The 57,671-nt window shown below is 39.4% G+C and carries 51 protein-coding genes and 1 tRNA gene (1 of these 52 running past the window's edge); 20 read left to right on the top strand and 32 right to left on the bottom strand.

The features are described from left to right. Nucleotides 1-536: 536 nt before the first annotated feature. The 10 genes from NMU02_RS04945 to yihA form a co-directional block, all read right to left on the bottom strand. Nucleotides 537-2,573, bottom strand: coding sequence for a transketolase family protein (locus tag NMU02_RS04945; protein ID WP_255026222.1), 2,037 nt, complete (start codon nucleotides 2,571-2,573; stop codon nucleotides 537-539). A 241-nt stretch (nucleotides 2,574-2,814) separates the two neighbouring features. Next, complete coding sequence (locus NMU02_RS04950; protein ID WP_255026223.1) at nucleotides 2,815-3,510, bottom strand: NUDIX hydrolase; 696 nt, start codon at nucleotides 3,508-3,510, stop codon at nucleotides 2,815-2,817. 95 nt (nucleotides 3,511-3,605) lie between these two features. Continuing rightward, a complete protein-coding gene (gene galK, locus NMU02_RS04955; RefSeq protein WP_255026565.1) occupies nucleotides 3,606-4,751 on the bottom strand; it encodes a galactokinase in 1,146 nt (381 codons plus the stop codon). 26 nt (nucleotides 4,752-4,777) lie between these two features. Further along, a complete protein-coding gene (locus NMU02_RS04960; RefSeq protein ID WP_255026227.1) occupies nucleotides 4,778-6,046 on the bottom strand; it encodes an MFS transporter in 1,269 nt (422 codons plus the stop codon). 44 nt (nucleotides 6,047-6,090) lie between these two features. Next, nucleotides 6,091-7,182, bottom strand: a complete 1,092-nt coding sequence (locus tag NMU02_RS04965; protein ID WP_255026229.1) for an aldose epimerase family protein — start codon at nucleotides 7,180-7,182, stop codon at nucleotides 6,091-6,093. Nucleotides 7,183-7,324: 142 nt separating this feature from the next. Continuing rightward, entirely contained in the window at nucleotides 7,325-8,305 is a 981-nt protein-coding gene (locus tag NMU02_RS04970; RefSeq protein ID WP_255026231.1) for a dihydroorotate dehydrogenase-like protein, read from the bottom strand. Nucleotides 8,306-8,326: 21 nt separating this feature from the next. Further along, nucleotides 8,327-8,998: a YggS family pyridoxal phosphate-dependent enzyme gene (locus NMU02_RS04975; RefSeq protein WP_255026232.1), complete on the bottom strand. Its 672-nt coding sequence runs from the start codon at nucleotides 8,996-8,998 to the stop codon at nucleotides 8,327-8,329. Then, nucleotides 8,995-9,453 (bottom strand): DUF4494 domain-containing protein, encoded by a 459-nt coding sequence (locus NMU02_RS04980; RefSeq protein ID WP_255026234.1) that lies wholly within the window; start codon nucleotides 9,451-9,453, stop codon nucleotides 8,995-8,997. Before NMU02_RS04980 ends, NMU02_RS04975 begins: the two co-directional genes overlap by 4 nt. A 69-nt stretch (nucleotides 9,454-9,522) precedes the next feature. Beyond that, nucleotides 9,523-9,990 (bottom strand): nucleoside deaminase, encoded by a 468-nt coding sequence (locus NMU02_RS04985; RefSeq protein WP_255026236.1) that lies wholly within the window; start codon nucleotides 9,988-9,990, stop codon nucleotides 9,523-9,525. A 160-nt stretch (nucleotides 9,991-10,150) separates the two neighbouring features. Next, the gene (yihA, locus tag NMU02_RS04990) at nucleotides 10,151-10,753 is read right to left on the bottom strand and encodes a ribosome biogenesis GTP-binding protein YihA/YsxC (RefSeq protein ID WP_255026240.1); all 603 of its coding nucleotides are present in this window, start codon (nucleotides 10,751-10,753) and stop codon (nucleotides 10,151-10,153) included. Between the two features lie 108 nt (nucleotides 10,754-10,861). Between yihA and NMU02_RS04995 the strand changes: the two genes are divergently transcribed. The 4 genes from NMU02_RS04995 to NMU02_RS05010 are packed head-to-tail and all read left to right on the top strand — an operon-like array spanning nucleotide 10,862 to nucleotide 15,284. Continuing rightward, nucleotides 10,862-12,853, top strand: a complete 1,992-nt coding sequence (locus tag NMU02_RS04995) for a fructose-1,6-bisphosphatase (protein WP_255026242.1) — start codon at nucleotides 10,862-10,864, stop codon at nucleotides 12,851-12,853. A gap of 15 nt (nucleotides 12,854-12,868) precedes the next feature. Then, entirely contained in the window at nucleotides 12,869-13,492 is a 624-nt protein-coding gene (gene recR / locus NMU02_RS05000; protein ID WP_255026247.1) for a recombination mediator RecR, read from the top strand. Nucleotides 13,493-13,551: 59 nt separating this feature from the next. Continuing rightward, nucleotides 13,552-14,721: a glycosyltransferase family 2 protein gene (locus NMU02_RS05005; RefSeq protein WP_255026249.1), complete on the top strand. Its 1,170-nt coding sequence runs from the start codon at nucleotides 13,552-13,554 to the stop codon at nucleotides 14,719-14,721. Nucleotides 14,722-14,741: 20 nt separating this feature from the next. After that, complete coding sequence (locus NMU02_RS05010) at nucleotides 14,742-15,284, top strand: GNAT family N-acetyltransferase (RefSeq protein WP_255026250.1); 543 nt, start codon at nucleotides 14,742-14,744, stop codon at nucleotides 15,282-15,284. Here NMU02_RS05010 and NMU02_RS05015 read toward each other — a convergent pair. The 3 genes from NMU02_RS05015 to NMU02_RS05025 form a co-directional block, all read right to left on the bottom strand. Further along, nucleotides 15,272-15,868 (bottom strand): YqgE/AlgH family protein, encoded by a 597-nt coding sequence (locus tag NMU02_RS05015; RefSeq protein ID WP_255026255.1) that lies wholly within the window; start codon nucleotides 15,866-15,868, stop codon nucleotides 15,272-15,274. The genes NMU02_RS05010 and NMU02_RS05015 overlap by 13 nt on opposite strands. Nucleotides 15,869-16,194: 326 nt before the next feature. After that, on the bottom strand, nucleotides 16,195-16,857 hold the full coding sequence (locus NMU02_RS05020; RefSeq protein WP_435522017.1) for a DUF1349 domain-containing protein: 663 nt from the start codon (nucleotides 16,855-16,857) through the stop codon (nucleotides 16,195-16,197). Nucleotides 16,858-16,881: 24 nt separating this feature from the next. After that, on the bottom strand, nucleotides 16,882-17,658 hold the full coding sequence (locus NMU02_RS05025) for an IclR family transcriptional regulator (RefSeq protein ID WP_255026257.1): 777 nt from the start codon (nucleotides 17,656-17,658) through the stop codon (nucleotides 16,882-16,884). Between the two features lie 209 nt (nucleotides 17,659-17,867). Here NMU02_RS05025 and NMU02_RS05030 point away from each other — a divergent pair, with 209 nt between their 5' ends. Together NMU02_RS05030 and NMU02_RS05035 are read left to right on the top strand one after the other, a co-directional pair. Beyond that, the gene (locus NMU02_RS05030) at nucleotides 17,868-18,149 is read left to right on the top strand and encodes a hypothetical protein (protein ID WP_255026258.1); all 282 of its coding nucleotides are present in this window, start codon (nucleotides 17,868-17,870) and stop codon (nucleotides 18,147-18,149) included. Between the two features lie 98 nt (nucleotides 18,150-18,247). Further along, nucleotides 18,248-19,294: a winged helix DNA-binding domain-containing protein gene (locus NMU02_RS05035; protein WP_255026260.1), complete on the top strand. Its 1,047-nt coding sequence runs from the start codon at nucleotides 18,248-18,250 to the stop codon at nucleotides 19,292-19,294. Nucleotides 19,295-19,423: 129 nt separating this feature from the next. Here the strand turns inward: NMU02_RS05035 and NMU02_RS05040 are convergent, their stop codons facing one another. The 6 genes from NMU02_RS05040 to NMU02_RS05065 form a co-directional block, all read right to left on the bottom strand. Then, on the bottom strand, nucleotides 19,424-19,978 hold the full coding sequence (locus NMU02_RS05040) for an LruC domain-containing protein (RefSeq protein WP_255026262.1): 555 nt from the start codon (nucleotides 19,976-19,978) through the stop codon (nucleotides 19,424-19,426). Continuing rightward, entirely contained in the window at nucleotides 19,975-20,490 is a 516-nt protein-coding gene (locus NMU02_RS05045; RefSeq protein WP_255026263.1) for a DUF4114 domain-containing protein, read from the bottom strand. The genes NMU02_RS05040 and NMU02_RS05045 overlap by 4 nt, the downstream gene beginning before the upstream one ends. Before the next feature lie 127 nt (nucleotides 20,491-20,617). Further along, entirely contained in the window at nucleotides 20,618-21,013 is a 396-nt protein-coding gene (locus NMU02_RS05050) for a DUF8469 domain-containing protein (RefSeq protein WP_255026264.1), read from the bottom strand. Between the two features lie 190 nt (nucleotides 21,014-21,203). Beyond that, nucleotides 21,204-22,118 carry a bifunctional methionine sulfoxide reductase B/A protein gene (locus tag NMU02_RS05055; RefSeq protein WP_255026573.1) on the bottom strand — a complete coding sequence of 305 codons (915 nt, stop codon included), beginning with the start codon at nucleotides 22,116-22,118 and terminating at the stop codon, nucleotides 21,204-21,206. 171 nt (nucleotides 22,119-22,289) lie between these two features. Beyond that, nucleotides 22,290-23,288, bottom strand: coding sequence for a GGGtGRT protein (locus NMU02_RS05060; protein ID WP_255026266.1), 999 nt, complete (start codon nucleotides 23,286-23,288; stop codon nucleotides 22,290-22,292). A gap of 39 nt (nucleotides 23,289-23,327) precedes the next feature. Next, nucleotides 23,328-24,020: an iron-sulfur cluster assembly scaffold protein gene (locus tag NMU02_RS05065; RefSeq protein WP_255026268.1), complete on the bottom strand. Its 693-nt coding sequence runs from the start codon at nucleotides 24,018-24,020 to the stop codon at nucleotides 23,328-23,330. 278 nt (nucleotides 24,021-24,298) lie between these two features. Here NMU02_RS05065 and NMU02_RS05070 point away from each other — a divergent pair, with 278 nt between their 5' ends. Continuing rightward, nucleotides 24,299-25,948 (top strand): diphosphate--fructose-6-phosphate 1-phosphotransferase, encoded by a 1,650-nt coding sequence (locus tag NMU02_RS05070; RefSeq protein ID WP_255026269.1) that lies wholly within the window; start codon nucleotides 24,299-24,301, stop codon nucleotides 25,946-25,948. Between the two features lie 172 nt (nucleotides 25,949-26,120). Here NMU02_RS05070 and secA read toward each other — a convergent pair whose 3' ends face one another. The 9 genes from secA to NMU02_RS05115 all read right to left on the bottom strand — a co-directional run bounded on the left by secA (nucleotide 26,121) and on the right by NMU02_RS05115 (nucleotide 37,043). After that, nucleotides 26,121-29,429: a preprotein translocase subunit SecA gene (gene secA, locus NMU02_RS05075; protein WP_255026270.1), complete on the bottom strand. Its 3,309-nt coding sequence runs from the start codon at nucleotides 29,427-29,429 to the stop codon at nucleotides 26,121-26,123. A 138-nt stretch (nucleotides 29,430-29,567) separates the two neighbouring features. Beyond that, nucleotides 29,568-31,148 (bottom strand): alkaline phosphatase family protein, encoded by a 1,581-nt coding sequence (locus tag NMU02_RS05080; protein ID WP_255026271.1) that lies wholly within the window; start codon nucleotides 31,146-31,148, stop codon nucleotides 29,568-29,570. 30 nt (nucleotides 31,149-31,178) lie between these two features. Next, a complete protein-coding gene (locus NMU02_RS05085) occupies nucleotides 31,179-32,357 on the bottom strand; it encodes a lipoprotein N-acyltransferase Lnb domain-containing protein (RefSeq protein WP_255026273.1) in 1,179 nt (392 codons plus the stop codon). A 46-nt stretch (nucleotides 32,358-32,403) separates the two neighbouring features. Continuing rightward, complete coding sequence (locus tag NMU02_RS05090) at nucleotides 32,404-33,675, bottom strand: mechanosensitive ion channel family protein (RefSeq protein ID WP_255026276.1); 1,272 nt, start codon at nucleotides 33,673-33,675, stop codon at nucleotides 32,404-32,406. Nucleotides 33,676-33,726: 51 nt separating this feature from the next. Beyond that, nucleotides 33,727-34,470 (bottom strand): DUF6048 family protein, encoded by a 744-nt coding sequence (locus NMU02_RS05095; protein ID WP_255026278.1) that lies wholly within the window; start codon nucleotides 34,468-34,470, stop codon nucleotides 33,727-33,729. Next, nucleotides 34,463-34,969 (bottom strand): DUF6452 family protein, encoded by a 507-nt coding sequence (locus NMU02_RS05100; protein WP_255026279.1) that lies wholly within the window; start codon nucleotides 34,967-34,969, stop codon nucleotides 34,463-34,465. Before NMU02_RS05100 ends, NMU02_RS05095 begins: the two co-directional genes overlap by 8 nt. Then, nucleotides 34,954-35,511, bottom strand: coding sequence for a nitroreductase family protein (locus NMU02_RS05105; RefSeq protein ID WP_255026281.1), 558 nt, complete (start codon nucleotides 35,509-35,511; stop codon nucleotides 34,954-34,956). The genes NMU02_RS05100 and NMU02_RS05105 overlap by 16 nt, the downstream gene beginning before the upstream one ends. A 25-nt stretch (nucleotides 35,512-35,536) precedes the next feature. After that, a complete protein-coding gene (locus tag NMU02_RS05110) occupies nucleotides 35,537-36,487 on the bottom strand; it encodes a glycosyltransferase (RefSeq protein ID WP_255026282.1) in 951 nt (316 codons plus the stop codon). Nucleotides 36,488-36,491: 4 nt separating this feature from the next. Further along, nucleotides 36,492-37,043, bottom strand: coding sequence for a DUF4199 domain-containing protein (locus NMU02_RS05115; RefSeq protein WP_255026283.1), 552 nt, complete (start codon nucleotides 37,041-37,043; stop codon nucleotides 36,492-36,494). A gap of 350 nt (nucleotides 37,044-37,393) precedes the next feature. Between NMU02_RS05115 and NMU02_RS05120 the strand changes: the two genes are divergently transcribed. After that, nucleotides 37,394-37,467 (top strand) — tRNA-Thr (locus tag NMU02_RS05120). Nucleotides 37,468-37,616: 149 nt separating this feature from the next. On the opposite strand, the gene NMU02_RS05125 is transcribed toward NMU02_RS05120, so the two are convergent. The 3 genes from NMU02_RS05125 to NMU02_RS05135 all read right to left on the bottom strand — a co-directional run bounded on the left by NMU02_RS05125 (nucleotide 37,617) and on the right by NMU02_RS05135 (nucleotide 42,918). Continuing rightward, a complete protein-coding gene (locus NMU02_RS05125; protein WP_255026285.1) occupies nucleotides 37,617-40,022 on the bottom strand; it encodes a GumC family protein in 2,406 nt (801 codons plus the stop codon). A gap of 7 nt (nucleotides 40,023-40,029) precedes the next feature. Then, the gene (locus NMU02_RS05130) at nucleotides 40,030-40,812 is read right to left on the bottom strand and encodes a polysaccharide biosynthesis/export family protein (RefSeq protein ID WP_255026286.1); all 783 of its coding nucleotides are present in this window, start codon (nucleotides 40,810-40,812) and stop codon (nucleotides 40,030-40,032) included. A gap of 144 nt (nucleotides 40,813-40,956) precedes the next feature. Then, entirely contained in the window at nucleotides 40,957-42,918 is a 1,962-nt protein-coding gene (locus NMU02_RS05135) for a polysaccharide biosynthesis protein (protein WP_255026287.1), read from the bottom strand. Nucleotides 42,919-43,506: 588 nt separating this feature from the next. Here NMU02_RS05135 and NMU02_RS05140 point away from each other — a divergent pair. From NMU02_RS05140 to NMU02_RS05155, 4 genes are all read left to right on the top strand, one after another. Continuing rightward, nucleotides 43,507-44,973, top strand: coding sequence for a sodium:solute symporter (locus NMU02_RS05140; RefSeq protein ID WP_255026288.1), 1,467 nt, complete (start codon nucleotides 43,507-43,509; stop codon nucleotides 44,971-44,973). 64 nt (nucleotides 44,974-45,037) lie between these two features. Further along, nucleotides 45,038-46,585: a DUF4836 family protein gene (locus NMU02_RS05145; RefSeq protein WP_255026289.1), complete on the top strand. Its 1,548-nt coding sequence runs from the start codon at nucleotides 45,038-45,040 to the stop codon at nucleotides 46,583-46,585. A 28-nt stretch (nucleotides 46,586-46,613) separates the two neighbouring features. Then, nucleotides 46,614-47,261: an ATP-binding cassette domain-containing protein gene (locus tag NMU02_RS05150; protein ID WP_255026290.1), complete on the top strand. Its 648-nt coding sequence runs from the start codon at nucleotides 46,614-46,616 to the stop codon at nucleotides 47,259-47,261. Beyond that, nucleotides 47,258-48,463, top strand: coding sequence for an ABC transporter permease (locus tag NMU02_RS05155; protein WP_255026291.1), 1,206 nt, complete (start codon nucleotides 47,258-47,260; stop codon nucleotides 48,461-48,463). Before NMU02_RS05150 ends, NMU02_RS05155 begins: the two co-directional genes overlap by 4 nt. Nucleotides 48,464-48,465: 2 nt before the next feature. Here NMU02_RS05155 and NMU02_RS05160 read toward each other — a convergent pair whose 3' ends face one another. Then, entirely contained in the window at nucleotides 48,466-49,779 is a 1,314-nt protein-coding gene (locus NMU02_RS05160) for a SpoIID/LytB domain-containing protein (protein ID WP_354003103.1), read from the bottom strand. Between the two features lie 118 nt (nucleotides 49,780-49,897). Between NMU02_RS05160 and NMU02_RS05165 the strand changes: the two genes are divergently transcribed. The 8 genes in view from NMU02_RS05165 to NMU02_RS05200 are tightly spaced (at most 56 nt apart) and all read left to right on the top strand, a layout consistent with a single transcriptional unit that may run on beyond the window. Continuing rightward, nucleotides 49,898-50,731, top strand: coding sequence for an ATPase (locus tag NMU02_RS05165; protein WP_255026293.1), 834 nt, complete (start codon nucleotides 49,898-49,900; stop codon nucleotides 50,729-50,731). A 22-nt stretch (nucleotides 50,732-50,753) separates the two neighbouring features. After that, nucleotides 50,754-51,578 carry an N-acetylmuramic acid 6-phosphate etherase gene (gene murQ / locus NMU02_RS05170; RefSeq protein WP_255026294.1) on the top strand — a complete coding sequence of 275 codons (825 nt, stop codon included), beginning with the start codon at nucleotides 50,754-50,756 and terminating at the stop codon, nucleotides 51,576-51,578. Continuing rightward, nucleotides 51,572-53,035 carry a glycosyltransferase family 2 protein gene (locus NMU02_RS05175; RefSeq protein WP_435522018.1) on the top strand — a complete coding sequence of 488 codons (1,464 nt, stop codon included), beginning with the start codon at nucleotides 51,572-51,574 and terminating at the stop codon, nucleotides 53,033-53,035. Before murQ ends, NMU02_RS05175 begins: the two co-directional genes overlap by 7 nt. 2 nt (nucleotides 53,036-53,037) lie before the next feature. Continuing rightward, on the top strand, nucleotides 53,038-54,000 hold the full coding sequence (locus tag NMU02_RS05180; RefSeq protein ID WP_255026296.1) for a DUF4922 domain-containing protein: 963 nt from the start codon (nucleotides 53,038-53,040) through the stop codon (nucleotides 53,998-54,000). Continuing rightward, nucleotides 53,990-55,615: an MFS transporter gene (locus tag NMU02_RS05185; protein ID WP_255026297.1), complete on the top strand. Its 1,626-nt coding sequence runs from the start codon at nucleotides 53,990-53,992 to the stop codon at nucleotides 55,613-55,615. The genes NMU02_RS05180 and NMU02_RS05185 overlap by 11 nt, the downstream gene beginning before the upstream one ends. A gap of 56 nt (nucleotides 55,616-55,671) precedes the next feature. Further along, nucleotides 55,672-56,958 (top strand): UDP-N-acetylmuramoyl-tripeptide--D-alanyl-D-alanine ligase, encoded by a 1,287-nt coding sequence (locus NMU02_RS05190; RefSeq protein ID WP_255026298.1) that lies wholly within the window; start codon nucleotides 55,672-55,674, stop codon nucleotides 56,956-56,958. Between the two features lie 11 nt (nucleotides 56,959-56,969). Further along, complete coding sequence (locus tag NMU02_RS05195) at nucleotides 56,970-57,611, top strand: HAD family hydrolase (protein WP_255026299.1); 642 nt, start codon at nucleotides 56,970-56,972, stop codon at nucleotides 57,609-57,611. Between the two features lie 19 nt (nucleotides 57,612-57,630). Beyond that, nucleotides 57,631-57,671, top strand: partial view of a M24 family metallopeptidase gene (locus NMU02_RS05200; RefSeq protein WP_255026301.1) — the start only. The gene runs 1,135 nt beyond the window's last position; the window shows 41 of its 1,176 coding nt (coding positions 1-41); it begins with the start codon at nucleotides 57,631-57,633; its stop codon lies beyond the right edge, outside the window.

A 57,671-nucleotide genomic window follows, 5' to 3' on the forward strand; every position in this document is an offset into this window, starting at 1 on the left:
ATAATGGCTTGCTTACATCACAATTGTGTGTGTGTGTGTGTGTGTGTGTGTGTGTGTGTGTGTGTGTGTGTGTGTTAACAATAATTCCCGAATTTCCAAATTTTCAGGCATAAAAATATCGGACTTTCTTATTTTTCTAATCCTATAAAACAGGAATAATTTACCCGTTACAAAACAATCGCTTATGCCATTCATAATAAATATTTTGCTATTAATCATTTAACACAAGCGCAAAAGTAATTAAATTTTAGCTCCTAACAAATAATTTTAATAGAAAATAGGAAGTAATATTTTAATATATATTAATTATACCCTCAGCATTGCCAAATCGCTATTTTCAAGAGATATTTCATTAATGCTCATCATGATAGGGTGTTTTATATCATCCTAAAGCCCACCTTTATACTTCTGTGTAACAACGAAGGGATCCTACCGCCAAATCCACAAAAGAATCATCACTCTCCAATAATAATCACCGACTCATAAAAAAAGGTATTCGTGCCGAATACCTTTTTTACTATTATAGAAAATTACCCTTATTTCTTCAGCAACATTTTTACCTGATGCAATACATTTTCGGGAGTAAATCCGAATTTTTCATCCAATACTTTAAAGGGCGCTGAATATCCGAAATGATCGACACCCCATACAACACCGTTAGGACCCACTAAACGAGCTAAGGTTGACGGTAATCCGGCCGTAAGACCAAATACAGGCAATCCGCCAGGAATAACCGATTCACGATACTCTTTACTCTGCTCAAAGAAAAGACCTTCGGAAGGAGCTGATACGACTTGCACTTTTATTCCGTTTTCTCTCAACGTCGGCACGGTCGCCACAAGAGTAGAAACCTCAGAACCGTTAGCTACCAAAACGACATCCGGATTTTCATCTTTCAATAAAATATAAGCTCCCTTCTGTGCTTGTAAAGCTTCGTCATATCGATCTCCCGATACAGCCGGTAAATCTTTAATATTTTGCCGTGACAAAATAAGTGCTGTCGGCGTAGATGTATTTTCCATCGCCATTTTCCAGGCAACAGTCGTTTCAGCACTATCAGCAGGGCGCAGCACCAACATACTGTTCTTTCCACTGTGATTTTTCAGTTGTTCGAGCAAACGTATTTGGGCCTCTTGTTCTACAGGTTGATGCGTAGGACCATCTTCGCCGACACGAAATGCGTCATGCGACCATACATATTTGACCGGTACTTCCATAAGAGCCGCTAACCGAGCCGCCGGTTTCATATAATCGGAGAATACGAAGAAAGTACCACAGGCAGGAATAATTCCACCGTGCAGAGCCATCCCGTTCATAATAGCGGCCATCGTAAGTTCGCTGACACCGGCCTGCAAGAAAGCTCCTGTAAAATCCCCGTTCGCAAACGCATGCGTTTTTTTCAGGAAACCGTCGGTCTTATCCGAGTTCGCGAGGTCTGCAGACGATACGACCATATTTCCGACTTGTTCTCCAAATACAGAAAGAACATCAGCTGACGCCACTCTTGTCGCCTGATCGGGTTTATGTTGTATCGCTTTATAATCGATATCGGGAACTCTACCCGAAAAATATTCTTTCAGTTTTTTAGCCTGATCGGGATTTTCTTTTTCCCAAGTCGCTTCTTTTGCTTTACGATCGGCCGCAATTTTTTCGAGCTCGGTTTTACGGCCAGCGTATAATTGCGCCACTTCGGGAAATATGACGAATGGATTTTCAGGATCGCCACCCAAATTTTCAATTGTTTTCTTTACAGAAACTCCGGCTGCACTCAATGGTTGCCCATGAGTAGAAACCTGACGTTCGAACGAGGACCCGTCTTCGGTAAGAGCGCCTTTTCCCATTACGGTTTTTCCGATAATCAGTGTCGGACGACGTTTTTCCTGATTTGCCTCTGTTAAAGCAGCCCGTATTTCTTCGGCATTATTACCATCGATAGAAAGTACGTTCCAACCCCATGCCCGGTATTTTTCGGCCGTATCCTCATGTGTAACGGCATTAGTATCGGTGGATAATTGTATATCATTGCTGTCATAAAACATAATCAGGTTATTCAGCCCCAAATAGCCGGCGATACGTCCTGCGCCCTGAGAAATTTCTTCCTGAATGCCTCCATCTGAAATAAAAGCATAAGTTTTATGAGTCATCCATTCGCCAAAACGAGCGGCCATAAAACGTTCGGCAATCGCAGCGCCTACAGCCATAGTATGACCTTGCCCTAATGGTCCCGATGTATTTTCAATGCCTTTTGCTACATTCACCTCCGGATGTCCGGGAGTAGAACTCCCCCACTGACGGAAATTTTTCAGTTCATCTATCGTAAACTTACCCGACAGTGCAAGCACAGAATATAACATAGGTGACATATGCCCCGGATCGAGAAAAAAACGATCCCGATTTATCCAGTTAGGATCGGCCGGATCATATACCAAAAACTCTGAGAACAAAACATTCACAAAGTCAGCACCACCCATAGCACCCCCGGGATGTCCCGATTTGGCCTTTTCGACCATCGATGCAGCCAATATACGTATATTATCAGCCGCTTTATTCAGTACGGTTAAATCATTATTCATAGATAAACTATTTTGATACAAAGATAATGATTATTCTTAATAACTGTAAAAAACAAAACTATCAAAAAAATGATATTCCATGTGTTTTTGCAAAGCCAAAAGGCTTATACTTACAAAAGCAAAAGTTATAAGATCATTTATTTCTTCCTGATTATCATATAAGCAACAACCCGACAGTAACGATTGTTTTTATTATTTTCTTCAAAAGAAAAAATAATCTTTCATTTATTTAGAAAAAAATCTAAATTGCGAAAACAAAGCCCTTTTCGAGCATTCTATGATATTTTTCTTTATTGAATACAAAATAATATGCCCCTCGTTTCGAATTAATCTTATCCTTTTCGTCGAGTCGTTCAAGAATCCCCATCCCCAATATTTTTTTCCTAAAGTTTCGTTTATCGAGTTTTTCTCCATAAATCGATTCATACAACATTTGCAGTTGGGTAAGCGTAAAACGCTCAGGTAATAAATTAAAACCTATCGGAAATAAAGCTGCCTGTCTACGTAATTTTACAATCGCATCGCATACCATTTGCTTGTGATCGAAAATAAGCTCATCTATCCGTTCGAGGTTGACCCATTTTGCTCCACTATCTGCTATAATACTGTTTTTATAATCATCGATATTAATAAGTGCATAGTAAGCCACTGAAATTACTCTTTCTCCGGGATCACGATTAATTTTCCCGTAAGCGGCTACCTGATCCATATAAACATTCTCGAGACCGGTGAGATTTTTTACAACCCGGCTCGCGGCCTGATCGATATCCTCATTATCCGACATAAATCCGCCCAACAAAGAAAGCCCTCCTTGGTTAGGCTCAATCTTTCTTCGAAAGGTTAATAATTTTATTTCATTTCCGATAAATCCCAATATAACGCAATCTACCGCAATTAAAAAACGAGATTGACCCTGATAAAAGTTGACAGAATTCATTCGGTATAGATTTAAAGCATTTATAATCATTTATATGAAAAGGACGTCGCAAAGATCATGAGATCTTTGCAGACGTCCTTTTTAATTTTTATCCGTTACAATTTACGGGAACCATTTCCTATACGCACCGGATATACTTTGGGTTCTTTACCGAATTTATGGGTAAATTCTTTTACAGCTTTATCAATAAACATATCGTACTTATCCTCGGGAACGAGATTGATCGTACAACCTCCGAATCCACCTCCCATCACCCGAGAACCTGTTACACCACATTCTTTTGCAATGTCGTTCAAGAAATCGAGTTCTTCGCAGCTGACTTCATATAATTTACTCATTCCATGGTGCGTACCGTACATCTTTTCACCAACGGTTTTATAATCACCTCTCTTCAATGCCGCACAGGCGTCAAGCAAACGTTGTATTTCCTCGATCACATATTCTGCACGCATATAATCTTCTGCCGATACCTCGCCTTTTACTTCGGCCAGCATATTCATATCCGCATCACGAAGCAATTCTACTTCAGGATGTCTTTTTTGTATCGCTTTCACAACCGTCTCACAAGACTCGCGGCGTTTGTTATATGCCGAAGACGCTAACTCGTGTTTTACTACCGAATCGATAAGCACGACTTTATACCCTACGGGATCGAAAGGAACATATTCATATTCGAGTGAACGGCAATCGAGACGTATCAGATGACCTTCCTTGCCGAATACCGAGGCAAACTGGTCCATAATACCACATTTCACCCCACAATAATTGTGTTCGGTTGCCTGCCCGATTTTAGCCAATTCGAATTTGTCGATACCCAGCCCGAAAATTTCATTTAAAGCGAAAGCATAAGTACTTTCAAGAGCAGCAGAAGATGAAAGACCAGCCCCCAAAGGAACATCTCCGGAGAAAGCCGTATCGAAACCCTTTACCTTACCACCCCGTTTAGTAATCTCGCGTACTACGCCGAATATATATCGAGCCCAGCTTTGTTCGGGCTTATCGGCTTCTTCCATACCAAACTCCTCATACTCATTAAGATCAACGGCAAAAGCACGAATCTTATCGGTACCGTTTTCTTTTATACAAGCCAGCATCCCCTTATCGATCGCACCGGGAAGTACAAACCCCCCGTTATAATCGGTGTGTTCTCCAATAAGATTTACACGACCGGGAGAAAAATAAAAATCACCGGGAGTTCCGAATAACTCCTGAAATTTTTCACTTACTATTTTGCGTTTCATCATTCTATTTTTTATTTGTCAACGATTCAATCTACAGGAATATTCTTGTTCACGTTTTTGCTACCCACTAACGCATAGAACAACATGTAAACAAATCCTGCTGCAATCAGCCAATAACTGTCGATATATCCGAAAGCGTCGGCCATGCCTCCCTGGATAGCAGGAAGAATACCGCCACCACAAACCATCATCATAAAGAATCCTGAAGCAGCTGAAGTATATTTACCTAATCCTTCTACTGCCAGATTGAAAATACCACCCCACATGACAGAAGTACATAAACCGCAAAGTACGAATAACAAACAATTTACCGGAACTTCTGCCATTCCGAACGAAATATCGCTCTTGAATACCGGCATCTCCATCATGGTTACCGGCATGAATATAGCCGAGATAATTAATAATAAACCTACCGTAGCTACCACCGTCAACATTACTTTACTGGATATTTTTGCACCAACAAGTCCGCCGAGAAAACGACCGATCATCATCAGAAACCAATAAGTACCTACAACACTACCGGCAATAGTAGCATCTATCATCACCTGATTAGTCATGAAAAGATTCATAATATTAGGTATACCCACTTCGACACCTACATAAATAAAAATACAGATCATACCTAATACAAAATGACGGAATGATAACGGACTGTATTTATCCTTTTCCTTTGTCTTTTCTTTTTTAGAAACAAAAGGTTCCGGTATCTGTGCAAAATAAAGAACGATAAATGTAAGCGCAAAAATACCCATTGCCAAGAAAAATACAGGATTGGCATTCGTTATTTTAGCACCAACAATATCTCCGATCAGATAACCGCCCAACACAGGAGCAAGGGTTGCTGCAATCGAATTGATAGAACCACCGAATTGTATCAGCTGGTTTCCTTTATTGCCACCGCCACCCAGTGTATTCAACATCGGATTTACAACAGCATTAAGCATACACATAGAGAAACCGGCTACGAATGCGCCCAATAAATAAACGATAAAATTAGCCATCAGTCCGGAAATAAAAGTAATACCTACCCCGGTAAAACCAACTACAATCGCCAACAAAGCTGTTTTCTTATAACCGATTCTTTGTAAAAGAATTCCCGATGGAATTCCCATACAAGCATAAGCCAGGAAATTAGCTAAATTACCGAACTGAGACTGGAAATTAGAAAGTGAAAACTGATCTTTTACGATTAACCCTAACGGATTCTGAAGCCCCGTTACAAATGCAATCATAAAAAACAGCGCGAACATCATTGCAATAGGCAATGCATAATTTTTTTGTTTAGTCGAATTCATATTTTCTTAAGGTTAAATTATTTATTAAAGGAGATTTAAATTTCTTACTTTTCTATTCCGAATTTATATATACACGTCTGCGTATACTTTTCACCCGGTCGCAATACTGTCGATGGGAAATGCGGATTATTGGGAGAATCGGGGAAATGTTGCGTCTCGAAACATATAGCAGTACGTTCGGTATATCGCCTTCCTTGTTTTCCTTCGAAGCCATTCAGCCAGTTACCCGTATATAATTGTACTCCGGGTTCGGTTGTATATACTTCCATAGAAATACCCGTTTTAGGAGAAACCGCCGCTGCCGCAAACGATAATTCTCCGGGCCAACTCTTCCTTAAAACATAGTTATGATCATAACCCTTACCGAATTTCAACTGATCGAAATCAGCATCGATACGTTCTCCTACTACAAAAGGAGTACGAAAATCCATCGGGGTCCCCTCTACCCGGCTGATTTCACCGGTAGGAACCGACTTATCATCCATAGGAGTATAAAATCCCGCATCTATCGTTACCCGATGATTCGTTATTTCCCCCTCCCCGTCTCCGTTCAAATTAAAAAACGAATGATGAGTAAGATTTACCACGGTTGCTTTATCTGTAGTCGCTGAATATTCTATTTTCATCTCGTTTTCATCGGTAAGCGTATAACGTACCTTTATAGTAAGCGTTCCGGGAAACCCTTCTTCACCATCAGCAGACACATAGGTTAAATCGAGTGAATTTTTATCGTTCTGAACAGCATCCCAAACGACATTATTATATCCGGTTATTCCACCGTGCAATGCACAATCCGGATTATTCGACCTTACTTTATAAGCTTTTCCGTCGAGCTCGAATTCACCCCGTTTAATACGATTACCATATCGCCCGATCAGTGCACCTAAATATTTTTCAGGAGAATTAAGATAATTCTTTATACTCGAATGCCCTAAAACCACATCGGTAAGTTTTCCATTTTTATCGGGAACGCTCAGGGATACGACAATTCCACCAAAATTTGTAATACATATTTCGGCTCCTTTATTATTGGAAAGAATATATAAACGCACCTCTTTCCCGTTGATAACAGTATCAAAATTACTTTTAATCAACCCCGAAGCGGTCGCTTCACCAGTAGCCTTTGTGTTTTCCATGTTATAACACGTATTAAATATAAATTAATCCCATTAATGGGTGTAAAATTAACGCTTAATATCTAAAATATACCATTATGATATATGTTATAAAACATAACCTTTTCTCTTTTGATGAGACTTTTCTACTCATCTGGATCTATCAATCTCTGTTAGAAAAATATTTCATAAACTGTACCCGTTCATAATGAGACTGATCTCCGACATTGCTAAAATTCATCTTCCCCCGAAACTCATCGATACTATCAAATCCCATTACTTGCATCCATTCGTCGAGAACCGAAAGCATTTGAGATATAATAGCGTTTCCGTGCTGATACAATACACTGCAAATTTCTACTGCAGAAGCCCCGGCCAACAAGGCTTTTATAACGGCTTCAGGTTCATGAATACCGGTAGATGCAGCCAATGTCATATCAGGAATCTGTCCCGAAACAATTCCAATCCAGCGAATCGTATTACAAAAATCAGTAGAACAGCTAAATACCGTACCCGACATAAACTGCAGTTTGTGTATATCGATATCGGGCTGGTAAAACCGGTTAAAAAGAACCACTCCGTCAGCCGCATTGGCCTTTAACTGATTCACCATCGAAACAACATTACTGAAACGTTGTCCCAGTTTTACGGTAACCGGTATTTTTACTTCTTTTTTAACCGATTTCAAAATATCGATGTGTAATTGTTCATATAAACCATATTTTTCATCGATTTTCGTAGAAATCCTAAGAATATTCAGCTCGATAGCATCTGCTCCGGCAGCCTCAATCTCACGGGCAAACCGGGCCCAACTACCCATATCATAACAATTTACACTTGCGATAATGGGAATTGAACAGTATTGCCTCGTCTCCCGAATTAAATTAAGGTAATTATTTATATCATTTACCCTTACATATTCGTTAATGTAGTCATAGGCTTCGGGATAGGCATCGGACATATTCATCAATTCCTCCGACCGCATTAGAATTTGTTCCTCAAAAAGAGATTTAAGCACTATAGCTCCGGCTCCGGCCCTTTCCAGATCTTTTATTTTTTCTAGACTATCGGTTAAACCCGAACTGGCTATAATGATCGGATTACGTAATGTAAGACCTGCATATTTTGTCTGTAATAACGCCATAGTAAGTTCTAATTTATTATTTCAGTATTTTCTTTCACCAAAAATACGACTACCTACACGTACAAGCGTACTTCCCTCTTTTACAGCAACATGATAGTCTTGGGACATACCCATCGATATTTCCTTAAAGTAATCTTTATCTCCGAAATATCTATTTTTTATTTTATCGTAAAATTGTTTCAACCCGGCAAATTCTTTGGCAACCTGTTCAAGATTATCGGTAAAGGTAGCCATACCCATTACCCCACAAATACGTACATGGGTAAAGTCTTTCCAACTTCCTTCCTCCAAAAAAGAGATACAGCGATCATATGTAAAACCGTATTTAGATTCTTCCGATGCAATATGTATCTCGAGAAGACAATTCACAATACGATCGGCGGCTTTACCACATTTGTCGATTTCGGCCAATAATTGCGGAGAATCGACACTATGTATCAAGGAAATAAAAGGAACGATCATTTTTACTTTATTTCTTTGCAAATGTCCGATAAAGTGCCACTCGATATCGGTCGGCAGTACAGTTTGTTTTTGCAATAACTCCTGTACTTTACTTTCGCCAAATATACGTTGACCGCTTTGATAAGCCTCTTCTATTGCCGAAACCGGATGAAATTTAGAAACAGCGACCAACCGTATATTTTCCGGCAGAGACTCGACTACTTCCGCTATATTTTCTCCGATCGTATTCATTCCTTAGGTCTGTCTACCGGTTCTTCATCAACAGCGTAAGGATAGATATCCATTATTGCCGTCTCCGTAATCGATGCAATTTCATAATCAGCCATAGTGCCTTTCATTCCTTCGATCAGGTTTTCGAGAGCCTGAGGTAAATCGGCTGCCTGAGCCAACATATAACTCGCTGTTTTCTTTTCCATTCCGCTCTTTTCATCAAGTGTAATAAAATTCACTTTACACTTGTACCACCGGTCTCCGGTTTCATCAAAAAACAATTCGCTTATATTCGCTCTTTTTATGTTAGCTACCGAAAAATCACCCGAAATAAATGGCGTTATTTCTTTAATAATACGGGCTTCCGCTTCGGTAAATGATAATGCATCCACCATATAAGGTTCGGTCACTTTTTTCTGCATCCCGTTTTCGAGGGTTTTATCATATTTTACCTTGCATTCGAACCAATTATTCATTTCTTCTTTCTTTATTTTAATTTAAAAACGTGACGACAAACTATACAAAGATTCGTCATCACGCCTATATCAGTATTCGGTTTTATCACATTTATTTTCCCATTTTTCGAAAGCTTTTATTGCTTCATCATGTAAAAGCGTTTCGGAAGGAAGATGCCTGTCGGCAGGCTTAAGATCGAGTTCGTCATAAATAAACGAATCATCGAAACCGATATTCTTGGCATCGGTCTTGGTATTGGCATAATACATTTTATCGAGGCGCGCCCAATAAATCGCACCTAAACACATCGGGCAAGGTTCACAAGAGGTATATATCTCACAACCGCTGAGATCAAATGTTCCCAACTTTTCCGCTGCTTTACGAATCGCACTTACTTCGGCATGTGCCGTAGGATCATTGTCTGCGGTAACCCGGTTTGCTCCCCGGGCAATAATTTCATTATTTTTCACAATGACTGCCCCAAAAGGACCGCCCCCGTTGTCAACGTTGGCAATAGAGATAGCAATCGCTTCTCTCATAAAATCATTTTTTGTCATAATGTCTCTTGTTTTACTCAGCCTTTAGGCGATACCCGATGATTATCTTTTTATTTGAGATATGTTTAAAGGCCATAGAAATACAAATATAAAAGATATCGTCTGCTTTTCCCTCTTTTTTAGAAATTTTAAACCCCCTCGGGAAATTCATAAAAAACTGTCACCGGCCTATCGATTTATTTATTTCTTCAATATAATCGAGAATTTCGTCCCTACCTACTTTCTTCTCGGATGAAGTTGCAAATACAGGCGGCAACTCTTCCCATTCTTCAAGCAATCTCATTTTATAGGCAGCTATATTTTCCCGTACACGTACAGAGCCTAATTTATCGGTTTTGGTAAAAACAATACAAAAAGGAACTCCATTTTCACCCAACCATCTCATAAATTCAAGATCGATTTTCTGCGGCTCATGACGGCAATCAATCAAAACGAAAAGGCAGGTCATTTCATGCCGGTTAAGAATATATCCGTCAATAATTTTCCGAATATTTTCGCGGCCTTCCCGACCCCTTTGGGCATATCCGTATCCCGGAAGATCGACCAAATACCATTCGTTATTAATAATAAAATGATTAATGAGCTGTGTTTTCCCAGGCATCGAAGAAGTCATTGCCAACCCTTTCCGATTAGTCAACATATTAATAAGCGATGACTTACCTACATTAGACCGTCCGATAAATGCATATTCCGGTAATCCAGTAGCCGGGCACTTGCTTACATCGGTATTACTGATTACAAATTTGGCATCTTTAATTTCCATAGCTGTGTTTCACCGTTTATTAATGCAAATATAAAGCTTTAACACCATAGAGCCTCGCCTTTTCAGAAAAAAAGGTTATTTTTGAAGAACGAAATTACTTAACCTAATATGAACCAGACATATTCCATATCGGCAGAATCGGTATTAAGCGACCTGAGATATTTACAATTATTATCGAACAATTTCCCAACCATTGCAGATGCAAGCACCGAAATTATCAATCTGGAAGCTATATTAAATCTTCCTAAAGGAACTGAACATTTCCTCACCGACATACACGGCGAATACGAAGCCTTTCAACATGTTCTTAAAAATGCTTCAGGTTCGGTACGTAGAAAAGTAGATGAAATATTCGGACAGACTTTGCGTGAAAATGAAAAGAAGGAACTATGTACGTTGATTTATTATCCTGAACAGAAACTCGAACTGATAAAGGCTGAAGAAAACGATATCGATGACTGGTACAGGATTACCCTACACCAATTAATTAAAGTATGCCAGAACGTCTCGTCTAAATATACCCGTTCGAAAGTAAGAAAGGCTTTACCGCCCGAGTTTTCTTACATTTTGCAGGAACTCCTTCATGAAACACAATCCGATCCCAATAAACAGGTTTATGTAAACGTAATCATATCTACCATTATTTCTATCGGTAGAGCCGACCATTTTATTATCGCCATGTGCAATCTTATACAGAGGCTGATTATAGATAAACTGCACATTGTAGGAGATATATACGACAGAGGTCCCGGAGCTCATATTATCATGGATACCTTGTATAATTATCACAATGTAGATATACAATGGGGAAATCACGATATATTATGGATGGGTGCAGCAGCCGGTAACTCCTGTTGTATCGCAAACGTACTGCGACTATCGATGAGATATGCCAATCTGGCAACCATTGAAGACGGTTACGGCATAAACTTATTACCTCTTGCCACATTCGCGATGGAGCAGTATGGAGATGATCCTTGCAAACCGTTTATGCCGAAAACTGGCCCCGATTCGGTACATAATCAGAAAACCCTCCGTTTAATCGCACAAATGCATAAAGCAATCAGTATCATTCAATTCAAATTAGAATCCCAATTGATACTCAACCGTCCGGAATTCGGGATGGAAAAACGGTTGCTACTCGATAAAATAAATTACGAAAAAGGAGTTCTCGTTTACGAAGGAAAAGATTATCTGCTTAAAGATACTTCTTTCCCGACTATCGATCCTCAAAATCCTTTCTGTCTTACCGAAGAGGAAGAAGAACTGATACGTAAACTTAAGAATTCGTTCATCAACAGCGAAAAACTCAGAAAGCACATCCGGTGGATTTATGCACATGGCGGAATGTATCTTGTGATGAATTCTAACTTGCTTTATCATGCTTCGATCCCACTCAATAAAGACGGATCGTTTAAAGAGGTAGAAATTTACGGAAGAAAATACAGCGGAAAATCATTACTCGATAAAGTCGACCAAATTATACGCAATGCTTATTTTGGAGATCCCGATTCGGAAGAACAGCAGTATGCTCTCGATTATATGTGGTATTTATGGTGCGGAGAAAACGCACCGTCTTTCGACAAAGACAAAATGGCTACTTTCGAAAGGTATTTCGTCGATGATAAATCGCTCTCGAAAGAGAAAAAAGGATATTACTACGAATTACGCAACGAAGAGAATATATGCGACATGATACTCAAAGAATTCGAACTTTATGATCCTCATTCGCATATAATCAACGGCCATATTCCGGTAAAAACCATTCAGGGAGAAAAACCGGTGAAGGCCGGAGGAAAACTGTTGGTTATCGACGGCGGATTTTCTAAAGCTTACCAGTCGGAAACCGGAATCGCAGGTTATACCCTCATCTATCATTCCCGAGGTTTGCAGCTTACGCAACATGAACCCTTTCAATCGACTCAAAAAGCAATAGAAGAAGGTATCGATATCATATCTACCAGTTTTGTACTCGAATTCAACTCGCAGCGTAAAATGGTACGAGATACCGATATAGGTAAAACTCTGGTAACACAGATTGCAGATTTAAAAAGGCTTTTATATGCTTACCAAAACGGATATATTAAAGAAAAATCTTAAAAACAAAAATTATACATGAGCCAGCAATATTCCTCGGCGCTTCTCGAAAATGCGGTGAATGAGTTTGCAAAACTTCCCGGTATCGGACGCAAAACCGCATTACGCCTCGTTTTACATTTACTACGTCAGGAAGAAGAAGAGGTTGAAAACTTCGGGAACACGATAATACGACTTCGCAAAGAAATTAAATACTGCCGCGTTTGTCATAATATATCGGATAGAGAGATTTGTTCGCTATGCGAAGATACCTCTCGTGACGATAAGGTAATTTGTGTGGTAGAAAATATAAAAGAAGTAATGGTCGTAGAAAACACCCATCAATTTAAAGGACGTTATCACGTTTTGGGTGGCGTTATTTCTCCGATGGACGGCATCGGGCCTGCAGATCTCGAAATAGATTCTCTCGTTTCCCGGGTCGCTTCCGGTGAAATCAAAGAAGTGATATTGGCATTAAGCGCAACAATGGAGGGGGACACTACCAACTTTTACATATACAGAAAGCTTGCCCCTTACAATGTAAATATATCAATCATAGCCCGGGGAGTTTCTGTCGGCGACGAACTCGAATATACCGACGAAGTAACTTTGGGGCGCTCTATCGTAAACCGAATCCCGTTTAATGAAACTTTCAAAAATTAAAAATTTATTATACGAAAACAACAATCGATTCGTTTTTGTAATATATCATTACCGACTGAGTGGCAAAAATTAGTATTATAATTGTAAATTACAACGTAAGGCATTTTCTCGAACAATGCCTGATTTCGGTGAGAAAAGCAAGCCGGAATTTAGATTCGGAAATCATCGTCGTAGATAATGCTTCGGGGGATGATTCCATGTCGTATCTCCCTTCTCGTTTCCCCGATGTCCGATTTATAGCCAATGCACAAAATACCGGTTTCGCTAAAGCTAATAATCTGGCAATCTCTCTTTCTAAAGGTGAATATATACTCTTACTCAATCCCGATACTGTTCTTGGTGAAGAAGTGCTCGATGATGCCATTGCATTTATGGAGAAAACGCCTGATGCCGGTGCTTTAGGGGTAAAAATGCTCGACGGACAAGGTAATTTCTTACCCGAGTCGAAAAGAGGATTTCCTTCTCCCTGGACTTCATTCTGCAAAGTTACAGGTTTGTCTTACATGCTGCCCAAATCAAAAATATTCGGACGCTATCATGTAAAATACCTTTCTGAAAACGAGACACATCGAATAGAAGTTTTATCAGGAGCATTTATGTTACTTCGTAGGACTGCAATTGAAAAAAGCGGATTACTCGATGAAGACTTTTTTATGTACGGTGAAGATATCGATCTCTCATATCGGATCACAAAATCTGGGTATTACAATTATTATTTACCACTACGCATTATACATTATAAAGGAGAAAGTACTAAAAAGGGATCGTTGAAATATGTGAGAATATTTTATGACGCAATGCATATATTCGTTCAGAAACACTATCCTCATTATCAAACGACAGGAATCATTTTTCTGAAAACCGGAATCTGGGCCAGAGCATCCTTATCGGCTCTCAAACGAATTATATTGTATCCAACAAGGAACCGACGTTCTTTTTTACGATCCAACGAACGTAAATGGTTTGTTATAGGCAGTAATAAAGACATTGCAGAAATTTTGACCAGCTACCATTATTCAATTACCGATAACGGAAATAAAACGTATATCCTGAAACAAATCCTATCTGAAAAAAAGAAGCAAGGATTGAATATTATTTTCGATAACCGGTCAATGTCATATAAAGATATTATTTCCTGTATGGAAGAATGGAGAGATAAAACACTCCATTTTTATATTTTTTCTCAAGAAAGCAGAAACATCGTATCTCCTGAAGAAATTCTATATTAAACTAATACAAAAACGATAAAATGGAATATCTTACCGGAAATTTATTGAAATTACGTGCTCCCGAGCCCGAAGACCTCGATATTTTATATCAGTGGGAAAACGATACCTCTTTATGGGAATCGGGAGACACATTCGCACCTTTCTCCCGTTATATTCTTCACGAGTATCTAAAGACTGCCAAAGAAGATATCTACCGGGCAAAACAACTTCGACTCATGATCAGCCGAAAATCAGATGCAGAAACCGTAGGAATGATCGATTTTACCGATTTCGATCCGCAAAACAGACGCAGCAATGTCGGCATTCTTATTTTTCCCGATTTCAGACAAAAAGGGTACGCCCAGGAAGCCCTGAAGCTCATGATCAATTACGGTTTCAGGAAGTTACATCTACATCAGCTATATGCTTATATTAATGAAAACAATTCTGTAAGTATAAAGCTATTCTCTGGATGCGGATTCAAACACACAGCGACATTACAGGATTGGATAAATAAATACGAAAACAATTATGAAAATGTGATTGTCATGCAACTGATCTCCGAAAACAATCAGTTAAGATAAGGCATTTTAGGATAATTCAACCAAGTACGGTATTTTTCACCAAGCGATTGTACCACGGAACGCCAAAACAAATCTCCTTCTTGCGTAATACAATCTTTGGGAGATATATTATCGGCAACGACCCATACTTTATTTTCAATTTCTTCTATTAATTGCCCCGGAGACCAACCGCTATATCCGACCAGAAATTTTATATTATGTTCGATGTTATTACCACTACGCAAATAAGATAAAATTACATCGAAATCTCCTCCGATATACAAGCCATCGGATATTTCGATAGAATGAGGGACCAAGTGTCCTAATGTATGTAAATAATACAATCTGTCCGACGACATGGGCCCTCCACAAAATACAGGTATTTCATCAATATCTTCCAGTCCTTCTACAATCCGATTAAGAACTAATCCTGAAGGTTTATTCACTACCAGCCCCATTGTTCCCTGATCATTATGTTCGATAAGGAAAATAACAGACCGCTGGAAATAAGCTTCTGATAAAAGAGGTTCAGAAATAAGCAAACGTCCGCGCTCGGGTACCAGCTTATTAAATGCGATATTGAACATTCCTGCTTTCAATTTCATATATCTCTTTGTGGCATTAAATTTTATACTTATAAATTGTTACAAAGACTCGGATATTATTTTACGGTATAAAATAAAAACAGGAATTTCCGGTCCTGTTATCCGTTCATGAGACTAAAAATATAAAATGCTTTTGATATATGCAACACTTATCCCTCTTTTTTTTAGAATATTAGAGGATATTCTATTTCGATATCGAAAGTAAAAATATCGTACTCATCGATACAGACCACATATTTATCATGAAGCGTGATAAATATTTTTCAGATATTTACAAAAAATCCTCATGACTTTTATCATGAGGATTTAATCGACTATACAATATATCAATGTTGTCTTTCAGCCCATTCCGAACGACGTTTATCAGGTAAAGGCTTTACTGAAAAATCTTCAAAAACGGCTTCAAACCCCGTTCCGTCGGGAGAGGCAGCCATTAATCCTACTTGTACGGGAATATTGTCCTGCAAATAGCATGTACGCATCATGGTATATTCTTTATCGTCGTATGAATAAAAAACTTCAACAGCATCGAGCCTGCGCACTGCTTTTATCCAAATAAAACGAGGTGCATTTTCGAGCTTTATTACACTCCAGTCACTTGTTCCATGAGTAACCACCGTACTTATATTCTGATTTCCACTGACAAATTCTATTCCCGTTTTTATCCACTGCTCTTCGTTTACCCTTATCATCAGGCCCATCTGATCGAAATTCGTTTTGTAATCTCCCTTTATTTTAACTTTGGCTTCGAATTCTCCTCCATATACCGCATAGTAAAAAGGGGCATCATCAACCGTAAAACCATAATGTGTAATGCGCCAATAATCCGTTTTCGGAGTTACATACATCTTAAACGTTTTCGCATTGGGAATACTCCATTGCGCAGGCTCGTTAAACCAATTCATTTTTTCGAGTTTTTGGGCCGAAACCGTAAAAGTCGTCATCATTAATATCCCAAAGGACATTGTCACCCATTTGCATCTTTTCATTTTCATCTTATTAAATGGTTATAATTATTTCGATATATATCCTAAATTCCGTGAAATCATCTCTGCGCACCCCATGATTTTCAGGGCTACCTCTTTTATATTTTTCTCTGGCAACCGACCCGATGGACCGGATGTCCAGACACAGGCAACCGCTTTACCCGACTGGTTGAATACAGGTGCTGCAATACAATGAACACCCTGCACAGTCTCTTCCAAATCCGAGGCAAATCCCTCTTTTCTAATTTTTTCCAGTTCCTTTAAAAAAACCTCGGGATCAGGTAAAGAACATGAACCGTCGTATAATGCTTTTATATTTCTCAATTTTTCTTTTATTACATCTTCCCCAGAATAAGCGAACATGACCTTTCCCGGAGCAGTAGAATATAAATTAAAACGCATACCTGCTTTTAAGGTAAAAACAAAATCATACGTTCCGGTAACTTGTTCGAGAAGCACGGCCTCATTTTCACCCATCGTTCCTATCATGATACTTTCACCCAATTCATCACGCAATTTCTTCATATACAAGATAGAACGGTCAATTATGTCCGTCTCTCCCAATGCCGTCAAACCGAGTTGAAGCAATTTTCGGGAAAGAAAAAATCGATATTCGTTCCTATCACGGCCCAAATACCCTTTTTCATATAAAGTACACGCTGTCTTATAAACCGAAGTTTTGGGATATTTGAGCTTTTCCACCATTTCCTGTACCGTTAACCCCAAAGGATAATCCGATAAAGTCTCTAATAACTCCATCGCTTTAGCAACCATAGGAACGCGATATTTTTTCGACTCTTTCATTTACATATAGAAATAATATTTCTAAATAGAATTACAAATATAAATAAGATATGATTTATTGAAATAAATAAATCAATAAAAAATAGAATAAGTAACACTAATTAACCCGATAAGTTAAAAATGTAATTATGTCTAAACGCTAAAAAAAATTCATATCTTTGATCAGATACTAACCGATGAGACCATCATCGATAAAAAATACCCCAATTATGAAAACCGATCTTTACACAAAGTCTATTCTCACAATCATTGCCATTTGTCTGATAATTTTAATTGCACGCGACTACAATCTTATTACTCCGGCAAATGCCAATCGGAACCTTGCCAACATACCTCAATACGATCAGATAGTCGACGTACGCATAGTGGGAACAGGCAACTATACCGAAATCCCTGTAAAAATTGCAAATAACAACACTCCCTTACCCGTAAAAATTCAAGGAGTCGATTTCAGTATAATGAATGCCTTACCGGTAAAAATCGCTAATTGAAAAACTTACTATTCATCCATCAAATAGAATTCCGTTTTAAACACTGAAAAAGCGGGAAAAAATATGATCCTAACCTTAATACAAATAAGAAAAAAACGATGATAGCAACGACACGATCATTCAATCACCAATTTATCGATCCTCGTTTCGATGATCCTATGGATCTTGTCGGGTGGATGGGTGCAATACAAGCACAAAATTATAGCATGGCCAAATGGGCTATCGGCTCCCGATTGCAATCAGGATCACTTAATTCTGTGAATGAAGCAATACGGAAAGGAAGTATTTTACGCACCCATATTTTACGTCCAACCTGGCATTTCATCTCCGCCGAAGATATCCGATGGATGCTTAAATTATCCGGTAGCCGTATTAGAAAAGCTTATGAATCATTCGCCAGAAACTTAAATATTTCAGAAAAAGAATACATGATCTATAACAATACGATCATAAAATTACTCGAAGGCAATAAAAGTTTTACAAGACAAGAAATATGTGAAGAACTAAATAAGAAAGGTATTAAAATAAATGACGCCCACGCCCGATATTACATTATTCGTGCCGAAACAGACGGTATTCTTTGCAGCGGTGAAGATAAAAACGGAAAACCTTCTTATGCTCTACTCGATGAACGTGTTCCCGTTTCTCATTCATTCGATTATGAGGAAGCTTTGGGCATACTGGCAAAAAAATATTTTAAAAGTCATTCTCCGGCAAGCCTCGAAGATTTCGTATGGTGGTCGGGGCTCACGACAACCGATGCAAAAAAAGCGATCGATATCATAAAAAACGACCTTACAAAAATCCACACGGAAACGGAAGACATGTATGTATATCATAGTAACAATTGCAAACAAACATCCTGTGAGTATTTACATTTACTGCCCTCATATGACGAACTGCTTATCGGATATAAAAGCAGAACCCCTGTTCTCGAAGAAAAACATTATTCTAAAGCATTTAACCGTTTCGGAATTTTTTACCCGGTTATACTCCTAAATGGAAAAATTATCGGAAATTGGAACAAATCGGTAAGAAAAAATAAAATAGAAATCGACGTAGCTTTATTTGATCCGGAGATTAAAATAAGCGACGAGCTATTAAATAAGGCCCGGCATAGATACATCGATTTTATAAACAAATAAATTGATCGCCGAGACTATAAATAAAATCTCCCACCGTCATTGAAATGCACCCTAAAAGTTGGACACAAAACTTTTAGGGTACACTTCACATTGATAATTCCAACAAGGGATTTTATAATATTTATGTATTTATTTTTTATACCATTCGATAGATTTATCACCCTCTACCCATTTAATAAATAAAGGATATTCGGAGTCGATACGTTTCATTTCCTCAGATACCTTAAAATTCACAATAGGAATATTCATGGCAAAAGGGAAATTACCTCCCGTAACATATTTTTTAGCGAACTCGGAATATCCCTTCTGATTTGCCTTTGCGGTAGGTTTCATTTTAGTGAGATGCACCTCTTTCGAGCGATCTCCATCTACAAATATAAACGGATTAAAAGGAACGATCAACTCATCTTTATCTGTTGGTTCAATATCGAGATCGACATTGAAAGTCCTCCCTACTACCATAGCATTATTATCGAACAAGACGATATCTTTTACATTATCCAATGGATATTCTGATGCGTCGATAACTCGTGCAGTTATCGACGCATTATCTATTACAAATCCAAATCCTGATCTTTTAGTTCCTCCGTCATAAACAGGAGTAAACTCACAATGCAGTTTTTCAGTTTTATTATTTTTCCCGAAATATTTTGAGATCTCATATTCTACAACAACATCATTCATATCATAATCTCTTCATAAGGATAAAGATCTTCAAATAATAATGTTCCCGATACCGTTTCTTTCTTTGTCACATTATCTTCGTCCGGATCATCCAGATCAGGAATATCCTCATTATCTACGGCTTTAAAAGGATTTGCTTTTACAGAGAAAAGAACATCGTTAAAATCTTTATCTCCGAAACTGAGATACCAATCTTCAAAACCGAATATCAACAATTCGTTCCCCTTGTCACGAAATAATACATTATGGTTCTTTTTATCCAGATTTAATGATTTAAGAGAATAAAATGTAGGAGCATTCCAAATATCTTTTTGATATATCGCCCAACCTACCGTTACACCGGCCGGAAAACGTTCTGTTCCTTGAGGATGTGCATCATCATAATATTTCAGCCTCACAGTAGTACCACTCCTTAATCCGGCAGAATATTTCATCTCGGGAAATACAGTGATCAATTCAGCTCGCGGCACCCAAAAAGGTTTCTTTCCGGTCGGATAATAAAAATATGCCAATGTATTATTTCCATTTGTAAACTCATATACAATATTGCATCGATAGTACAATCCTCTGTAACAACGATATTGGTATTTTCGAGTTTTACTTTCGAAGTATTATTTTTTCCTTCAGGTAATGTCGCCTCTATTTTAGAAATAAGATCATAAGGCAACTCCGTATAATTGTGCCCCCCAATTCCACGCGAGAGGTATTGTTTATATCTACCGTGAGTCCCGAAGTACTTATCTTTGTTTGTACCAGTCCCGGAATACCGATTGCATCAGTATATACATATACCTCCTTATTTTTTAAGGCTTCAGGAATTTCCATACGACTGTTCAACACACCTTTCTCATCGGTATAGGCACAATAAACAGGTGTAATATCCTTTTTATTGCTATACTCATCGAGAGGATTTTCCGTAAACACTTCGACATAGGCCTGCCTTCCGTAATTTAAACGAACAGGACACGCATAAGTCGTTTTAAAATCAAAACTTTCTTGAATCTTTTTACGAATAGAATCTGTGGAATTTTCCAATCCGAATTAATCTCAACAACTCACTGCTGCAACCAGAACGGCTGCATAAATCAGACACCTTAGACACCTTTTCATAGATATTTAACAAAAAATTATATTACAAATATAATACAAGAAGAAACATATTTGCACAAATACTGTGTTTGGAATTAATTATTTAATACAAGTAAACATTTTTATTTTTATACAATCAGAAACGTTTGGTATACCGATGACAATAAGGCTCCTTTCCGTTTTTATCGTAATACCCCTGATGATATTCTTCGGCTTTCCAAAACTCAGATGCAGGAGTTACTTTCGTAACGACATGATATCCTTTTTTATTAAGAATATCGATAAGTTTTAAGGCCGTTTCCTTTTGTGCAGGAGTAGTATAAAATATTTCAGACCGGTACTGATTTCCTATATCAGGTCCTTGACCATTCGCTTGTTCGGGATCGTGTATTTCGAAAAATCGTTTAGCAAGCGTTTCATAACTTACTTTAGAAGGATCGAACACGATACGTACCGCTTCGGCATGACCTGTATTTTTTGTACATACGTCTTTATATGTAGGATTCGGCATCGTTCCTCCAATATATCCCGATTCGATGGAAATTACTCCCGGGATTTGTTCCATCAGATGTTCTACCCCCCAAAAACAGCCTCCGGCAAATATTGCCGTTTCTGTCTTTTTCTCTATATTGATTTTCTCCAGCGGAGTAAATTCGAGAGATATGGAATTTACACAATGGCGCGTATTTTTCGAAGTAAATCCTTCTCCGGTAAAAACATGTCCCAAATGGGCCCCACATTTAGCACATATGATCTCGGTACGGCGGCCATCAGCATCGGGTACACGCTTAACTGCACCTTTTATCTCATCATCAAAACTCGGCCACCCGCATCCCGAATCGAATTTATCATGCGAGCGGTACAGAGGTGTTCCACAGCGCTTGCAAGTATATGTACCATCTTCATTAAAATTATAATATTTACCGGTATAGGGAGCTTCAGTTCCCTTATTTACAATCACCCGTTCTTCCTCTGGAGTTAACTTTTTCATATTCTGAGCATATGTACAATTAAACATTCCGATTAATATAAGTACCAAAACAAAACACATTCTGATATCCATCGATTTATTCATATCCAGTATTATTACAACTCAATTAAGTTCTCGATCTAAATTAAAAAATAATTCAACATCCTGTATCTGTTTTCATCATAAAATATCAAAAAAAACTCCTGTAACCTTACAGGTTACAGGAGTTTATATAAAAAAGAAAAACAATTTTTATTTTGCGTTCTGCTCTACACTCACTGCAATAGCTACGGTAGCACCTACCATAGGATTGTTACCCATTCCGAGGAATCCCATCATTTCTACGTGAGCGGGAACCGATGAAGAACCGGCGAATTGAGCGTCTCCGTGCATACGCCCCATCGTATCGGTCATACCGTAAGAGGCCGGACCGGCAGCCATATTATCAGGATGCAAAGTACGTCCGGTACCGCCACCGGATGCTACAGAGAAATATTTCTTACCGTTTTCCATACATTCTTTTTTGTATGTTCCGGCAACCGGATGTTGGAAACGGGTAGGATTTGTAGAATTACCTGTAATCGATACATCTACACCATTTGCACGCATAATGGCAACACCTTCACGTACATCATCTGCGCCATAACATTTCACTTTAGAACGCAAACCATCGGAATATGCGACCGACTGTACTTCTTTCAATTCACCTGTAAAATAATCGAACTGAGTTTGTACATACGTAAAACCGTTGATACGGGAAATAATCTGAGCGGCATCTTTACCCAATCCGTTCAAAATAACACGCAAGGGTTCTTTACGTACTTTATTGGCCATTTCGGCAATCTTAATAGCACCCTCGGCAGCAGCAAACGATTCGTGGCCCGCCAAAAAAGCAAAACATTTCGTTTCTTCACGCAGCAGACGAGCGGCCAAATTACCGTGACCGATACCTACTTTACGATCATCGGCAACAGAACCCGGGATACAAAAAGCCTGCAAACCGATGCCGATCGCTTCAGCTGCATCAGCAGCTGTTTTGCAACCTTTTTTAATTGCAATAGCTGCACCTACTACATAAGCCCATTTCGCATTTTCGAAACAGATGGGCTGAGTTTCCTCACACATTTTGTAAGGATCGATACCATAAGCATCGCAGATAGATTTTGCTTCTTCGATGTTTTTGATACCATATTTATTTAAAACCGCGTCAATTTGTTTGATACGACGGTCGTAACTTTCAAATAAAGCCATATTGATTGTCTTTAATGGGTTGTTTACTAATAACAGTTATTATTCCTGACGCGGATCGATATATTTAACGGCATCTTTGAAACGGCCGTATGTACCTTTTGCTTTTTCGATGGCTTCATTAGCATCAATGCCTTTTTTCACCATATCCATAAATTTGCCCATGTGAACAAATTCATAACCGATCACCTGATCATCTTTGTCGAGAGCCATACGAGTACAATAACCTTCCGCCATTTCAAGATAACGAGTACCTTTAGCTAACGTACCGTACATTGTACCTACCTGACTGCGAAGACCTTTACCTAAGTCTTCGAGACCGGCACCAATGGGAAGACCGCCTTCTGAGAAAGCCGACTGAGTACGACCATAAGCAATCTGCAAGAAAAGCTCACGCATAGCAGTATTAATTGCGTCGCAAACGAGGTCGGTATTCAAAGCTTCGAGAATCGTTTTTCCGGGGAGAATCTCAGAAGCCATGGCAGCCGAGTGGGTCATTCCCGAACACCCGATAGTTTCTACCAGTGCTTCCTGAATGATACCGTCTTTTACGTTCAGAGTCAGTTTACATGCACCTTGTTGAGGAGCACACCAACCCACACCGTGAGTCAAGCCTGAAATATCGATTACTTCTTTGGCTTTCACCCATTTTCCTTCCTGAGGGATAGGAGCGGCACCATGATTAGGGCCTTTTTTTACAACACACATGTGTTCTACTTCGTGTGAATAGATCATAATTCGCTCTTTTTATTTTAATGAAAACTTAAAGCCTTATTTTGTTAAGCACCGCAAAGTTAAGTATTTCTCCGGTTTGTCAATAAACTTTTTATACGAATTATAGGATTATTTACCTATTTTTTATCGAACAAAATTGAATAACGGGTGTTTCGCATCGATTTGTTTCATACTTTTATTGAAGCTGCTGTTTGTATTATACAGAAATTATACCGAAATTTGTGCGGCTAAAAAAACAAACCAGTAATTTTATTATTAACACAATAACATTTTCGAAAATGAAAAAAAGCGCTCTGCAAATTGCCCGCGCAGCCTATCAGCCCAAATTGCCTAAAGCACTGAAAGGCTCGCTGACTGTAAAAGAAGGTGCTCCGACAGAATCGGTAGCCGACCAGCAAGAGATTAAAAAGCTATTCCCCAACACTTACGGAATGCCCGTTCTGTCGTTTGTAGAAAGCAATGAGAAAAAAAACGTACCGGCCATCACTGCCGGCGTAATTCTTTCCGGAGGACAGGCTCCCGGCGGACATAATGTAATCGCCGGACTTTTCGACGGATTGAAAGCTCTTAACAAAGACTCTAAACTATACGGATTTCTCCTTGGCCCTGGCGGACTTATCGACCACCAATATATCGAACTTACCGACGAAATCATCGACGAATATCGTAATACAGGAGGATTTGATATTATTGGTTCGGGACGTACAAAACTCGAAACAACCGAACAATTCGATAAAGGTCTCGAAATTATAAAAAAACTGGGTATTCAGGCCCTTGTTATTATCGGTGGCGACGATTCTAATACAAATGCCTGTGTATTGGCCGAATATTACAAACAAAAAAATACAGGAGTACAAGTTATCGGTTGCCCCAAAACTATCGACGGCGACCTGAAAAATGACATGATCGAAACTTCTTTCGGTTTCGACACTGCTTGTAAAGTTTATTCCGAAGTTATCGGAAACATTCAACGCGACTGTAACTCTGCAAAAAAATACTGGCATTTCATTAAGCTCATGGGCCGCTCAGCTTCTCACATCGCACTGGAATGCGCTTTACAAACACAACCCAACATTTGTATTATTTCAGAAGAGGTAGAAGAAAAAAATATGTCGCTCGACGATGTCGTAACTTATATCGCAAATATCGTTGCTACCCGTGCCGCTGAAGGGAACAATTTCGGTACGGTACTGATTCCCGAAGGCCTTATCGAATTCATCCCAGCAATGAAAAAACTCATTGCCGAACTCAATGACTTCCTGGCCGCCAATGGCGCAGAATTTGCCATGATAAAGAAATCGGAACAACGTAATTATATCATTAAGCATCTTTCTCCCGAAAACTCGGCAATTTATGCCAGCTTACCCGAAGGCGTAGCCCGTCAATTATCTCTCGACCGCGATCCTCACGGAAATGTACAGGTCTCTCTCATCGAGACAGAAAAACTACTTTCTGAAATGGTAGGTAAGAAATTAGCCGAATGGAAAGAACAAGGAAAATATACCGGAAAATTTGCCGCACAACATCACTTCTTCGGATACGAAGGACGCTGCGCCGCTCCTTCTAATTTCGATGCCGATTATTGTTATTCACTCGGATATACAGCTTCTATGCTAATCGGAGAAGGTAAAACAGGATATATGTCATCGGTACGCAATACGACCAAACCTGCCGAAGAATGGATTGCCGGAGGTGTTCCCGTTACCATGATGATGAATATGGAACGTCGCCACGGAGAAATGAAGCCTGTGATTCAAAAAGCTTTGGTAAGACTCGATGGTGCTCCTTTTAAATTCTTCGCCGCTAACCGCGACGAATGGGCTAAAAATACTTGTTATGTTTACCCAGGCCCTATCCAATATTTCGGACCGACCGAAGTTTGCGACCAACCGACCGTAACATTGAAACTGGAAGCCGAAGGAAAATAATTTTCTTACCGTATAAGTTTAAAAAGCCGTTTCTTTTGAAACGGCTTTTTTATATATCCTCCCGACTGCATCAAATAAAAATGCGGAGAATAAGATATTCTCCGCATTTTTATTTGATGCATCTCACAGATTATTATCCGTACCGATCGATCGTACGAATCATCATTGTAATTTATTCTTCACGACCATGACAGTTCTTATACTTCTTACCGCTTCCGCAAGGGCAAAGATCATTGCGTCCCACTTTAGGGGCTGCTTTCATAGGTTCGGGCTTACGTATCTGTTGCTGTCCCGCAGCAGCTTGGCGGTTAGCACTCTGTTGATCCATTAAAGGGTCTTTTTGAGCACGGTATCTACTGTAATCCTGTCTCTTTTCAGGTGCGGCTTCACGTACTTGTTCCGGTTCCCTCACAGGAATCTGTCCTCTCATAAGTATAGCGATAGTCTTACGGTTCATCGTTTCCACCATTGTTTTGAACAATCCGAACGATTCGAGTTTAAAAATCAATAAAGGATCTTTCTGTTCATAACTCGCATTCTGTACCGACTGACGCAATTGGTCGAGATCCCGCAAGTGTTCTTTCCATGCATCATCGATCGCGTATAATAATATCGATTTTTGGAAGGCTTTGTTTATAGCTTTAGACTCGGTCTCGTATGCTTCCTTCAGATTACAAGAAATCTGATACATCCGTTTTCCATCGGTTATAGGAATAAGTATATTCTCATACCGCGAGCCCTGTTCTTCGTAAACTTGCTTAATAATCGGATTGGCAACCGTAGCCATATAATCGATTTTACGTTTAAAGGCTGCCATAACGGCATCGTAAAGACGATCGGTTAATTGTTCGTTTTTTTCGCTTTTGAAATCGGTAGCCGTAAAAGGCATTTCTATCGCAAAAGTTTTAAAAATATCTTCGCGTAAACCTTCATAATCTCCCGACTGAGAATACTCCTCGACCAAAGATTGGGCGGCATCGTACATCATATTCATTATATCTATGCCGATACGTTCTCCCAATAATGCATGATGTCGTTTGGTATAAATTACCTCACGCTGAGCATTCATCACATCATCGTATTCGAGAAGTCGTTTTCGAATACCAAAGTTATTTTCTTCCACTTTACGCTGAGCCCGTTCTATCGATTTCGAAATCATGGAATGTTCGATCATCTCACCCTCTTCAAATCCAAGACGATCCATCACTTTAGCGATACGGTCCGAACTAAACAAACGCATCAGATTATCTTCGAGGGAAACATAAAATACCGATGATCCCGGATCTCCCTGACGTCCTGCACGTCCTCTCAACTGCCGATCGACACGGCGCGACTCGTGGCGTTCCGTACCGATAATCGCAAGCCCTCCGGCAGCTCGCACCTCGGGAGAAAGCTTGATGTCGGTACCACGACCGGCCATATTGGTAGCAATAGTCACCGTTCCCGACTGGCCGGCCTGTGCTACAATCTCAGCCTCACGTTGGTGTAATTTGGCATTTAAAACATTATGCTTGATCTTACGCATGGTAAGCATTTTACTCAACAATTCCGAGATATCTACCGAAGTCGTACCTACCAGCACGGGACGACCGGCATCGACCATTTTTTGTATCTCATCGATCACAGCCGTATATTTTTCTCGTTTAGTTTTATATACACGATCGTTCATGTCGATACGCGCAATCGGCTTATTAGTGGGTATCGTTACGACATCGAGTTTGTATATATCCCAAAACTCACCAGCTTCTGTTTCAGCCGTACCGGTCATACCGGCAAGTTTATGATACATTCTGAAATAGTTCTGTAAAGTAATCGTAGCAAAGGTTTGAGTCGCAGCTTCTACGGTAACCCGTTCCTTGGCTTCGATAGCCTGATGCAAACCGTCGGAATAGCGACGACCTTCCATAATACGTCCGGTTTGTTCGTCTACAATCTTTACTTTATTATCTATCACTACATACTCTTCGTCTCGTTCGAATAAGGTATATGCTTTCAACAACTGATTAACGGTATGTACCCGTTCTGCCTTAACAGCATAATTCTGCATCAGTTCGTCTTTCTTTATCTGCTTTTCTTCATCGGAAAGCCCCATGTTCTCGAGTTCGGAAAGCTGTGCTCCGATATCCGGCAATACAAAGAAATTCGGGTCATCGGAATTTCCGGTAATCATGTCGAGACCCTTATCGGTAAGTTCGATCGTATTATTTTTTTCATCAATAACAAACAACAACGGATCGGTAACTTCCGGCATGTTCCGGTTATTTTCCTGCATATAATAAGCTTCGGTTTCGAGCATTAAAGCTTTTATCCCCGGTTCACTGAGATATTTGATCAAAGGGGTATTCTTAGGCATTCCTTTGAATGAACGGAAGAGTAACATCGCTCCTTCTTTACGCACATTCTTGTCTTCCGATGCAATTTTCACCTTTGCATCAGACAACAATTTCGTCGTATATGCTCGTTGCGCTTTCACCAAAGACTCTACCTTAGGACAAAATTCCTCGAAAAGTTGGTCTTCACCCTTCGGTACGGGGCCTGAAATAATCAAAGGAGTACGGGCATCATCGATAAGTACCGAATCGACCTCATCGACAATTGCGTAATTATGCTTCCGCTGTACTAAATCTTTAGGAGATCCCGACATATTATCACGAAGATAATCGAACCCGAATTCGTTATTGGTACCGAAGGTTATATCGGCATTATAAGCATCCCGTCGCTTTTCGGAATTGGGTTGGTGTTTATCGATACAATCGACAGACAAACCATGGAACATGTATAAAGGTCCCATCCATTCCGAGTCACGTTTGGCAAGATAATCGTTCACAGTTACTACATGCACACCGTTCCCGGTAAGCGCATTCAAGAATACCGGCAACGTAGCCACAAGGGTTTTACCCTCACCGGTAGCCATCTCCGCAATTCTGCCTTTATGCAGTACGACCCCTCCGAATAACTGTACATCATAATGTACCATATCCCAGGTAATTTCATTACCTCCTGCCATCCAATGATTCTGATAAATGGCTTTATCGCCTTCGATATGCACAAAATCGTGATGTGCCGCCAAATCACGGTCGAAATCATTAGCCGTTACTTCAACCGTTTCATTCTCGGCAAAACGACGGGCGGTATCTTTTACCACGGCAAATACCTCAGGTAAAACTTCATCGAGAACTTTTTCGTATTTCTCAATAATATTTTTCTCAATTTTATCGATTTCATCCCAAGCAGACTCTCTTTTTTCAAAATCAAGAGCTTCTATGCTATCTTTCAAGTCAGCAATTTTTTTTCGGTCTTCGGCCACAGCATCTTGAACACGTTTTTTCACGTCGTCGATACGGGCACGTAATGCATCATTGCTCAGTTCTTTTATCTCAGGATATACCGCCTTTACTTTCTGAACATAAGGATCGATCTCCCTCAAGTCTCGCTGCGACTTATTACCGAACAATTTTTTGAGAACTTCATTAAATCCCATAATATATTTATTTATTTTTACAATTAAGACAAACAGCTACGACACTATATGCACCGTAACGATTTAATTTCATAAGATACAGTGATTTTACCCGCTAATCAGAAGAAACATAGATAATATCATCGCGGGTTTACGGCATTACCTCACTTCGGGCAATGCCGTATCTTTAGCCGCATTCGGAGAACGAATACGGAGTATACGAGCTACAGTTGGCGCTATCGCCGTAATTTTAACCTGCCGTACAACGTGCTGAGGTTTCAGATCGTCACCAAAGAAAAATAATGGAGCCGGAATTGCATTTTCACGTACATATTCCCTGTGATCGTTTACGTCCTCGTGCACGATTTCCCATCCGGGCTGTATTTCAATTAAAAGATCCCCTGTAAATTTACGATGCGAACCACGACGAATCGCCGCTACACGGTCGTTCCAGGTACCATGAAGAAACTGGTGGGATGTAATTACATCTTGAACACCAGTCATTTGTATGAGAAACTCGGCAGCCTTTAGCTGTATATCGTCGAGAGATATTTGTTGATCGGTAATCAATTTCCGATTCAAAAAAATCTGTCTGTTGTAATAACCCTCTACCCAATCGCCCTGGCCATAAATAGCCATCAGGTACATATTTAAAAGAGCTGTCGCACGATTAGGATAAAAGTCGCCGTTGGGTATACCAAAACTTCCAGCTTCGCGAGCTTCTCCGCTATAACAACCGGTTGAAGTAAGGAAAATAACCGTATTTTTCAATCCCACCTTCTTATCGATCGCATCGAGCAAATTTCCTAATGCACGATCGAGACGTACATAAGTATCTTGCATTTCGAGACTATATTCCTGAATACTCTTTCCCCTGAAATTTGCAGCAGTATAACCGATATTAAGCATATCGGGGAAAAGTCTCTGTCCGAACCCGGCATTGTCGATAAATGTAGTTGCCAGCCGTGTCACCTCTTCATTCACCAACCCGCTGGCTTTAAAAACGGCATATTTATCGTGTTTATATTTTGAAAACTGATGCTTAAACAAAAAATCCTGACTGAGATACGGCAGTGCATCATACCTCGATACAGGCAGCATAGGCACCCAGCTCATCGTATCTATTCGTACCGATAAAGCTTCGACACGATTGACATTATCTACATAATAAGGAATATCTTCATAATAGGTAGTAGTCGCCCATTTCCCGTTCTCCTCATTTATCCAGAAAACGGAATTCGCAGCATGTCCCCCACTAAGAATAGCCTGTTCCATCGAAGGAGCTATCGCATACACCGAACTTCGCCCGTCACTGGCGATTTTCAGTTCATCGGCAATAGTAGATGTCAGTAAATTTTTAGGAGAGACCGTTTCGTTGGTAAAATTACCCATTTTGCCAAGGTCGAACAAAATCGATTCGGTTCGTTTTCGGTCGACATTATATATGGTTTTTCCGGTTATCCCATTATAAAACGGGTAGGTCCCGGTATAAACAGAAGCCGTCGCCGAAGCAATATCGGGAAAAGGAAAATCGTAAGTAACATTTTCATAAACGACCCCTCCATTCATCAATCGTTTAAATCCTTTTTCTCCGAACAGGTGCATCATGGCTTCCAGATAATCGGTGCGCAACTGATCTACCGTGATGCCTACCACGAGACGAGGCATTTCAACCGAAACCTGAGCCTCCAATGGTGCAGCCATTAAAGCCAGAATCAGCGAAGTGATCAGTTTATTCATCGTTTTATCTTTTCTCGACATTTTTTCTCTTTATTTTTCCCCTCGGTAAGATACGATAATATTAGTTAAAGACCTAATAGCCAATACCAGTACCAAAGGAATAAACGCATTATTCATTTTTTGCGGAAGCCAAGCCCAACCGACCAGCAAGCACAAAAGCACCGCAAAGTTAACAAAATGATAATAAAGCACGACCTTTTTCAGTTTTTTTACCCAAACAATCACCGGTAAAATTAATAATAGAGGATTTACCCAAAATATCGAATAATTAAAATAAGTGGCTGGGTGCGCAGATACAAACATCAGGAAGGCTACAATACAACCAGCCAGCCCATAAACAGTAAACACGACCGTATCGATTATGCGAAATGTACGGTGTCGAATTATCTCATATATCGAAATACCTAAAATAAGTATAAAAAAAGCCCAACAACACACTTGTGGGGAAAAAAACGTTCCGTTCGATTCTATAAACAAATCGGACGATGCCGGTAAAATCTCCTCAACCGAAGAAACAAGGGGCCTTATACTATCTTGAGAAACAATAATGGATGCCTTAGAAAAGGCTTCTTCGAGAACCGACGGTAAAAACATTTCTTCCTGATAGGTAATAGGTCGGTCGAGAGGTTCTCCTAAAGCCAAATCGATTCCGAATGTCAACCACTGATCTGTAAAAGTGCAATCGTGAATCATCGTCCTGAATGTTGTCTTTTCAACGGGCTCCTCATAACGAATCTTCCCTTGTATATTTTTCACAATAATATCCCGAGGCCGTGTGGCACAATTATCATATAAAAAATTATACCGATAAACCCGGTTTTGGGGTAGATTATTTACGGCCAACGCTCGTAAAAGATCTTCTTTTTCCTGTCGGGATAAATTCAGTTCCAATTCTGTTATTCCGCTATTACGCATTGCATAGGCAAAAACAAAATCAGAAAATGAAGTCACACCCATCATATAATCGGTTTCTCCCTTAGTAAAACGATATATAAAATGAGGTGCATCGTAATCGAAAAGACCATAATGAAAAACTAAGTCCATTTCAGGAGAAGGTCCTTGAACACGAATACCGCTGTGTCCGAACAATTCGAACGACCTCGGACCGGGTGAACAAGTCAATAAACTGACTCTCAAAGAGTCTTCCCGAGCTCCATAAGAAAACGGAATCGCTAAAATCAAAAATAAATATAGCAATAATGGCTTCATTTGTATATTATTATCTTTTTAGTTACAGTATTTCCCCTGTTCATCTCTAATTACTTTTTAATTCCTTACCGGATAAAAGCAGATCACCCAATATAGATAAATCGCTACCTGCCGGATTCTGAAAAACACGCAACCCGAACTCGGGAATAACAGAAAGAATATGGTCGATCACTGTCGCGACGACTTTTTCATACTCAATCCACATTTTTCGAGCCGAGTAACAATATATTTCTACCGGTAGTCCTTTATCGGTAATATCAAGATATCGAACAAGACAAAACTGCCCTTCTGTCATAATAACCGAAAGGCTGTGAATATACCGGTCGAGATATTCCCGAAATACAGTCAAATTAGATAGTCGTTCCCGAAGCGGGTCCTCCCCCGTCGATTTCCGATATTCCGTTACATAATCTTTTATCAACGGTATTTCTGTAAATTTATCCAACATACTGTCTGTACAAAAACGGACACTCCTCATATCGATATTAACCGACCTTTTTATACGACGACCTCCGCTCGAATCGAACATTCCCCTCCAATTCTGAAAAGAATCGCTTACCATCGCATATGGAGGAACGGTAACTATCGTATTATCGAAATTACGAATCTTTACCGTATTCAGGGTTACTTCCAACACCCATCCGTCGGCCCCGTATTTAGGCATTGTAATCCAGTCCCCGGGCCTAAGCATATCATTAGCTAAAAGTTGTATTCCCGCTACGAAACCCACAATAGTATCTTTAAATACCAATGAAAGAATCGCTGCCGAAGCTCCTAAACCAGCCAACAAAGAAACCGGAGATTTATCGAAAATAACAGCCAATATACATATCGCTCCTACAAAAAACAGGATAACTAAAAGAGTTTGGAATAATCCTTTCATCGCCCGGTTTTTATACCGTTCGCTGGCAGCGGCAACCTCTGCCATGATATTAATGAAAGCGGAAAAAAAGCGCAGTACGACAGCTATAATATAAATAAGACACGCTTTGGAAAAGAATGATAGCAATCCCGGATTACGGGGAAATACCAAAGGTATCAGCAGAAAAATAAGTATTGCGGGAACTACCAAAGCGAGACGATTCAGAACCTTCCGATCGAGCAGCATATCATCCCAGGTCGCTTTCGTCTTACGTATCAGATGATGTAATACATTAGATATGAGAAAACGACAAATATAATCGACGAGTACCGCCAGCAAGATTATAGCCAGCGCAACCAGTATTCCCCTTATAAAATCGAACCAATCGGGTGCAATATTCAAGTTCTTTATCCACCCGTCGATCGATTCATTCAGGTATTTTATATTCTCTTTCATTTCTACATTTTACTTTACGCTTTGGCACAAATAACTATCGAACTACCGCATTCATTTTTCTTTACTGCTTTTTTTCCCTGAAAAAGGAATTCTGTAATAAATAGAATATGTAAACGACACCGGATTATTTGATGTTCCGTATCCCGGAATAAACCAAGGGGTAGATTGAAAATTATTCTTTACGTTCAATTTCCATTTATATCTGACTGTCCAACCCATCATTAATCCCTTATACAACTTCACCCGTATTCCCACCAATGCTTCTATCCATTGCGCACGTGAATGCTGACCGGTAATTTCTCCGATAACAGGATTCTCCGGGTCCCAATATGAAGACTCAAGACGGATGTCGGTAATATCATAGTTAAATGTAGAAAAACCGTAACGAATACCGGCATATACCCCATCAAGTGTTTTATTATTGTATTTTATATTATAATTCATTCCAATACGGTTATAAAGGGCCGCTTTCCCCCTATACGTAAAATTCATATCTTCGGGCGTACTTTTCGCACTTCCTATTCCTATTTCCCAAATAGGAAAGAACCGATTATGCAAATCGAGTTCGAGGCTGGCCTCATAATTGGAATATTTTTGTCCGAAAAGTTTCGCTACCGGATTATAAAGATCGACGCCTACCACCAAACCATTAAACAAAGGATAAGTATAAGTCGCTTCCTTCTTTTCGGCCGAAGCTGTTTTTGAAGTCGTAGAAGCGGGCGTATTCCGGTTTTGAGCCTTTCCTACAAAAACGCACAATAACATTACAACCGATATAATAATGTATTTATTCATTGGTGCGGAAATAGAGTTTAATATTTTCAACGCTCTGATTTCTCACGTCTTTCGTCAATAATTCTGCGGAAACAATCTGATATGTAGTGTAACCCAAACTGTCGATTATATAATTAAACATGGCTCCGCATTCGGCCGAAGCAAAATAAATGTATGAATGATACACCAGAGTCAAGGTATCTCTCTTATAAGCCGGATGTATATTTTTTTGATCATAACGCAGTACATACCGCGTCGTGTCTTTATCATTGCGTAACGGAAGTAGCAAGGATTTGGCTGTAATGGTATCGAATAATAAAGAATCGTCGCGCTGTCCTATACCGTAAACAGATAACGAGTCGATAACAACCGATTGTGTAGGCGACTGTTGACTGTAAAAAGTGATATATGGAATACTGCTGCGATTATCCATACAGCCTACATCACCACAGGCCTGAAACACAACCGAAGCAATCAGTATCGCAAAAAAACAGAGAGGCAGATTCAGTATTTTTCCCATTTTACAACTTCGTTAAACGCTTTTCTTTTTTTAGGAGTAGCAATAAATATATCGGGATCTTCAGGATATCCCACCGGTATTATCACAACCGGCTCGACTCCCTCGGGTAATCCAAATAAATTATGGCACTTCTCCACATCGAAATTACAAACCCAACAAGTTCCCAAATCCTGTTCGGTTGCAGCCAAGCAAATATGTTCGGCTGCTATTGCAGCATCGATATCTCCATGATCTTTTCCATCGGACTTTCTTAGCCAAGATTCACGATGATCGGCGCAAACAATAATATACACGGGAGCTGTTCGAAACCAATCTCTTTCATAGCAATCCTGTAACATCTTTCTGTGCTCATCGGCCCGCACCACGATAAAATACCAAGGCTGAAAGTTAACTGCAGAAGGAGCCAAACGCGCCGTTTCAAGGATATATTCAAGCTTTTCCCGTTCTACAGGTCGTTCCGAAAAACTTCTCACCGAGCAACGTAAACGTGCTAAAGTAAGCATATCGAGGTCGCTTTCTACAGGATTGTTACGGTGTTCCATAATTTAATCGTTTAACAGATAATTATTATAAGAGTTCGCTTTCGATATTATATTTATTCCTACCGGGGGCATTCCGAGAAACCAATTCACCGAGAAATCCGGTAAGAAATAACATCGTACCTAATATCATTGCCGTTAAAGAGAGATAAAAATACGGCATATCGGTTACCAGTCGGTACGGCATTCTGGAATACATCGCATATATTTTATAAGCTCCTACCGCTATAACAGAAATAAAACCGAGTATAAACATCAAGCTGCCTAATAATCCGAAAAAATGCATTGGTTTTACAGCAAATTTCGAGAAAAACCACAGGGTCATCAAATCGAGATAGCCGTTTACAAAACGGTTAAGGCCAAACTTTGTTTTTCCATACTTACGAGCCTGATGACGAACGACTTTCTCTCCTATTTTCGTAAATCCGGCATTTTTCGCCAAATAAGGAATATACCGGTGCATATCACCATATACCTCTATATGCTTAACGACTTCGTTCCGATAAGCTTTCAATCCGCAATTAAAATCATGCAAACGGATTCCCGTTACTTTACGAGCCGTAGCATTAAATAATTTTGTCGGTAAAGTTTTCGATAAAGGATCATACCGTTTTTTCTTCCATCCCGAGACCAGATCATAGCCATCGGTCATAATCATTTTATACAATTCAGGAATTTCATCAGGACTATCTTGTAAATCCGCATCCATCGTAATCACCACGTCTCCTTGCGCATGAGAAAACCCGACATGTAAAGCTGGCGATTTTCCATAATTACGGCGAAACTTCACTCCTTTAACATTCGAATTCTCACGTCGTAACGCTCCGATTACCGACCATGAATTATCGGTACTTCCATCATTTATGAATAATATTTCGTATGAAAAATCATTTTCATTCATCACCCTTTCTATCCACTGGGTCAGTTCGGGTAAAGATTCAGCTTCATTATATAAAGGTATTACCAATGAAATATCCATAATTCTATTTTTGTATATTTAGTTTTTTTCTTCTAGGCACAGCAAATAATGCCACGACGATTGATAACAGCGATCCGAAAAATACCATCATCAAAATGCTCTGATATACCATTTCGATGGCTGTAGGAGCTGCCCCGTTCTTCAGGCCGTCTTTCATTGCCTGTACAAACTCGGTCGCATCCTTCCCCTGGAAGGACGTTTCCAGAGTATTCAAAGTAGAAGCAAACATATTCTCAATGTAATACGGATCGATAAATCGACAATAAATATATTGTACTAACCCGCATAAAAGAGAGGCAAAAAAGAAAAGAAAAATACCGAATGACCATAGATAGATAAAACGTACCGCTAACGGCTCCCGCTTCTGATATTTTTTCATTAGATAATATAAAACAAACGGAACTGAAATGAACATAATATCAAAAATAAGGCTTAAAGCCGGTATTCTCAATGTTTGCGTCATGACCAAAAAAGCCACTATAAAATAAATGCCTAAAAAGAACCCGTATTCCATGGCATAGCCAATCACCGTTTTTCCTTTATCTGTCTCTTGCATATAATAATATTCGTTTTTATTTTATTTTACCACATCTCCGGTTATTGCCACCAATTATGCAAAGTTATTACTTTTGCGCCAAACCACTCCACAATAGCCGATAAAATGTGTAAAATTAGTATCTATCATTTAGAAATTTATAAAAAAACGACTTCATAACTGCCTTATAAACAAGTAAGATATGCATTAAAAGACATCTTTTAGGTTTACAGGTATTGCTGAAAAGAAAAAAATATCTACCTTTGCAGCCGGGTAAGTCCTACACGGTCAGCTCCCTTCGAATCCCCCAGGGCTTGACCGCAGCAAGGGTAGTTGGTTGTAGCGACGCGATGTAGCAAGCTTACCCACTCGCCGATATAGCTCAGTTGGCCAGAGCACGTGATTTGTAATCTCGGGGTCGTGGGTTCGAATCCCTCTATCGGCTCTAAAAAAGCTTCAGAATTTATCTGAAGCTTTTTTATTTTCTTTTTGTCCCATTACAAAAAATTATTTACTAATACAATATAAAAAATAAAACCGACCGAGAATTACGTCCCAGCCGGTTTTTATTAATATACACAAAATAGCTTAATCTTACTTATGTTTCTTTCTCTTCTGTTTGAAGAAATCCCAGAAACTACTTTTTTTATAGTCGTCTTCCTCTTCAACTCCGTAACCATATCCGTAACCGTAACCATATCCGTAACCATATCCGTAACCAGCACGACGAGCTTTAGTCCCGTTAAGGATCACGCACATATTATTGAATTTATGCTCACGATAAAGTTTTTCTATATCAGGCAACTGACGCCTGTCCATTACACCTTCACGAATAACATAAATCACGATATCGGCCAAACGATTTACGATGGCGGCATCGGCGACCATCATTGAAGGAACATTATCGATGATAATATAATCATAGCGTTCTTTTAATTCCTGTATCAACTCATCGAGACGATTTCCCATCAGCAGCTCAGCCGGATTAGGAGGCATAGGTCCCACATGTATCATATCGATTCCGACCTTATCCTGCTTTTTCACAATGATTTCATCCACATCGGAAATTTTACCCGAAAGATAATTAGAAATACCAACAGGTGCACTTTTCAGACGTTTACTCAACGACCTCTTACGAAGATCAAGGTCGATAAGAATAACTTTCTTAGAAGATAACGCCAAAGTCATCGCCAAATTAGAGGAAATAAATGTTTTACCCGACCCGGGATTAGCCGATGTTAGCATGACAACCTTCATACTATCGTCTTTACGCATAAATTCAAGATTGGTTCTTAAAATACGGAAAGCTTCGGACACACTATCACGTCCTCCCTCTTTAACCACAATCTCTTCGTCATTCCTGCGTTCCCTTTCAGGTACCTCGCCCAAAAATGGAATACTCAGATTATCTTCAATATCTTTACGTCCTCGTACTGTCGTGTCTAACATCAACTTAAGGGCAATCACTCCCGTAGGTATGGCACATCCCAATATAACGGCCACCAAAAGTATTAGTGAAACTTTAGGAGCAACCGGATAATCGCTTCCGTAAGCGGCATCGATTATACGCGCATTGCTTTCGGTAATAGCCATATTCAGATCATTCTCTTCTTTCTTATTTAATAAATACAAATAAAGCTCCTCTTTTATCTTTTGCTGACGCGCAATCGTCATTACATGTTTTTCTTGCGAGGGTACCGAAGTAATTTGTCTACGGGCTATATTTTCCTGGTTTTTCAGGTTCTTCAACTGAATATCCAACGAAACCAATAAGTTATCGATCGATCTCATAATAGATTTTCTCATTGCCACCAACGAATTATTCATATCGGCGACTACCGGATTATTCATACTCGAATTAGCCAATAACTTATCCCTTTTCAAAAAAAGATCATTATATCCAGCAATCTCGTTAGAAAGCCCTTGATCTTCGATACCTGTATTTACCGGAATAAGATCGGAAGCATGTGCCGGGTCTTTAAGATACTCCTGAACATACTTGGCCAAACTTATCTGGTTTTCGATACTGATACCTTCATGTGTATATTCCGAGCGATTAGCCACATACAGGCCTGCCTGCGTCGTTATATCCGCCAACTCGTTATCTTTCTTATAAGATTCGATCTGCGTATCAACATCCCCCAAATCTTTTCCGATAATAGCTAAACGTTCTTCAATGAAGTGGCGCGTATTGATGCCTACTTGATTCTTGTCTGCCTTTGCATCTTCATTATAAACAGTTATCAGAGTATTCAATACATCTTCTGCCCTTTTTATACTATTATCATCTATCGTAATGGTAATCGAGCTGGTTTGTTTTCCACTTAAAGAAACATTAACCATACTTTTATAAATTTCGGTCACCTTTTTTACAGGACGTTTTTTTACAGTAATTACCTTCCCGATATCTCCCCGTTCGAAAAAATCGGTTTTCTTAAGGGAAATCAATCCTATCGGTGTAGATATCGTATCATTATAATTCAACGTCTTATTCCAAGAAATATCATCATCAGAAATAGAAATTAGCACCTGTTTTTCAGATACCGGAGTAAGTTCGAATGTAAATGAAGAATTCTCATTACTTTTGATAAAATCGACTATAACGGGAGACGTTTTATACAAATTAACCGTACGCAATCCCATACTGGTCGTATAACTCACATCCAGCTGAAGCCGTCGTACGACATCTCTCATTAGACGAAACGACTGAAAAACGAGAATTTCGTTATCCACGCTATTCTTCATTAAATTGAATCCGCCCAAATCTCCAAAAGTCGAAGCTGCAGAATTGGCTCCTCCTTTTTCATCTTTTATCAGAACTGTAGCAGTACGAGTATATACCTTTGGAGTAGATTTTATATACAGAACTGCCAATAATAAACATACGATTATCGAAAGTACGAACCATTTCCACTGAGAAATGACTAATTCTAATATATCCCTAAGGTTAAGACCTTCCTGGCTGTCTTCTTCTATATTGCTATATTCCTGTTCTTTCATGTTTATATCATCTTCTGAAAATAAGTATTGATAACGATACGAGAACCGACATTAACGACGCCCAAGCCGACATGTTCATAAACTGATTATCATTTGCCCTAATCGATTTCCGGTTATTAGGTTCTACATAAATCACATCGTTCTGTTGTAAATAATAGGCCGGAGAATCGAATATTTTTTTAGTACGCAGATCGGTATAAAACATTCTCCGTTGCCCGTCTTCTTCCCTTACGACCAGCACCCGATCTCTCTGTCCTTGTATATCGAGATCTCCAGCCATACTGAGTGCTTCGAAAATCGTCAATCGGTCTGAAATTATATTATAGGTTCCCGGCTTCTTAACTTCTCCCATTACCGACACTTTAAAATTCAATATTTTCACCGAGACGACCGGGTCGTTAACATATCCGTCTTTGATAAGCTTTTGCTGTATTTTCTGCCCCAATTCCGCCCGGGTAAGACCGGCTGCCTCGATCATTCCCAATACCGGGAAATTGATATATCCCTGAGCATCAACCAGATATCCGGAATTATTATTGGAAACAGCTCCTGTTTTATTTATCGTTTCGGCAGAATTTTCAAACAAAGTTATCAGCTCTGAGTCCTTACTCGACACAGTAATACCCAACATATCATCAGGTTGGATACGCACTTCATAATTTTTCACGATTTGTACCGTACTATCATTAGGCATATCCTGTAAATAAGCGATTTTCTTCTTCGCATTACAAGAGGATAATAACAATACAATCACCAAACAAGTCTTAAAATACAATAATTTTCTTACCATTTTTATTTTTAAAGGTATTTTTTAGTGGTCACAAAAATACGAAAATTAGACTATTACTCATGAAGATGTTTTAAAAAACTAACATAATGTTTTATTTATTGTTCATTATTATGAACAATTTTAAACAGATAACTGATATATTTCTTAAATTTGTTCAGATGCTGCTGCTACTTGAAAAGCATCGAGCACTCCGGCTTCCTGCTGATCATACTTTTCATAAACCGAATTTTTCGACTTAAACTCAGGAACAATTTCCTTCATCATCATAACCGTTTCGGGTATTTTTACATCTATCGACAAGCTTGTCAACTTATTAATAGCTTCTGCCACTTCATTAAAATCGTATTGCCGGACATTTGCTATCCGTATTTTGCGATGCGTCGTAGGTATGGTATTTTCTTTATTACTTAATAATTCTTCATAAAGTTTCTCACCAGGACGTAATCCGGTAAATTCTATCATAATATCTTTATTAGGAACAAATCCGGCTAATTCTATCATACGATACGCTAAATCTGCAATCTTTACCGGCTCGCCCATCTCAAATATAAATATCTCATCGCCTTTACCCATAGTAGCTGCTTCCATAACCAAACGACAAGCTTCGGGTATAGTCATAAAATAACGTATAATATCGGGATGTGTTACCGTCACAGGGCCACCGGCCTCGATCTGCGCTCTGAATCGCGGAATAACCGATCCGTTACTTCCTAATACATTTCCGAAACGGGTAGTTATAAATCGGGTTTCCCCCTCCTTTAATCCTTTACCGATCGCTACACTAAGACTTTGTACATAAATCTCAGCCAAACGTTTCGATGCACCCATAATATTCGATGGATTTACGGCCTTATCGGTAGATACCATAACAAATTTTTCTACGCCATATTTCACAGAATAATTAGCCAGGTTACAAGTTCCCCTTACATTTACCAATACGGCTTCACAAGGATTCTCCTCCATCAAAGGCACATGTTTATAGGCCGCAGCATGGAAAACAATTTGCGGATGAAAGTTCCTGAACGCAAAATCTACGCGGGCTTCCTGTCTTACGTCTCCGATAACAGGAACAAAGTCGAGATCGGGGAACCGTTCTTCCAGTTCGAGCCTCAATTCGTGCATAGGGGTTTCGCCCATATCGAAAAGAATAAGGCGTTTTATACGGAATGTCGCTAATTGACGGCATAACTCACTACCGATAGATCCGGCAGCACCCGTTACCATAACAATCTTATTTTCGAAATTAGAGATAATCTCATTCATGTTTATCTCTATTTCATCCCGTCCGAGAAGATCTTCGATACGAATTTCCCTAACTTTACGCATTCCCGTATTTCTTCCCCGGGGTATTTCTTCAACCGGTTGACCTACCAGTATTTTAATTTTCTCCTTTTCACAAAAACGAACGATTACATCTTTTTCTAAACGCACGCTTTTTTCATTGGGAAATATCACTGCATCTACTCGTACTTGTCCAAACAAATGCGCAAGTTCCTCGATATCTTTTATTTTATATACCGGTTTACCAATAATACGATATGCCTGATATCCCCCTCCGCGCGTAATAAAGCCTCCTATCCGGTAATCCTTATCCGGTAATGCCATAGCAAAAGAAACAGCATCCGAATCGGTACCATACATAAATACGCTCTTTTGTTTAGGAAATAGATTCGAAACTACCACCCCATACATAAGAATAAGCAAGATACGATAAGCAATAATCGCTATAGAGGTAAATAAAAAATCGAGGGTAAATGCTAACAACAGGAATTTATAGGGTAATTGAGTTTCCCAAATACAGCAAAAAGCAGATATGATTATTATTTTGGTAAAAACGGCAGCTCCAATTCGCCATAACTCTTTAAGGGTCATATGACGGATAATATTTCGGTATGTTTTCCACCCTAAAAACGATACGAAACCCGAAATTGCCGACATGATAAGAATCTTAACTTCTGAACTGCCCGACATCGGTATCCCCAAAACATATGAAACAAAAATACATGACAATAACGTACAAAATGTAGAAACAAAAATATCGGAACCTAATATAACCCAACGGTTCACATATTTCGCCGATACAATTTTCAATAAAAATCTTTTCATGCTCATCTTCCGCCGTAAAATTTCAGAGTCCATTACTATATAAACAACAGGAGGGCAGTTAATATGACTTAATTATATTTAAATATTACACCTTTATGTTTCTATCCTCTTTCTTTTTTACCCCAATCGCCGGACGAAGAAGAATTTCGCCATTACATTCGAATAAAGAATTTATCCAATGTGCCGCCGATCGAATATACTTAATAACCAAAATATAATCTCTAAAAAACAGCCCGCTATATACTTTGCAAAGATAGCAAAAAACACAAAAGATTATTTACTGTATATTCTTATTTTCCCGTATTTTTTCTTATCGTTAAACTTAAAATCATTTTATATTACTGATATACAAAATATTAACACAAAAATTGATTATACATATATAATATATATTAAATAACTTACACATTTAGTCGAATTTTCAGATATATTTTATGATTTTTTCAAGGAATACAAAATTAAAAACCTATATATAAATGATATACGTCGATCTTCTTTCCGGAATATTATCAGAGTTTTTTAATTCAATTATTGCTTTATGTCGAACTATTCCTTTATTTTGCACTTTTATCATTTTAACTAAAGTAAATGAATGGTATCGCAATTCTCGTAATCCTCGCCATATATTTCGGAGTATTGATGCTGATTTCGTTTCTCACAGGTAGAAAAAGTGATAACGAAGCTTTTTTTATCGGGGGTAAAAAGTCACCTTGGATGCTGGTAGCTTTCGGAATGATCGGGACTTCTATTTCGGGAGTTACTTTCGTCTCGGTACCCGGTATGCCCCTCTCCATCGACATGACCTATATGCAGACTGTCTTGGGATTTTCCTTAGGTTATTTTGTTATCGCCCATGTTCTGCTTCCGTTATATTATCGTCTCAACCTGACATCGATATATACATATCTCGATGACAGGTTCGGTCACAAGGCATATAAAACAGGTGCTTCGTTTTTTCTATTATCTAAAATTATAGGAGCTGCCGCGCGATTATATATCGTCGTACTCATATTGCAACGATTTGTTTTCGACCAGTGGCATATTCCGTTCTTTATCACGAGCTGTCTCATTATTGCCATGATATGGTTGTATTCCCATAAAAGCGGTATAAAAACAATTGTTTGGACAGATGCTCTGCAAACTTTTTTCCTTTTGGGGGCACTTGTCATGATTATTTGGCAATTAATGTCTCGAATGCAATTGGACATAACAGGAGTATTCGAGACCGTCAGACATAGCGAAATGTCGAAGATTTTTGTATTCGACGATTGGCAAAGCCGCCAAAATTTTTTAAAGCAATTTCTGAGCGGTATTTTTATCACGATCGTCATGACCGGGCTCGATCAGGATATGATGCAGAAAAACTTGTCGATACGCACTTTAAAAGCTTCACAGAAAAACATGTATTTTTACGGTCTGGCTTTTATTCCGGTAAATCTATTATTTCTCACTTTAGGAATATTACTTATAAATTACGCACATCAAACCAGTATAAGCATTCCACTGCTGAGTGACGAAATATTGCCGTTATTCGCTACCCAATATTTAGGAACCCCCGTCCTCATCTGTTTTTGCATCGGAATCATAGCTGCCGCTTTTTCAAGTGCCGATTCGGCTCTTACAGCACTTACTACTTCGTTTTGCATCGACATATTGGAAGTAAAAAGCATGCCTTCCCATAAAGCCATCCTATGGCGAAAACGGATACACATCCTTATATCCGTACTTTTTGTTTTCATCATATTACTTATAAAAGTCCTTAACGATAAAAGTATTATAGACGCTATTTATACAATTGCAGGATACACCTACGGGCCCTTACTCGGACTGTTCGCATTCGGGATGTTTACTCGTAAACAACCCATAGATCGGTTCATTCCGTTTATCGCCATACTGTCTCCTTTACTTTGTTATTTTACCGATCGTTTTTGTATCCTTCGATTCGGATACTATTTCGGCTACGAACTGCTGATACTTAACGCATTTCTAACCTTTACAGGACTATGGGTCGTTTCGGTGAAGAAATTAAAAAAAATATCGATACACAAGGTTTAATACCTGTTTTTAACTACCTTTGTAGTAACAAGTCATGAAAAATACATAATAAAAATTTAAAATTATGAGAAAATACGGAATGAATGTAAGGTTTCTGATAATGTTACTTACGGTAGCATTATTTACTTCCTGTTCGAAAGAAAGTAATTACATGCAATCGATCCCTGCAGATGCGACAATCGTAATAACAGCCGATTGTAAGGCTATTGCAGAAAAAGCCGATTTTAAAGAACTATTTAAAAATCCGGAAATCAGCTCACTGTTGGCCTCTTTCCAAAAATCTCTGGGAGACGACGCCTCTAAAATGCTCGATACTGTTTTAAAAGATCCCGAACAAAGCGGAATCTCTTTCGATAATAGTTTTGTATTATTCTCAAATGCCGTCGATGGAGAAGTCGGTATGCTTCTGAAATTAAAAGACCGCAACAAATTCAACGAGTTACTTCAAATCATGCAAAAAGAAGGTGTAAGCAGTGAAATTTCTGATGCAAAAGGATTTAAATACTGTATCCTCGGTGAAAAAGCATTTTGCGCATTTTCTTCAGACCGGATATTGATACTCGAATCGGCTTTCAACCGCGAATCTCCCGAGAAAATAAAAGAAAACGCCGGTAAATATATAAGGCAAGAAAAAGATAAAAGTCTTTTAGTAGATAAAGGATTCGAACGTTTTATAAAAAACCAGAAGGAAATAAATTATTGGTTTTCTATGGCCTCAACACCTCCTCAGGTATCTACAATTTATTCCTCTTTTATGCCTGACAAGTTTAAATTAGGAACAGTATATGCAATGGCAAACCTAAGTTTCGAAAAAGGCAAAATCGTTATCACAAACGAAAGTTACTCGACCGATGCAGAAACACAGAAGATATTAGAAAATTTCTCTGAATTATGCGGGAAACTTACTGGTAAATTTTTAAAAGCGATACCGGCAGATGCATGGCTTACATATGACATCAATATCAATGGAAAAAAACTTCTCGAATATCTTTCCCAAAAGCAAGAAATTAAAAAACTTTTTGAAAACAAAGAATTCGATTTTAAAGGAATGATCGAATCTATCGATGGAGATATAACACTTAGTCTCATAGATTTACCAGGGGACAACTCGTTTGTAAAAACCCCTAACATGGCTCTTTTTGCAGAAGTAAACAACGATATACTAATTACCGAACTATCTAAATTCGGACAAATTTTAGGAATGGTTCCCCTGGGAAAAAATCAATATGCACTAAACATGAACGGCCTCGGACTATATTTCGGAATGGCCGGTAACGACCGGTTCTTCATAACAACCGACGAAAGCATTATCGACAGCATCAATAAAGGTGCTATTGAATCGTTGGCCGATTCGCCCGCCGCTAAAGTTTTTAAAAATACAAACGGAGCAATGTATATAAATATGATAAGTATCTCAAAAGGTCTCCCCGTCAACTTATTGACTAAAGAAATAGGAGTAGGGTCAAACGAAACCGAATCCCTGAAGAAGATTCTTTCCCTTTCCACTTCAATCGAATCGAGACAGCAAGAATCCCTGAAAGGAGTAACGACTATTTATATGCAAAACCAAACGGAAAACGCCCTCACATCGATTATGAAAGCATTTAATTAAACAGATAGACATATATAATGCAAGACATATGGAAAAAATAAAATTACAGCAGGTTCTACCTGCTGTTTTTGCTGAAAATCGTTCTTCTTTAGACTCCGATATCTGGTTACAGGATATTTCTTTCGAAAAAGGGAAATATTATCTTATCGAAGCGGCATCGGGAACCGGAAAATCTTCATTATGCAGTTATCTGTACGGTGACCGTAATGATTATTCGGGATCTATCTTTTTCGATAAAAAGAACTGCAATATATTAAGAGAAAAAGAGTGGACTGAAATAAGGCGCCATACTTTCGCTTATCTTTTCCAGGACCTGAGATTATTTCCTGAATTGCCGGCTTATGAAAATATCGAACTTAAAAACCAATTGACCCGATATAAAACAGAAATAGAAATACGTAATTATTTCGATATTTTGGGAATCGGAGACAAATGGAATACGAAAATAGGGAAAATGTCATTCGGGCAACAACAACGGGTAGCCTTTATTCGATCGATCTGTCAACCGTTCGATTTTATACTGCTCGACGAACCCATCAGTCACCTCGACGAAGAAAACGGAAAACTGATGTCTCGTATTCTATTACAAGAAGCCGCCCAGCAGAAAGCCGCCATTATTGTTACTTCTATAGGCAAACACCTCGATATTAATTACGATAAGATATTAAGCTTATGAAAATTGTTTGGAAACTCCTCCGTCAACATATCAGTATCGGCCAATTTACCGGTTATTTCTTAGCTAACCTGGCTGGTATATTTATCGTTCTCTTAAGTTTGCAATGTTATTATGATATATCTCCATTTCTTTCGGGAAACGATAGTTTGCTCAAAAACGAATATCTTATTATCTCTAAAAAGGTAAACACTTTCGGTAGTCTTACCGGAAGTTCAAATCGTTTCTCGAAAGAAGATATAGAAGATTTAAAAAAACAATCTTTTGCGAAAAATATCGGAGCATTTACACCGGGACAGTATAATGTATCGGCAGGGATCAGTCTGGCCGGCCATCAAATGGATCTTTCCACTCAAATGTTCTTCGAAGCGGTACCCGACGAATTCGTAGATACCAAAACATCCGACTGGCAATTCGTTCCGCATAGTGAATTCATCCCGATTATACTACCCAAAAATTATTTGAATCTTTATAACTTCGGCTTTGCCCAATCTCGTAATATGCCCCAAATTTCAGAAGGTTTATTGGGTATGGTCACCATAAACATCCGTATTTCGGGAAACGGGAAGTCAGAGAATTTCAGAGGAAATATCGTCGGTTTTTCCAACCGACTGAATACGATACTGGTTCCGGAATCTTTTATACGTTGGAGTAACCGCGAATTTGGAAACCGAGTTACAGAAGAACCTTCGAGACTGATCGTGGAAGTCGCCAACCCGGCCGACGAAGCAGTTGTCACTTATCTGCAAAAAAACGGATATGAAGTTGAAGGAAATAATCTCGATGCCGGAAAAACGAACTATTTTCTTAAACTAATTACAGGTCTTGTAGCAACAATCGGTCTGTTTATCAGTGTCCTGTCATTTTTTATTCTAATGCTGAGCATCTACTTACTTCTCCAAAAAAATACGGATAAACTCAAGAATCTACTCCTTATCGGATATAGTCCCGCTCAAGTATCGCAACCTTATCAGTTACTAACGGTTGCACTAAACACAATCGTTTTGATTTTTGCCGGGCTACTCGTATATATATCGCGTATACATTATATCGAACTGTTATCCCGCATGTGGCCTTCTTATCAACCGGGAAACAGCATTCCGACAATATTAATCGGAATCGGTCTGTTAATTGCAGTATCGGTATTAAATGCAGCGATCATACGTCAAAAAATAAATCGGTTGTGGAAAGGGGAAAGAAAATAGCCTCATGGGTATATATGCCTGAGTTCGGTATTTTTGAAATAATGTTCCAAAATCTGACGATAAGAATACCCTTTTTCCCCCATTACAGCCGCCCCGATCTGGCATAAGCCCACGCCATGCCCCCACCCGGCACCGATGAGGACAAACTCTTCGGGAATACCTTTTCCCGAACCCGATTTATCGACAACAAAAGCCGAACTGTATAAATGAGTTTCGGATAAAGCCCTACGTATCAGTAACTCCTTACCGATAACGACCGTGCGTTTCGTCCCTATAATCTTTAACCGGATAATCCGTCCTGATGCCCCTCTCAAAAGGGGTATCAGATCGCATATCTCTCCGAAATCTATACCCAGTTTCTTTTGCAACAACCGTGAAAGGTGCGCCTGCCGAAATTTTATGGTCCAACGAAAAAAATCCTTTGTTTCCCGGTCATAATCATTCAATACCTGATCGAGCACGGCCTCATCTCGTGTATTACAAAAAACATCGGGAACGCTGCGTATAAATATATTCGCTGCCTCTTCAGAAGAAAAATCAGGCATTATCCGATCATCCTCCCGATCGTAAACAGGCGTAAGATAATCGTGAGGGGCATTGTCCCAACACGATTCAAACCGTTCGCTTACCCCCCCGCAACATTTCGAAAAACGGGCATCACACACTTTTCCGTCATACACCAGCACTTCACCACGGGTTTCACGTACCGCTTCGGCAACCTCAGGAAGAAAAGCTTTAGTAATGCCCTGATAACGCTGACAATGATCATCGGCACAAACATCATATAAAACATGCTCTTCGCGATCGAACCATTTTATAATTTCTTCTCCATTTTCAACACATCTTTCCACCGTAGATTTATTCCCTTTTTCGGAAAGTTGCGCCAATAACCAGCTACGAGAAATTACAGCATGAGCACGTAATAATGCCGCCGAAGCCGAAGCCTTCATTTCCGATGAAATAACACTGATCAAATAAGTCTCCAAAGGGACTCGGTTTATCGCAACTAATCCCGATTCGTCGCAAATAATTTTCAATTCTCCGGGAAATCGTTGACTCTCTTTCCTCTCCCAATGAAACCGTATACCGATAAGTACTTGCGAAATATCGAACGAAATATCGGAAACCGTAGGAACAAATGATAATTCATCGTAAATCTTTTCACAAAAGCATACTTTTCCACCCTCCGACCGAATGATATAGGTTCCCGGGGCTACCATAGAGATTCCATTCAAACAAAAATCTCCATTCAATGAAAATTCCAATTCCTTACGATGTACGATACCGACTTCTATATAAGGCTCCTTATCCTGCATAGTATACATTTTATAATTTTCTTTCGCAAAGTAACATAATCTTTTGCTGTTGTCGCACTTGAAGATCAGGTTTCTGAATATTTTTTAATAAATTGCAGGCACATATCAGAAATCTACAATGAATATACTTATCGCCGATAGTGGATCTACCAAAACGGATTGGTGCCTTACCAACGGGACAAATCATTACCGTTTCGAAACAGCGGGTATCAACCCGTTCTTGCAATCGACCGAAGAAATTACATCCCAGATACAGAATATATTCGACAATCACCCGATCGATGAAGTTTTCTTTTACGGCGCAGGATGTATCGGTGAAAAAGCCATCGAAAGAGTTAGTCTGGCAATAGAGAATGCGACAGGAGTTCATCGTATAGAAATACATGACGATCTTACCGGGGCTGCCAGATCGCTATGCGGCCATAAAGCAGGAATTGCCTGTATTTTGGGAACCGGATCGAACTCATGTCAATATGACGGAGAAAAGATCGTACGTCATACTCCACCATTAGGTTATGTGTTAGGTGACGAAGGAAGCGGAAACGCATTAGGGAAACGACTACTTTCCGACTTCCTGAAAGGACAAATGCCCCGGCAGATATCCAAAGATTTCAAAGAACGTTTCGGCATTACTCAGGAAAACGTTTTGGAAGCAGTATACCGACGTCCTTTCCCTAACCGCTATATGGCCTCCTTTGCAATCTTCTTAAATATGCATGAAAATGAAGATTATACACAATATATCCTAAAAGAAAATTTCAGCAACTTTTTTAAACGTAACATATTGCAATACGACCCGGAACTACCGGTACATTTTACCGGTTCTGTTGCCTGGCATTTCAAAAAAATTCTTATCGAAACCGCTATCGCACACCATTTCAAACCGGGTCGTGTGGTAAAAAATCCCATCGACGGATTAATCTCATATCATTTACAAAACTCGATTGGTTAATACAGAAAACAAATAATAAAAAATGTCTTTTGAAAAAATTACAGAGCAATCCTCTTTATACGATAACTTAGAAAATAAACCGGTACTCGAATTACTTACCGATATTAATAATGAAGATAAAAAAGTAGCCTTCGCCGTAGAAAAGACAATACCACAAATAGAAAAACTGGTAACGGCCATCGTAAAACGAATGAAACGTGGAGGTCGTATTTTTTATATGGGTGCCGGTACGAGCGGACGGCTCGGTGTTCTCGACGCATCTGAAATTCCACCGACATACGGTATGCCGAACACGTATGTTATCGGATTAATTGCCGGAGGGGACAAAGCCCTGCGTAATCCGGTAGAATCGGCTGAAGACAGTGAAGACCGGGGCTGGCAAGAACTCTTACAGCACAATATAAATATAAACGATACCGTTATCGGCATCGCCGCTTCGGGAACGACCCCTTATGTTATCGGAGCCCTGAAACATTGCCGGGAAAAAGGTATTCTTACGGGAGCAGTCACCTGTAATCCCGGTTCTCCCGTTGCACAACAGGCCGATATACCGATCGAAGCGATTGTAGGCCCGGAATATGTGACAGGTAGTACCCGCATGAAATCGGGGACTGCACAAAAAATGATATTGAATATGATTACCACTGCAACGATGATTCGCCTCGGAAGAGTTAAAGGAAATCGCATGGTAAACATGCAACTAACCAACCGAAAGCTTATCGACAGAGGTACTCGAATGATTATGGAAGAGACTTCTCTCTCTTATGAAGAAGCTTATAACTTGTTACTATTGCATGGTTCGGTAAAAAAAGCGGTAGATGCATATCATTCAAATTCAGCATTATGAAAAATATTAATTGTTTTATTTATTATATTTCCGACGAGCAGGTACGCCAAGCTGTCGAAATATTCAGCAATTCCAAAGAAGTAAATCGCATATATCTTCTATTTCAAGGAGATAACACACCTTCAACCAAATGTTGTATTCCTCTAAAAATAAATGGAATAAATACGACAGAAACCGCAAAAGCCATTTCCCGGCTAACTGATACGGATTATTCTCTGGTATGTCTTTCGCCGGTAACTCTGATACCGGGTGCTTTTTCCGTTCAACGTTTCACTCAACTTGCAGAAGACAGCAATTCGGGTATGCTTTATTCCGACTCATACCGTACAACTGAAAAAGGAACAATAAAACATCCTTTAATAGACTATCAGGAAGGCAGTCTCAGGGATGATTTCGATTTCGGACCGCTCGTTTTATATCGATCGGAAGCATTACAAAAAGCAGTTGAAAATCTTCCGGCGTATAAACATGCAGCCTGGTATGCAATAAGATTATCTATCTCCTGCCAATATTCCATCGTTCATATCAACGAATATCTTTATAGCAATGAAGAAACCGATCTGCGTCGGTCGGGAGAAAAACAATTCGATTACGTCGATCCGAAAAATCGTGACGTACAAAAAGAAATGGAAGATGCCTGTACAATACATCTGAAAAATATCGGGGCATATCTTCCTCCTGTTTACAAAGACATTTGTAACGACACCGGTATTTTTCCCGTTGAAGCATCGGTTATTATCCCTGTATATAATCGAGAACGGACTATTGCAGACGCAATACAGTCTGTATTAAAACAAAGCTGCGATTTCCCGTTTAACATTATTGTTATCGATAACCATTCAACAGACCGAACGACAGATATTGTTTCGGAATTTTCCGAAAACAAACGCGTAATACATCTCATTCCCGAACAAACCGATTTGGGAATAGGCGGTTGCTGGACACTCGGAATACATCATCCCGAATGCGGTAGATACGCCGTACAGCTCGATAGCGACGATATTTACAAAGATAAACATACCCTGCAAACTATTATCGAAACATTTCGAAAAGAACGGTGTGCCATGGTTATCGGTAGTTACGTAATGACCGATTTCAATATGCAAGTTATTCCTCCCGGGGTAATCGATCACCGGGAATGGAGTGAAGAAAACGGCCGGAATAATGCGCTGCGAATTAATGGACTGGGCGCTCCGAGAGCTTTTTACACCCCTCTGTTACGCAAATTTAATGTTCCCAATACGAGTTACGGGGAAGATTATGCTTTAGGTCTCAGATTCTCGAGAGAATACCGTATCGGACGTATTTATGAAGTTATTTATTTATGCCGACGCTGGGAGGGAAATTCCGACGCAGCATTAGACATCGACCGAATAAATGCCAATAACCTCTATAAAGACCGGCTACGCACGATCGAGATACAAGCCCGGAAAAAAATAAATAAATTAAAAAAATAGCCATGGACTCGTTTTATCAAAAAGCACTCGATATGTTTGCCTCACAGGTGAAAAACTGGTCAATGGCTTCAAATAATTACGCTGCACTCCAAAAAATAATGACCCGCACAATTCCTTGTGGCGAAATGACAGTAAAATTACAATGTAATCCGGCCCGCATCGTCTCAACGACTTCAAACTTATCTGGCGAAAAAATAGAAAAAAGAGCGTGCTTCCTCTGTGCCCGAAACAGACCACCTGAACAGAAATCTTTACCCTGGAACGATTCTTATGAAGTATTGGTAAACCCATTCCCGATATTTCCCAAACACTTTACGATACCGGCTTTAAAACATTCTCCACAACAAATCACCGGACGAATCGACGACATGCTTTCACTGGCCCGCATTTTTTCCGATTTTGTCTTGTTTTATAACGGTCCACGATGCGGAGCTTCAGCACCGGACCACATGCATTTTCAAGCAGGGAACAAAGGGTTTCTACCCATAGAATACAACTGGGAATCACTATCGGAAAGCCTGGGAGAATACATCTTGGAATATGAAAAACTGCGGGTTTCTCATCTAAACGGTTACCCACAAACCGTCTTTATTATCGAATCGGGGAAAAAAGAAATAATCAAAACCATTTTCGGTAAATTAATAAAAATTCTATCTTCTGACAACAATGCCGGATACGAACCCATGATGAATTTATTATGCCTGTACGATAAGGATAAATGGAGATTGTATATTTTTCCAAGAAGAGCGCACCGGCCCCGCCAATATTACACGCAAGGAGAAAAACAGAGGCTAATCAGTCCCGGAACAGTAGACATCAGCGGAGTCATCATCGTACCTCGCCCTACTGATTACGAATCTATCACAGAAGAGGAAGTTTGGGATATATTGCAGCAAGTTTCGGTAACCCCCGAAGAAGAACAAAGAATTATTACCGAATTAAAGAAAATACCGTATGACTTCTGAAACACCGAAACGATCGCCTTGGTATTGGATCCCCTCGTTATATTTCGCACAAGGAATACCCTATGTCGCCGTTATGACGATTGCAGTAATCTTGTATAAACGCATGGGATGTTCTAATACCGAAATTACCCTCTATACCAGCTGGTTATATCTACCTTGGGTATTAAAACCTTTATGGAGTCCTTTCATCGACATATTTAAGACCAAACGCTGGTGGATCGTAACCATGCAGTTACTCATCGGAGCAGGCCTCGGCGGTATCGCTTTCTGTATCCCTTTACCCTTTTATTTTCAAGCGACTCTGGCCTTTTTTTGGTTACTGGCCTTTAGTTCGGCAACCCATGATATCGCAGCTGACGGATTTTATATGTTGGCGCTCGATAGCCACAAACAATCGCTTTATGTAGGAATACGCAACACTTTTTACCGCATCGCTATGATTACGGGCCAAGGGCTGTTGATTATGCTGGCAGGAGCTTTGGAGACGATGACCGGATCGCAACCTGTCGAATTTACCGTAATCGGTACGACTTCGGAAATCGTCACCGACAATGCCAGAACATACCAAAACAACGATTTTATCGTTTCCCCGGCTTCTCTGATATTATCGGCAGGAAGCATCGATAGCTTACACATACGACTTACCCGTATTCCCGAAAACAATAAAAAAATTATACTAAATACCACTTTCCTGAAAGGCGACAAAGAGCTTCACCTGATTTCGGGAGATCGGTTGGTTTTCGATCGAGAAAACTGGGAAAAAGGAGCCTGGATAACAGTAAAAGCCGATAAACGATTAAAAAAGTCATGTATGGCTACGTTTAAAGGTACCGCAGGGAATATACCGCTTGCCTGGAGTATAACATTCTTTATACTGTCGGGCTGTTTTATCATGCTAAGCCTTTACCATAAATTCGCTTTACCCCGACCGACAGAAGATCGACCGGCAAAAACCAAGACTTCCCGGGAAATATGGCAGGAATTTATACAAACATTTATCTCTTTTTTCCGGAAAAAAGAAATTGCTACCGGTTTGTTATTTTTCCTTACTTACCGTCTTTCAGAATCGCAACTGCTAAAACTCGCTTCCCCATTTATGCTCGACTCAAGGGAAACAGGAGGGTTAGGACTCAGTACCGGAGAAGTAGGGTTAGTATATGGTACCGTAGGCGTAGCCGCTCTTACCATAGGAGGAATCATCGGCGGTATAGTCGCCTCGAGACAAGGACTCCGCTTTTGGCTTTGGCCGATGGTATTTGCTATCACTTTACCTAATCTCGTTTATGTTTGGCTTGCCTATGCACAACCCGACAACCTACTGCTGATAAATACTGCCGTAGCGATTGAACAATTCGGTTATGGATTCGGATTTACCGCTTATATGTTGTATATGATCTATTTTGCAAACGGGGAACACAAAACGGCCCATTATGCAATTTGTACTGCATTTATGGCTTTGGGTATGATGTTACCGGGACTCGGAGCAGGCTGGTTACAAGAGCACATCGGTTACAGACATTTCTTTATCTGGGTAATGTTATGTTCCCTCCCGGCCTACTTCGCAGTAAAATTATTAAAAGTAGACCGAACTTTCGGTATGAAAGAAAAAAAATGAATTATCCCCTTTTTTCAATGAAAATATATACCTTCGTTCATCAAAAAAACAAAAGAATGGAAACGGTTGAATCGTTGTACGAAATCTATAAAACTCATCCCATAATTACCACCGATACCCGAAAATGTGTTCCGGGATCTTTATTTTTCGCACTGAAAGGCGATCGATTCAATGGAAACGAATTCGCCCAAAATGCAATAGATAGCGGTTGTGCATACGCCATTATAGATGAGCCTGAATATGTCACAGATAAACGGATATTATATGTAGAAAATTGCCTGAGAACACTACAAGATCTCGCACGATACCACAGACGTGTACTGGGTATTCCTATAATAGGAATTACAGGAACCAACGGCAAGACTACTACAAAGGAACTTACTGCGGCCTGCCTTTCACAACGGTTCGAAACATTGGCAACCGAAGGAAATTTAAATAATCACATCGGAGTTCCACTCACGCTACTGAAACTCACCCCCTCACACCAATTGGCAGTTATCGAAATGGGAGCCAACCACCAAGGGGAAATAAAAACACTCGCCGGTATTGCCGAACCCGATTACGGACTGATAACCAATGTCGGAAAAGCTCATTTGGAGGGTTTCGGATCGTTTGAAGGAGTAATACGTACAAAATGCGAGTTATACGATTATTTACGAGAGAACAATGGCCACATCTTTATACATCACGAAAATAAATATCTTCAACCCCAAAGTAATGGTATCGAGAAAACCGAATACGGAGAAGAAGACGGTCTGTATATCAGAGGAAAACTCACCACGTGCTCTCCTTTTTTATCTCTTGAATACCAACATAAAGGGAAAAATATCCCCGTAGATACGCACCTCATCGGCAGCTATAACCTAACGAATGTATTGGCAGCCGTGGCGATTGCCGCTTATTTCGGAGTGCCCGATGAAAAAATAAAACAAGCTCTCGAAAAATATGAGCCTCATAACAAACGGTCTCAATTACAGGAAACAAGCCATAACACGCTTATTCTCGACGCTTATAACGCTAACCCGACAAGTATGAATGCTGCCATCGATAATTTTTTATCAATGAAAACTTCTAAAAAAGCTGTTATTCTGGGTGACATGAGAGAATTGGGAAATGATAGTGAAAAAGAACATAAAATAATTATCGATAGGTTGAAAAACTCGGGATTCGATAAAATTCTACTGGCCGGAAATGAATTCTTGAAAACATGTGGAACACTTACTTGTTTTGGAACTACCGACACATTAATCGAAGAACTTAAAAAACATCCTCTCGAAGGATATACCATCCTGATTAAAGGATCGAGAGGAATGCAACTCGAAAAATGTATCGAATACCTATAAACAAATAACGTATGAAGAAACCCGACGCATTAATCTTTGATATGGACGGAACCCTGTGGGATGCCGTAAATACTTACACTTGGTGCTGGAATGAGGCATTCAGGCTTTCGAACTTACCGAACCGGCTGAAGCGGGAAGATCTGATTGGGCTTATGGGTACTCCCATCGATAAAATTATAGAAGCAGTTGCACCCGAAATGAGAGAAGAAGACCGTTCTGTATTTCAATCATTAATAAAAAAGATAGAGGAAGAAAACGAACCGCATATGGGAGGAATACTTTACCCGTATGTAAAAGAGGGTATACGGAAACTGTCGGAAAAATATCCACTGATGCTGTTAAGTAACTGTGAAAAAGGAGGATTAGCTATATTTATGAACTTTACCGGATTAACCTCCTATTTCACAGACAATATATGTTATGGAGACACTAATTTACAAAAAAGCGGAAACATGCATATATTACAGAAAAGAAACAACATAGAATATCCGGTTTATATCGGAGACACCGACGGAGACAGCCAACAGTCACAAATCGCAAACATTCCGTTCTTTTTTGTACGGTACGGTTTCGGACATACCGAAAAATATACTGAAGCATTTGACAATTTCAAAGAATTGACCGAATATTTTATAAATATCGACAACAAATAATTCACATAAAAATAAAAATATGTATACCGAACAATTCTTACCAGAGATCGAACTTCGAAA

The organism is Coprobacter tertius (assembly GCF_024330105.1).
Classification (GTDB): domain Bacteria; phylum Bacteroidota; class Bacteroidia; order Bacteroidales; family Coprobacteraceae; genus Coprobacter; species Coprobacter tertius.

What these genes read in the sequence shown, in the direction of transcription:
- NMU02_RS04945 (WP_255026222.1), bottom strand. Translation starts at nt 2,573, where the DNA reads ATGAATAATGATTTAACCGTACTGAATAAAGCGGCTGATAATATACGT.
- NMU02_RS04950 (WP_255026223.1), bottom strand. Translation starts at nt 3,510, where the DNA reads ATGAATTCTGTCAACTTTTATCAGGGTCAATCTCGTTTTTTAATTGCG.
- galK (WP_255026565.1), bottom strand. Translation starts at nt 4,751, where the DNA reads ATGAAACGCAAAATAGTAAGTGAAAAATTTCAGGAGTTATTCGGAACT.
- NMU02_RS04960 (WP_255026227.1), bottom strand. Translation starts at nt 6,046, where the DNA reads ATGAATTCGACTAAACAAAAAAATTATGCATTGCCTATTGCAATGATG.
- NMU02_RS04965 (WP_255026229.1), bottom strand. Translation starts at nt 7,182, where the DNA reads ATGGAAAACACAAAGGCTACTGGTGAAGCGACCGCTTCGGGGTTGATT.
- NMU02_RS04970 (WP_255026231.1), bottom strand. Translation starts at nt 8,305, where the DNA reads ATGGCGTTATTACAGACAAAATATGCAGGTCTTACATTACGTAATCCG.
- NMU02_RS04975 (WP_255026232.1), bottom strand. Translation starts at nt 8,998, where the DNA reads ATGAATACGATCGGAGAAAATATAGCGGAAGTAGTCGAGTCTCTGCCG.
- NMU02_RS04980 (WP_255026234.1), bottom strand. Translation starts at nt 9,453, where the DNA reads ATGAATAATTGGTTCGAATGCAAGGTAAAATATGATAAAACCCTCGAA.
- NMU02_RS04985 (WP_255026236.1), bottom strand. Translation starts at nt 9,990, where the DNA reads ATGACAAAAAATGATTTTATGAGAGAAGCGATTGCTATCTCTATTGCC.
- yihA (WP_255026240.1), bottom strand. Translation starts at nt 10,753, where the DNA reads ATGGAAATTAAAGATGCCAAATTTGTAATCAGTAATACCGATGTAAGC.
- NMU02_RS04995 (WP_255026242.1), top strand. Translation starts at nt 10,862, where the DNA reads ATGAACCAGACATATTCCATATCGGCAGAATCGGTATTAAGCGACCTG.
- recR (WP_255026247.1), top strand. Translation starts at nt 12,869, where the DNA reads ATGAGCCAGCAATATTCCTCGGCGCTTCTCGAAAATGCGGTGAATGAG.
- NMU02_RS05010 (WP_255026250.1), top strand. Translation starts at nt 14,742, where the DNA reads ATGGAATATCTTACCGGAAATTTATTGAAATTACGTGCTCCCGAGCCC.
- NMU02_RS05015 (WP_255026255.1), bottom strand. Translation starts at nt 15,868, where the DNA reads ATGAAATTGAAAGCAGGAATGTTCAATATCGCATTTAATAAGCTGGTA.
- NMU02_RS05020 (WP_435522017.1), bottom strand. Translation starts at nt 16,857, where the DNA reads ATGAAAAGATGCAAATGGGTGACAATGTCCTTTGGGATATTAATGATG.
- NMU02_RS05025 (WP_255026257.1), bottom strand. Translation starts at nt 17,658, where the DNA reads ATGAAAGAGTCGAAAAAATATCGCGTTCCTATGGTTGCTAAAGCGATG.
- NMU02_RS05030 (WP_255026258.1), top strand. Translation starts at nt 17,868, where the DNA reads ATGAAAACCGATCTTTACACAAAGTCTATTCTCACAATCATTGCCATT.
- NMU02_RS05035 (WP_255026260.1), top strand. Translation starts at nt 18,248, where the DNA reads ATGATAGCAACGACACGATCATTCAATCACCAATTTATCGATCCTCGT.
- NMU02_RS05040 (WP_255026262.1), bottom strand. Translation starts at nt 19,978, where the DNA reads ATGAATGATGTTGTTGTAGAATATGAGATCTCAAAATATTTCGGGAAA.
- NMU02_RS05055 (WP_255026573.1), bottom strand. Translation starts at nt 22,118, where the DNA reads ATGTGTTTTGTTTTGGTACTTATATTAATCGGAATGTTTAATTGTACA.
- NMU02_RS05060 (WP_255026266.1), bottom strand. Translation starts at nt 23,288, where the DNA reads ATGGCTTTATTTGAAAGTTACGACCGTCGTATCAAACAAATTGACGCG.
- NMU02_RS05065 (WP_255026268.1), bottom strand. Translation starts at nt 24,020, where the DNA reads ATGATCTATTCACACGAAGTAGAACACATGTGTGTTGTAAAAAAAGGC.
- NMU02_RS05070 (WP_255026269.1), top strand. Translation starts at nt 24,299, where the DNA reads ATGAAAAAAAGCGCTCTGCAAATTGCCCGCGCAGCCTATCAGCCCAAA.
- secA (WP_255026270.1), bottom strand. Translation starts at nt 29,429, where the DNA reads ATGGGATTTAATGAAGTTCTCAAAAAATTGTTCGGTAATAAGTCGCAG.
- NMU02_RS05080 (WP_255026271.1), bottom strand. Translation starts at nt 31,148, where the DNA reads ATGAATAAACTGATCACTTCGCTGATTCTGGCTTTAATGGCTGCACCA.
- NMU02_RS05085 (WP_255026273.1), bottom strand. Translation starts at nt 32,357, where the DNA reads ATGAAGCCATTATTGCTATATTTATTTTTGATTTTAGCGATTCCGTTT.
- NMU02_RS05090 (WP_255026276.1), bottom strand. Translation starts at nt 33,675, where the DNA reads ATGAAAGAGAATATAAAATACCTGAATGAATCGATCGACGGGTGGATA.
- NMU02_RS05095 (WP_255026278.1), bottom strand. Translation starts at nt 34,470, where the DNA reads ATGAATAAATACATTATTATATCGGTTGTAATGTTATTGTGCGTTTTT.
- NMU02_RS05100 (WP_255026279.1), bottom strand. Translation starts at nt 34,969, where the DNA reads ATGGGAAAAATACTGAATCTGCCTCTCTGTTTTTTTGCGATACTGATT.
- NMU02_RS05105 (WP_255026281.1), bottom strand. Translation starts at nt 35,511, where the DNA reads ATGGAACACCGTAACAATCCTGTAGAAAGCGACCTCGATATGCTTACT.
- NMU02_RS05110 (WP_255026282.1), bottom strand. Translation starts at nt 36,487, where the DNA reads ATGGATATTTCATTGGTAATACCTTTATATAATGAAGCTGAATCTTTA.
- NMU02_RS05115 (WP_255026283.1), bottom strand. Translation starts at nt 37,043, where the DNA reads ATGCAAGAGACAGATAAAGGAAAAACGGTGATTGGCTATGCCATGGAA.
- NMU02_RS05125 (WP_255026285.1), bottom strand. Translation starts at nt 40,022, where the DNA reads ATGAAAGAACAGGAATATAGCAATATAGAAGAAGACAGCCAGGAAGGT.
- NMU02_RS05130 (WP_255026286.1), bottom strand. Translation starts at nt 40,812, where the DNA reads ATGGTAAGAAAATTATTGTATTTTAAGACTTGTTTGGTGATTGTATTG.
- NMU02_RS05135 (WP_255026287.1), bottom strand. Translation starts at nt 42,918, where the DNA reads ATGAAAAGATTTTTATTGAAAATTGTATCGGCGAAATATGTGAACCGT.
- NMU02_RS05140 (WP_255026288.1), top strand. Translation starts at nt 43,507, where the DNA reads ATGAATGGTATCGCAATTCTCGTAATCCTCGCCATATATTTCGGAGTA.
- NMU02_RS05145 (WP_255026289.1), top strand. Translation starts at nt 45,038, where the DNA reads ATGAGAAAATACGGAATGAATGTAAGGTTTCTGATAATGTTACTTACG.
- NMU02_RS05150 (WP_255026290.1), top strand. Translation starts at nt 46,614, where the DNA reads ATGGAAAAAATAAAATTACAGCAGGTTCTACCTGCTGTTTTTGCTGAA.
- NMU02_RS05155 (WP_255026291.1), top strand. Translation starts at nt 47,258, where the DNA reads ATGAAAATTGTTTGGAAACTCCTCCGTCAACATATCAGTATCGGCCAA.
- NMU02_RS05160 (WP_354003103.1), bottom strand. Translation starts at nt 49,779, where the DNA reads ATGCAGGATAAGGAGCCTTATATAGAAGTCGGTATCGTACATCGTAAG.
- NMU02_RS05165 (WP_255026293.1), top strand. Translation starts at nt 49,898, where the DNA reads ATGAATATACTTATCGCCGATAGTGGATCTACCAAAACGGATTGGTGC.
- murQ (WP_255026294.1), top strand. Translation starts at nt 50,754, where the DNA reads ATGTCTTTTGAAAAAATTACAGAGCAATCCTCTTTATACGATAACTTA.
- NMU02_RS05180 (WP_255026296.1), top strand. Translation starts at nt 53,038, where the DNA reads ATGGACTCGTTTTATCAAAAAGCACTCGATATGTTTGCCTCACAGGTG.
- NMU02_RS05185 (WP_255026297.1), top strand. Translation starts at nt 53,990, where the DNA reads ATGACTTCTGAAACACCGAAACGATCGCCTTGGTATTGGATCCCCTCG.
- NMU02_RS05190 (WP_255026298.1), top strand. Translation starts at nt 55,672, where the DNA reads ATGGAAACGGTTGAATCGTTGTACGAAATCTATAAAACTCATCCCATA.
- NMU02_RS05195 (WP_255026299.1), top strand. Translation starts at nt 56,970, where the DNA reads ATGAAGAAACCCGACGCATTAATCTTTGATATGGACGGAACCCTGTGG.